The sequence below is a fragment of the Salegentibacter sp. BDJ18 genome (assembly GCF_017579965.1).
Classification (GTDB): domain Bacteria; phylum Bacteroidota; class Bacteroidia; order Flavobacteriales; family Flavobacteriaceae; genus Salegentibacter.
On the sequence record NZ_JAFLQX010000002.1, the window covers coordinates 230156 to 287826 of the forward strand.

Consider the following 57671-nt stretch of genomic DNA (forward strand, 5'->3'; position numbering starts at 1 on the left):
CTCAGGAAATGTTTAATAGATAAATTTGAAATTATAATTAAAAGAAAAGAGATAATGACGACTCAAAATAATCCACTTTTACAGGAATTTGATCACGCTCCATTTTCAAAAATTGAGAATAAGCATTTTAAACCCGCCATAATAAAAGCCATAGAAATGGCTCGGGAAGAAATTAATGCGATTGCAACAAATGCCGATGAAGCTACTTTTCCATATACCATTGAAACTTTAGAATTTTCAGGAGAAAAATTAGATAGAGTAACCAGCATATTTTTCAATCTTAATTCTGCGGAAACCAATGAAGATATTCAGCAAATCGCACAGGAAGTTTCCCCACTTTTATCAGAATTCAGAAATGATATTATTCTAAATAAAGCACTTTTTGAAAAAGTGAAATCGGTTTATAATAAGAAAGACCAGCTTGACCTGAATACGGAGCAAAAAACGCTTTTAGACCGAAAATACAAGGCTTTTTCGCGAAACGGAGCCAATTTGCCAATAGAAAAGCAAAACGAACTTAGAGATATAGACAAGAAACTTTCAAAATCAAGCCTTGATTTTGGCCAAAATGTACTTGCCGAAACCAATAAATTTGAATTACATCTTACCGATGAAAACGATCTAAAAGGCCTACCGGAAAGTTTTAATGAAGAAGCTGCACAAGCAGCAGCTTCTAAAGAAAAAGAAGGCTGGATCTTCACCCTTGAATATCCAAGCTACCTTCCTTTTATGAAATATGCTGAAAACAGGGAACTGCGCAAGAAAATGGCACTTGCTTTTGGCTCAAAAGGATTTCACGGCGATGAGTTAGACAACCAGGAGAATGTGCTGCAAATTGCTAAGTTAAGATACCAGCGCGCACAGCTTTTAGGTTATAAAACCCACGCACATTTTGTATTGGAAGAGCGTATGGCTGAAACCCCGGAAAAAGTGAATAGCTTTTTGGAAGAAATTCTTGAAAAAGCAAAACCTGCTGCTGAGCGCGAATTCAAAGAATTAGAAAATTTCGCAAAAGATCTGGATGGAATTGACCAGTTACAAAAATGGGATGCCGCTTTTTACAGCGAAAAATTAAAGCAGAAATTATTCAATCTCGATGACGAAAAACTAAAACCTTATTTTAAACTTGAGAATGTAATAGACGGAGTTTTCACGGTAGCCCAAAAACTTTATGGCTTGAGTTTTAAAGAAGTTTTTGATGTAGATAAATATCATGAAGATGTAAAAACCTACCAGGTACTTGATGAGAATAATAAAGAAATGGCACTGTTTTACGCCGATTTCCACCCAAGACCGGGAAAAAGAGATGGCGCCTGGATGACGGGTTATAAATCGCAATACAAGAAAGATGGCGAGGAAGAACGTCCGCATATTTCTATTGTTTGCAACTTCACCAAACCTTCTAAAAAACAACCTTCATTATTAACTTTTAACGAGGTCACCACGCTTTTCCACGAATTTGGCCACGCGCTTCACGGGATGCTGGGAGATACTGAATATCCAAGTTTATCGGGTGCAAATGTCTATTGGGATTTTGTAGAACTTCCAAGTCAGTTATTAGAAAACTGGTGTTATGAAGAGGAAGCGCTTCAGTTGTTCGCGAAGCATTACGAAACCGGAGAAGTAATTCCTATGGAGTTGATTCAGAAAATAAAAGAATCTGCAAATTTCCAGGAAGGAATGGCCACGGTAAGACAACTAAGCTTCGGAATGTTAGACCTCAGCTGGCACGGTGTAGATCCTTCAGCAATTACAGATGTTAAGGCGAATGAAGACAATGCTTTTGAGCGCACTAAGTTATTCCCCAATGTTGCTGAAAACTGTATGAGTACTGCATTTTCTCATATTTTCCAGGGCGGATATTCTGCAGGTTATTATTCCTATAAATGGGCAGAAGTATTAGATGCCGATACTTTTGAATATTTTCAGCAAAACGGAATTTTTAGCAGAGAAGTTGCCAATAAATTCAAGACGAATATACTTTCACAGGGTGGCACAGATCACCCTATGACGCTTTATAAGAAATTCCGCGGAAAAGAACCAAAACCCGATGCCTTATTAAAACGCGCCGGATTAATTGAGAAATAAGTTTAGTTAAAAGGTTGTCTGACACACTTTTGTGTTGTCAAGCTGAATTTGATTCAGCTTCTAACATGTTTAGTTTATAAGATCTTAGATCCTGAAATAAATTCAGGATGACGATTAATTCAGACAACCTTTTATATTTTTTAATCAATTTTCCACCTTAAAAACCTTATAAGATCTATAACTTATAATGTCAAATACTTTTGTTAATTTTGATTTGACCTTGAAGTAAGCCTATGCCAACTCATAAACTCGATCCTACAAAATGGGTGGATAAATATTCCGATTACCTATTTAACTACGCTATTGTTAGGGTTAACGATCGCGAGGTGGCCAACGATTTAATTTCTGAAACCTTTCTTGCAGGCCTTAATTCTAAAGATAATTTTGAAGGAAGGGCCACAGAGCGCACCTGGCTTATTTCTATTTTGAAGCGAAAAATCATAGATTATTACCGCAAAATAAACTCTATAAAAGGTCAGGCCGAAGTTCGCATCAATTATTCAGATTCTGAAAATAATGGCGATTGGATGGAGGAACAGGTAGCCGATGCTTTTGATCGTACTGCCGAGGATGAGATGGAAAACACCGAGTTGGGAATGGCTATTTTAGAGTGTCTCGATCAAATAAACGAAAAACACGCTGCCATCTTTAAGATGAAAACCATTGATGAGGCTGATACTGAGGCCGTATGTAAAGAATTCAATATTAGTCCGTCTAACCTTTGGGTAATCATTCACAGGGCGCGCACCGCATTGGCCGCATGCCTTGAAAAAAACTGGTTCTAAGTTATGCCGAAAAGAAAATTTTTCATTTTTGACTGTTCAAAAGCAGAAAATTGCTGCGACAAAAGCCAATATAACGAGGCTGGAACACGCGAAAAACTATCAATGCTTATGCATTTGCTTTTATGCAAACCCTGCCGCAAGTACACTTCCAAAAACACTAAACTCACCCATTTAATAAAAAAATCTAAGCTTAAAACTTGTTCTGAAGAAGAAAAAAAAGCCTGGAAAAACAGCATTGAAAAAGAAATGGCTAAAGGAGAATCTTAGCTAGCAGCCAAACTAAAAGCCAAAACACCGGAATTCCTTCCACCCAAAAAGCCGAATAATAACTTCCCTGATCTATCCGCGCTGCTTTTATAAAATACGCCGAAACCAATAAAGCAAGACTTAAAGCAATTAAGTTGATTACAGAAAAATAAGATTTCAGCAACTCCAAAAACAGCATAATCCCTAATAATATATAACCGATTTTTTTAGTATTCGATATTCCTATTTGCTGCGGAATTGTATTTAAATTCCCAGAATCAAACTTCAAGTCCCTTATCTCAAACGGAAGCGTTATAGCAATTACAAAGAAAAAACGCTGCAAAAAAGTGAGGCCGATTTCCTGTAAAGAAACCTGATTCATCAGTGGCAAAATAACGGTCACCCCCGCCCAAACCACGGCAATAATAAAAATTTTAATCCCACCAATATTTCTAAGATTTTGCCTGTTTTTCCCTAAAGGAATAGCATACAGTAAAGTAAAAACTCCCAAAATAGCAGCAGCTAACAGTATTTTTAATTCCTGCTGAAAAGCAAAATACAGCAACGCCAGGAAGCAAAAAAAGGAGAAAATCTGTATCAATTTTAGGTTTCGGGCAAGGCTGGCGTGATGCAGTTTAGCGATGCCGGCATACTTCACAAAATTATAGCCGGTAATGCTTCCGAAAAAAATAAAAAACAGCAGGTTTTTATCAATTTCAATATTGAATTCCAGGAAGCTTAGTAAGCTTAACGAAACCACGGCCAAAGCCACGTGCAGACTACTATTTATATAGAAATCCAATATATTTTTAAAACGCTGCATCCTGCTAAATTAATCATTCTTCTCACAACCAAAACGGACGTCTTAAATCTTAACAAGTGTATACGCCTAATCACTAAAAAATTACGTTTAAAATATGTACTTTTGCAGCACAAAACACAACTTTATTTTAATGAGAACAGATTCTTTTGCCCTACGCCATATTGGCCCCAGAGAAAGCAATCTCCAGGCAATGTTGGACACCATTGGTGTAGATTCGTTAGAACAGTTAATATACGAAACCATCCCCGACGATATTCGTTTAAAATCACCCTTAAATTTACCTGCTGCACTTAGCGAAAATCAATATGCCGAGCATATTGGGAAGCTAGCTGCAAAAAACAAGGTTTTTAAGACATATATAGGTCTTGGTTACCACCAGGGAATATTACCGGCGGTGATTCAGCGAAATATTCTGGAAAACCCGGGTTGGTATACAGCCTACACGCCTTACCAGGCAGAAATTGCCCAGGGAAGACTGGAAGCTTTATTAAATTTCCAAACTATGGTAAGCGATCTTACCGGAATGGAAATCGCCAATGCTTCACTTTTAGATGAATCTACCGCTGCGGCAGAAGCTATGGGACTTTTATTCGCTGTTCGCGATCGTAAGCAAAAGAAAGATGAAGTAAATAAATTCTTTGTTTCTGAACAGGCGTTACCACAAACCATAGATCTTATTAAAACGCGTGCCGATTTTATGGGCATAGAGTTAGTGGTTGGTAATCATGAAGAATTTGATTTTAGCGATAAATTCTTTGGAGCTTTAGTACAATATCCGGGGAAATTCGGTCAGGTTTTTAACTATGCCGATTTTGTTTCAAAATGTAAAGATGCTGACATAAAAGTAGCTGTTGCTGCAGATATTTTGAGTTTGGTTAAACTACAGGCGCCGGGAGAACTTGGTGTAGATGTAGTTGTTGGGACCACTCAGCGTTTTGGAATTCCATTAGGATATGGTGGACCTCACGCTGCTTATTTTGCTACTAAAGAAGAATATAAAAGAAATCTTCCCGGAAGAATTATTGGGGTAACCAAAGATCTTGATGGGAACCACGCCTTAAGAATGGCGCTCCAAACCCGCGAGCAGCATATAAAACGTGACCGTGCTACTTCTAACATTTGTACCGCACAGGTTCTACTGGCCGTGATGGCGGGAATGTATGCAGTTTACCACGGACCCGATGGTCTAAAATATATTGCTGATACCGTTCATTTTTCTACAGTTACTTTAGCTGAAGAACTTGAGAAAATGGGTATTAAGCAGCTTAATTCAGCTTATTTTGATACTCTGCAGGTGAAAGCTGATGCGCAAAAAATTAAAGCTGAAGCTGAAAAGAACGAGATCAATTTCTATTACCCAGATGCTGAAACGGTTTGTATTTCTTTAAATGAAACTACAACCCAGGACGACATCAATAATATTCTAAAAGTTTTCGCTACAGTTTCAGGTGAAAAATCTACTGAAATTGAAAGCTTAAAAGAGGAATCTGCAATTCCTTCAGCATTACAGAGAAAAACCGATTTTTTAACGCATAAAGTATTCAACCTTTACCATTCAGAAACTGAATTGATGCGTTATATCAAAAAACTGGAACGCAAAGATCTTTCTTTGAACCAGTCTATGATTTCGCTTGGAAGCTGTACCATGAAATTAAACGCAGCTTCAGAAATGCTTCCTTTAAGCAATCCGCAATGGGGGAATATTCACCCGTTTGTGCCGGTAGAACAAGCTGAAGGTTACCAGATTGTATTAAAAAGACTGGAAGATCAATTAACAGAGATCACCGGATTTTCTGCAACTTCACTTCAGCCAAATTCTGGTGCGCAGGGGGAATATGCAGGCTTGATGACGATTAGAGCTTACCATGAATCTAAAGGTGAAGGTCATAGAAATATTTGTTTAATTCCATCTTCGGCTCACGGTACCAACCCAGCTTCTGCAGTAATGGCGGGAATGAAAGTGGTAGTAACCAAAGCTTCAGAAAACGGAAATATAGATGTAGACGATCTTCGCGAGAAAGCGATAAAACATAAAGATAACCTTGCCGCTTTAATGGTAACCTATCCATCTACCCACGGGGTTTTTGAATCGGCTATTAAAGAAATTACCCAAATTATCCACAATAACGGTGGGCAGGTTTATATGGATGGTGCAAATATGAATGCCCAGGTTGGTTTAACTAACCCTGGAGTAATTGGTGCCGATGTTTGTCATTTAAACCTACATAAAACCTTTGCAATTCCACACGGAGGCGGTGGCCCTGGAGTTGGACCAATTTGCGTTGCAGAACAATTAAAACCATTTTTACCCGGAAACCCGGTAATTAAAACCGGTGGAGAAAATGCTATTGGCGCAATTTCTTCAGCACCATGGGGTTCTTCTTTGGTATGCCTTATTTCTTATGGTTACATAACCATGTTGGGAAGTAAAGGACTTCAAAAAGCTACGGAATATGCAATTCTTAATGCCAATTACGTAAAAGAGCGTTTAAACGAACATTACAAAACATTATATTCTGGAGAACGTGGCCGCGCTGCTCACGAGATGATCTTAGATTGCCGACCATTTAAAGAGAATGGAATTGAAGTAGTGGATATCGCCAAGCGATTGATAGATTACGGCTTCCACGCTCCTACTGTTTCTTTCCCTGTGGCAGGAACTATGATGATAGAACCTACCGAAAGTGAAAGCAAAGCTGAACTGGATAGATTCTGTGATGCATTAATTTCTATTAGGCAGGAAATTGAAGAGTTGAATAGTGAAGAAGATAACGTGCTTAAAAACGCACCGCATACTATTACTATGCTAACTTCAGATGAATGGAAATTCTCTTACACAAGAGAAAAAGCAGCTTACCCGCTAAATTATGTATCAGAAAATAAATTCTGGCCAAGCGTAAGACGTGTAGACGAAGCATTTGGAGATAGAAATTTAATGTGTACCTGCCCTCCTATTGAGGAGTATATGGAAGCTTAAGATTTAATTAAAATGCCTGAAAATTTTCTACGGAAATTATTCCAGAATTCTTTTCAGGCATTTTCTATTATGTGACTTTCGTCACATTTCAGTTTATTTTTCCATTTTGTTTAAAGCTCATTATATTTGTAATTAGTACATTGGAAGTTTAATCTTAATTTAAAAGTCAGATGAATATTAAAATTACCGGCACAGGTAGTTATATCCCTAAAGTTATAACCGCAAATGCTGACTTTGACAATCATGAATTTTTCAACCTTGATGGAACAGGATTTCCACAAGACAATAAAACAACAATTGCCAAATTTAAAGCCATAACGGGAATTGAAGAACGGCGTTATCTTGAAGAGAATTTAAACACTTCAGATATGGCAGTTATCGCGGCTCAGCAAGCTTTAGAAACTTCTAATACAGATCCCGAAACCTTAGATTATATTATTGTCGCCCATAATTATGGCGATGTTAAACACGAAAGCATTCAGAGCGATACCGTACCAAGTATGGCTACTCGCGTGAAATATCATTTACGGATTAAAAATCCAAAATGTGTTGGCTACGATGTACTTTTTGGCTGCCCGGGTTGGATTGAAGGAATGATACAGGCACAGGCATTTATTAAAGCCGGAATGGCAAAAAAATGTTTGGTAATTGGTGCCGAAGCTCTATCTCGAGTTGTAGATAAACACGACCGTGACTCTATGATTTTTTCTGATGGTGCTGGAGCCGTGGTTTTAGAAGAAACCGAAGAAGAAGGTGGAATCCTCGCGCACGAATCTGGTACTTATGCTTTTAATGAAGCAAATTATATTTACTTCGGAAAATCTAACCGAACTGAAGCGCCAGACGATCTACGATATATTAAAATGAATGGCCGCAAGATATATGAATTTGCACTGATGCACGTTCCCGGGGCGATGAAAACCTGCCTGGAAAATAGCGGAAAAGACATAAAAGACCTTAAAAAGATCTTTATTCACCAGGCTAACGAGAAGATGGACGAAGCGATTATAAAACGCTTTTATAAACTTCATAAACAAGAAGTTCCAGATAAGGTAATGCCTATGACCATTCAGGAGTTAGGTAACAGCAGTGTGGCTACCGTTCCCACGCTCTACGATCTTGTGGTAAAAAATAAAATTGCCGATCAACAACTTGAAAAAGGAGATGTGGTGATGTTCGCCAGCGTTGGTGCTGGGATGAATGTGAATGCGATAGTTTACCAATACTAGATGTACGAAAACAGCTTCCCCAATAAACGATACAAGGAAACTTTAGAATTTTTAGAAGCTAATGTACCCGCCCCTGAAAAAATTCTTGATTTAGGCGTAAAAAACCCTTTTTCAGAAATTATGGAAAAACATAATTACAAGGTGCAAAATACCGAAGGGGAAGATCTGGACATAAACACTACAGCCGTAGAAACTACCGCTTATAATGTGGTAACTGCATTCGAAATTTTTGAGCACCTGGTTTCTCCTTATAACATCATATCAAATATTAAAGCCGATAAATTAGTTGCCACAGTTCCGCTTAAATTGTGGTTTTCTAGCGCCTATCGAAGCAAAACAGATATGCGCGACCGGCATTACCACGAGTTTGAAGACTGGCAATTTGATTGGCTTTTAGAAAAAGCAGGATGGAAAATTATTAGCAGAAAAAAGTGGACCAATCCTGTCAACAAATTGGGAATTAGACCAATTTTAAGATATTTCACGCCTAGATATTACGCGGTTTATGCCGAAAGGATTTAAGCGAAATTAATCTTTGCAGAACCTTTAAATTTCGCCACTTGAAGACCTATATTATTATTCCGGCATATAATGAAGCTGAATTTATTGGCGAAACTCTTCAGTCTTTAATCGACCAAAGTCAACCGGCTGATAAAATTGTAGTGGTAGATGACGGCTCTACTGACAGAACTCCGGAAATAGCCTCAGAATTCACTGAAAAACATCCCGAAATCTTACTTGTAAAAAATGTTTCAGAAGGCAAGCATTTGCCCGGCAGCAAAGTAGTGAAGGCTTTTAATTTAGGTTTTAAAACACTTGACGACGATTTTGACATTGTATGTAAGTTTGATGCCGATCTAATTTTTCCGAAGGATTATTTAGAGAAAATTAGCCTTCATTTTAAGGAAAATACCAAAATCGGTATGGTTGGTGGTTTTTGTGAAATTCAGAAAAATGGAGAGTGGATCCTGGAAAATCTAACAGGAAAAGATCATATTCGCGGTGCGTTAAAAGCTTATCGTAAAGCCTGTTTTAAAAATATTGACGGCCTTAAACCGGCTATGGGCTGGGATACCGTAGATGAACTACTTGCACAGTACCACGGCTGGGAAATAAAAACCGATGAAAACCTTAGAGTAAAACATCTTAAACCTACCGGGAAGAACTACAATAAAACTTCAAAATATAAGCAGGGAGAAGCTTTTTACAGCTTGAGGTATGGTTTTGTGATCACTTTTATAGCTTCAGCTAAACTCGCCTTTAAAAAGAAAGACTTCAGCTTTTTCCTTAACTGTATCACCGGATTTCTATATGCTAAAAATGAAAAACGACCTTATCTTGTAAATAAAGATGAAGGCCGTTTTATAAAGAATTTACGCTGGAAAAAAATGCAGGAGAAATTATTCTGAAATTTCAGTTTCTTCAGCATCGAGCATCATGTATAATGGTTTTCCGGTAGTTCCATTTGGAAATGAGATTCCTAAAATTGCTGATACCGTTGGTGCGATATCTACAATTTCTGTTCTTTGGGTTGTGCTGCCTTTCTTCACTCCGTTTCCGTAGAAAATTAAAGGAGCGTGGGTATCGTACATCAATCCGCTACCGTGGGTAGAACCGGTTTCGGAATATACAATAGTTGCAGGATCTAAAACATACACCAAATCTCCACTCCTCTTTTGATTAAATCCGTTTTGAATAGCTGCGCCTGCACCGGTTACAAAACTACCGCTGCTAAGCTGATCCCTGGTATACACTTTATCTATTTGATCTAACTGAAGAATATAATGTGCCAATTTAGCCTGTAACTCTGAAGAGCTGATTTCGGCTTCTTCCATCACTTCATAATTAAAGAAAATCTGGCTGTTATAAACACTTTCTATAAGTTCATCTTCATCAAATTCTTTTAAAACAAAATCTTTAAGTTTATCTTCAAATACATCAGATTCAAAATATCCTGCCGGTATATTTACAGATTCAAGATAAGCAGGAACATCTACTCCACCGTGATCTGCGGTTAAAAAAATTGTATAATTACCTTCGCCAACTTTCGCATTTAATTCTTCTAAAAGTTGTGCTATATTTTTATCAAGCCTAAGATAAGTATCCTGAATCTCTTTAGAATTCACTCCAAAGTTATGACCTATCTTATCGGGACTTGAAAAACTTAGGGTAAGGAAATCGGTATCAACATCCTGTCCCAATTCTTCAGCTTCAATTGCCGCTAAAGCAAATTCCAGGGTAATATCATTTCCATAAGATGAATTTTCAATGATATCAAACCCACCATTTTCTTCACTCAACTCCTCAAGGTCGTATGGAAAAGTAGCATCTTCTTTTCCTCTAAAACCACCTTCAAAATTATTCTTATCACTTCCGCTTTCGTTATAGCTTTCAATATCATGTAAAGTAGTCCACGGTTTCAGGTAAGCCTCTACTTTATCTGAATCATTAAAGTCTTTTACCCATTGCGGTAGTTCTTCCATATAAAATGAACTGGTAATCCACTTCCCTTCATCAGAGCCATGAAACCAATAAGCTGCGTTTGCAGTATGGCCTGCCGGAAGAATAGACCCTCTATCTTTAATAGAAACCCCAATTGTTTTTCCGCGCATTTGAGTATGCAAGCGGTTTTCATCGGCTACCGTAGTGGTTTTCATTCTATGCGGAGACATTTTCCCGGCATCATCTTCAGTTCCAACCGGCTCTACAGAATCGTCTCCTGCGCAATAAACCGATTCGTGTATAAATTTATCGTACCAGCCGTTACCAATAATGCCGTGATTCATTGGGCTGGTTCCAGTATAAACCGAAGCGTGTCCCGGCCCGGTATAAGTAGGCACATAATTAAAATGATTATTCTTAAAATTATAACCATCATTTATCAATTTTTTGAAACCGTCTTCACCAAACCTGTCCCAAAATCTCGTAAGATAATCGTAGCGCATTTGGTCTACCACAATTCCTACAACCAGTTTAGGTTTTTCTTCTTCATTCTCCTGGGAAAAACCCTGAAATGCCAAAAATGTAACCAATAATAAAAATGTAAATCGCTTCATTATATTTTGTTTTATAGAAGTAGCCCAAAAATACTAAACTTATTAGGCTAAAGATTAATTCTACGTTAAATACTTTGGAGTAATTTTTTAGTATTTTAGCTTTACAAAAATTGCTTAATGAACTATCTACACTCCATTGGGGAATATTTTTTAATGCTGAAAGGGACTTTTCACCGAATGACCAAAGGTTCGGTTTTAAGAGGTTTAATCCTTAAAGAATTAGATGACCTGATTATTGGCTCCATGGGAATTGTAGCTTTTTTATCCTTTTTTATTGGAGCTGTAGTTGCTTTGCAAACAGCCTTAAATCTAAATAATCCTTTAATTCCCAAAACGCTTATTGCCTACGCGGCCAGGCAATCTATAATCCTGGAATTCGCACCTACCTTTATTTCTATAATTATGGCGGGGAAAGTGGGTTCTTATATTACATCCAGTATAGGTTCTATGAACGTTACCGAACAAATTGATGCGTTGGAAGTAATGGGTATTAATTCTTTAAACTATCTTATTTTCCCTAAGATAATAGCAATGCTTTTTTACCCTTTTGTAATCGCTATTTCAATGTTTTTAGGAGTTTTTGGAGCTTATGCGGCAGCGGTTTTTGGTGGTTTTGTACCACCAGATCAGTTTGTACAGGGACTTCAGGAAGACTTTATTCCGTTTCACCTGGTGTATGCATTTATTAAAACATTCTTATTTGCCTTTATTTTGGCAACAGTTCCCGCTTATCATGGCTATTATATGAAAGGTGGCGCGCTGGAAGTTGGCGAAGCCAGTACCACATCTTTTGTGTGGACCAGTGTAGTTATAATTATCACAAATTACGCAGTAACCCAATTATTACTAAGTTAATGATAGAAGTTGAAAATTTACATAAAGCATTTGATGGCGAGGAAGTTTTAAAAGGGATAGACTTTACTTTCGATAAAAGTAAAACAAACCTTATAATTGGTGAATCTGGATCAGGAAAAAGTGTACTTCTAAAATGTATGCTAGGCTTATTTACACCTGAAAAAGGAGTGATTAAATACGACGGGAAACCTTATACTGAATTTACTGAAGACGAAAAGAAAGACCTTAGTAAGCAAATAGGAATGGTTTTTCAAGGCGGGGCACTATTTGATTCTATGACGGTTGAAGAAAATGTAATGTTTCCGCTGAGAATGTTTACTAAAAAGAAAAAGAAAGAAAACCTGGAGCGTGTAAGAGAGGTTTTAAAACGTGTAAATTTAGATGGGTCTGAGAAAAAAATGCCTTCAGAAATTAGTGGAGGAATGCAAAAAAGGGTTTCTATTGCCCGGGCCATTGTAAACCGACCAAAATATTTATTCTGTGATGAACCAAACTCTGGGCTGGATCCCAAAACTGCTACGGTAATAGATAATCTTATTCAGGAAATTACGCACGAATATAATATCACCACTATAATTATTACTCACGATATGAATTCGGTTTTAGAAATAGGCGAAAAAATTGCCTTTCTAAAAGATGGGGTTTTAGCCTGGAAAGGTGATAAATCTCAAATATTTAAAACCGATGATGAAACCGTCACCGATTTTGTTTATTCTTCTAACCTTTTTCAGAAGGTAAGAGAAGCACAACAACAAGGCCTTTAATTAACAGATTTTACCTGCAGCGTATCCAGTTTTAAACGCACTTTTAACCACTTTTCAAAACGTTGCTTTTGCTCGGTGATTTGTCGGTTATTTAAATTATCTTTCCAGCCTACTGTAAAAGTGGGAATTGTATCGGTTTTTGCAAAATTAGTAGTAATCAAATTAGAATAGCCTAACTCGTCTATTCCGTCATAATTTATTTTTGCTTCCTGACTTAAATCACTAAATGAAAATCCGTCGCCCCGATACCTGGAAATTTCTTTTTCTAAAAGTGCTATTTTTTCATCTTTATCTTCAATTAACTCCTGGTTTTTAATATAAAGATCTTCCAGGATTCCGCTCCTAACCTGAGTAGAAAGCTGATCTATATTACCAGTGGGATCTGCTCCCTGGTGTACTATTAATTCAGTTTCTTTTAAAGCCTCAATATCGTCTATTTGCTGCTGCCAGGTAGAAATTGTAGCCTGCGGCACCCGGTTTCCAATAAGATAAACTTCAATACTTTTTTCATTATAATCGTACGAAGATTTAATAGTTTCAGTACCATCATATCTCATAACAGTAGCGATAAACTCTTTAGCTTTGGTTTCAAATAATTGTTCCTGAAGTAAGAAAACAAACAAAATCACACTGGGAATCATAACAATTACAGCAATAGTAGAAGCTATTTGCGCCGTTCTTCGGCGTTTTTTACTATTTACATATTTTACTAAAGGAAAACCAAGCACTTTAGTTACTACAAAGGTGGAAAGCGCAATAAATACCGCGTTAATTGAGAATAGGTACAAAGCACCACCGGCATAAGACCAGTTACCAATAGCCAACCCATAACCTACGGTGCAAAGTGGCGGCATAAGTGCTGTGGCTATAGCAACCCCTAGAATTACACTTGCAATAGTTCCTTTTTTGGTTTTAGCTACAATTAACGCCAAACCACCAAAGATTGCCACCAGGACGTCCAGAATTGTAGGGTAAGTTCTCGCAATAAGTTCAGGAGTCTCGGTTTTAACGGGAGAAACAAGAAAATAAATATAGGCGGTAAGTACACTTAAGCCAACCATTAAACCAAGGTTGATAAAAGATTTTCTAAGGGTAAGTACATCGTTTATGGCTACAGACATTCCCACGCCCACAATAGGACCCATTAGAGGAGAGATAAGCATCGCTCCAATAACAACCGCCGTACTACTTACATTAAGGCCTACAGAAGCCACAAATATTGAAAATATAAGAATCCAGGCATTGTGACCTTTAAAAGAAATATCTTTTTTTACCGCTTCAACAGTAGATTCCCTATCGGTATCGTGCCGAATTTCAAGAAGTTCTTTTACAAGCGCTTTTATATTTTGCCAAATCCCCTTGGCACTTTTACCCAAATCTTCAGAGTTTTCCTGTGAAGCAAGGTTTTGATTATTTTCAGGTTTCTGATTATTCTCCATATATACTTAACCTAAATCTTCTCCAAATTTCTCTATAGCCTTTTCTCTAATTTCCTTAATATCCTGTATTTTTTCCTTGGGGAAGATTAATAAAACGGCATCATTCTCTACCACCACAAAGTCATTAAGCCCTTCCAAAACTACTGCTTTATTATTCTGAGTTTTAATAATATTCCCGGTGGATTCAAATGGTAAAAGTCGGCCGTTCACAATGGTATTATTATGCTCATCTTGCGGTAATTCATCTTCCAGGGATTTCCAGGTGCCTAAATCGTTCCATTTAAATTTGGCAGGAATCACAAATACGCTATCAGATTTCTCCATAATAGCGTAATCTATAGAAACATTTTGTGCTTTGTGATAATTTTCATCCAAAAACTGCTGCTCTTCATTAGTGTTATAAACATCGTTTCCGGCCTCAAAAAGCCTAAAAGTTTCTGGTTGATGTTCTTTAAAACTTTTTACAATAAATTCGGCACTCCATATAAAAATACCGGCATTCCAGGCATAATTCCCTTCTTTGAGAAATGTTTCAGCCTTTTTAAAAGTAGGCTTTTCGGTAAACTTTAAAACCGGTTTAGCGCCATTTCCTTCTTCCTCGTTATACTTAATATAACCGTAACCGGTATTAGGAAAAGTAGGCTCAATTCCCAGTGTTATTAATTTATCATCTTCAGCAACAATTTGAAAAGCTTCTTCTATATTTTCCTGAAACTCTAAATCGCCCTGAATCCAGTGATCACTGGGCGCAACCAAAATTAGCGCATCTTTATTCTTCTTTTTAATTTTTAAAGCGCCAAGTAAAATACTTGGAGCTGTATTTCTCATCTCTGGCTCCAGAACAATTTGTTCATCTTTAACCCGTGGCAACTGTTCTTTTACAACACCTTTATATTCCTTATGCGTGAGAATAATTATATTCTCTACAGGCATAAGCTTCGCTAAGCGATGAAAAGTAGTTTGAATAAGCGTTGAACCAGCACCTAAAATATCCTGAAATTGTTTAGGGTATTTGGAAGTACTTACCGGCCAGAAACGGGAACCAATCCCGCCGGCCATTAATATTGCGTAGTGATTTGTGTTTTTCATAAAAAAGGAATTAATTTTTTAGCAACTCCACTTCTGCATTGGGCTGAAACAAATAAACTTTACCCGTATCTACTTCCAGACATTCGTAGCGTTTTATTCTTCTTTCCCCTTTTTTAAAAGTTTTCCCGTTATAAATTCGAAAAATTCCTCCAAACGGAATTTCAAAAATATAGTTTTTATCGTTCTCAGGATCAAAACTTTTAAGCGCTACCGATAATTTTGCATCGGTATCGCTACTGGCTTTAGGATTTCTAAAATGCTGCGCAATTACCGGAAGCAATCCTGACGGAAAAATTTCTGGTCTTATAAATGGCAACATTAATTCCCTGAAAGTAAATTTCCATTCCTGCCCGTGTGGTTTTATTTGCCTGCCGAACTTTTCAAAAGCCAGTAAATGGGCAATTTCGTGAACCAAAGTAATTAAAAACCGGTATTTATTTAAATTGGCATTTACCGTAATTTGCTGAGCACCATTGGGCATTCTGCGGTAATCGCCGTGTCTTGTTTTACGTTCATTTACAATTTTTAAATGAACATTATTGGCTTTAATCATTTCAAAAACCGGGGGAACCGCTCGTTCAGGAATATATCTTTCAAGAATTTCTCTCATTGGCTACGGAGTACTGTTAGATACCTGGAGCAATTTACCATTATAATATTTATGCCCTGTGAGGCCAAAATTGGCAATATATTCTGCCATATCTCTGGCTGAAAGTGGAACTTCCAACCCGGGAAATGCCTCTTCCAGCATTTCGGTTTGCACAGCTCCTAATGCTAAAACATTAAAAGAAGGCCCATTTTCTTTATATTCTTCAGCTAAAAGCTCGGTTAAAGTAATTATTGCGGCTTTACTGGAACTATAAGCCGAAAGCCCCGGAAATTTAACACTGCCCTGTACACCTCCCATAGTACTAATATTTACCACGTGTGAGTCTTTCTTCATAAAGGGCAATAAATTTTGAATTAAACCGATAACCCCAAAAACATTTGTACTATATATTTTCTGAAATTCTTCTGCTGAAATTTTTTCAAAAGGTTTATTGATAAGTGCCCCTGCGTTGTTAATAAGAACATCAACATTTTCCCATTTTGCATCGATAAATGCTGAAACTTTTTCAAGATCTTCTGGCTTTGAAATATCGCAGGAAAAAGTGGTTACGTTGTCCAGGTTTAATTCAGAAACCGGCTTGTCGTTTCGGGAAAGCGCCAGTACTTTATGCCCTTTTTCGGCAAAAAACTTTACCATTTCGTAGCCCATTCCACGGCTGGTTCCTGTTATGACAATATGTTTCATTTTTTAATCAGTTTTATTTCTTTCTCGGGTGTATTTGCCATTTTCAAAATTCCGGGAATTACGCTTTCAATCACATTGGTCATATGCGCAACATCAAGCTTTTCTGCTTCATCAGCAACGTGATGATAGTAATCGTAATTAGTAAAATCGAATGTTGAAATTGTTTGTGCCGGCACGTTGAATTCTTCAAAAAATGGGTAATTATCGCTTCGTTTAAATAAATTATATTCTTTAGCCTGTGGCAAAAATCCAAGCACTTTTTCACCTGAATATTCATTGAATTTTTCGGCAAAATTAGAGTTTTCGTAACCGGTGAGATAACCTATATAATCTTTATTGTGCATAGGTATACCAATCATTTCAAAATTGAATAAAGTATAAAGATCAAGCTTATCTTCCTTAAGTTGTTGCGCTATTTTTCTTGCTCCTACAAGTCCCATTTCTTCCGCAGAAAATAATACGAACATAATGCTTCGCTTATTATCATCTATTTCGGCAAATTTCTTAGCTAATTCTACCACGGCAACAGTTCCCGCAGCATTATCGTTCGCGCCATTAGCTATAGAATCTCCTTCTACCGGCTCCTGGATTCCTATATGGTCGTAATGTGCACCAAGAATAATAAATTCATCTTTAAGCTTAGGATCGTTTCCTTCCAACATTCCAACCACATTAAATCCTTCAACACCCTTTATTTCAAAATTGTGCCGATATGTGTCGAAATATTTTTGAATCCCATTTTCTTCAAAAATGCCTTCAATTTTTTGCGCGGCGAGTTCAATTCCTTCTGTACCGGTTTCCCTTCCTTTTAATTCATTTGAAGATAAATAATTCAGTAATTCTTCAACTTCAGCTTGTTGAACATTAGTATTTAAACTGGTTTTTACTTCTTTTGAAGTGGTAGCAGATTGTGAATTTCCGCAGGAAGAAATTAGCAGAATTGCGGCTAACAAAGTGAAACTAAGTGTAATTTTTCTCATACCGTTAAAGATAAAAAAATCCCGCAAAGCTGCGGGATTTTAATAATTAGTTATTTTTAAAAACCGGGATTATGCTAACATAGTTACCGGGTTTTCCATATAAGTTTTAAGCGTTTTTAAGAAAGCAGCACCGGTTGCACCGTCTACTGTTCTATGATCGCAGGCAAGGGTTAGTTTCATAGTATTTCCTACTACAATTTCACCATTTTTAACCACCGGTTTTTCAACAATAGTTCCTACCGAAAGAATTGCCGAGTTTGGCTGGTTAATAATACTGGTGAATTCAACTATCCCAAACATTCCCAGGTTAGACACGGTAAAGGTACTACCTTCCATATCTTTTGGCTGTAATTTCTTGTTTCTCGCTTTACCGGCAACGTCTTTTACATTATTCCCAATTTGGGTCATAGACATTTGATCGGCAAATTTAAGAACAGGAACAACAAGACCTTCTTCTACGGCCACTGCAACACCCATATGAATGTGCTTAGCGATTTTCATAGATTCACCTGTCCACTGGCTATTTACCTGTGGGTGCTTACGAAGCGCCATTGCACTTGCCTTAATTACCATATCGTTAAAAGATACTTTAACATCTGGCATTTCATTAATCTGCTTACGTGAAGCCATTGCATTACTCATATCTACCTCTATGGTTAGGTAGTAATGCGGTGCGTTAAACTTAGATTCTCCAAGTCTCTTCGCTATGGTTTTACGCATTTGAGAGTTTTTAATCTCTTCAAAGCTTTCTTCTCCTGCTGGCACATAAGGTTGTGGGGCAGCAGCTGCGTCTCCTTTACTTTCTTCTTTTGCAGCAGCAGGTTTTTCTGAAGGTTTATAATCTTCAATGTCTTTTTTCACGATACGGCCATTGCCGCCGCTTCCTTTAACATCTGAAAGATCTATACCTTTATCTTCTGCCATTTTTTTGGCAAGCGGGGAAGCGAAAATTCTTCCACCATCTTTTGTAGAATCTGAAGTTTTCTTTTCTGAAGATTTGCTTTCTTCTTTTTCTTCAGATTTATCTTCTTTCTTCTCTGATTTTTCTGAAGATTTCTTTTTAGACTTTCCGTCTACTGAAACATTAGAAACATCTGTTCCTTCTGGTCCTATAATAGCAAGAAGACTGTCTACTTTTGCTGTTTCGCCTTCTTCAAGACCTATTTTAAGCAAAGTCCCTTCGTAAAAAGATTCGAATTCCATGGTAGCCTTATCGGTTTCGATTTCGGCAAGAATATCTCCTTCTTCTACTTTATCGCCTTCTTTTTTCAACCAGGAAGCAACAGTACCTTCTTCCATGGTATCGCTCAAACGAGGCATAGTAATAATTTCTACGCCTTCAGGGATTCCCCCATCGTCGCTATCGCCATCACTTTCAGCTTCGTCTTCGCCCTCGTCTTCCTCTTCATCAGAATCTGACTTATCTTCTTCTTTATCTTTTTTCTCGTCCTTTTTAGAATCTCCGTCACCTTTCAGTAAATCAGAAATATCTTCGCCTTCCTCACCAATAATAGCAAGCAAAGTATCTACAGGAGCAGTTTCGCCTTCTTCGATACCAATATGAAGCAGGGTCCCTTCGTAAAAAGATTCAAACTCCATGGTAGCTTTATCGGTTTCTATCTCTGCAAGGATATCTCCTTCTTCAACTTTATCACCTTTTTGCTTTAGCCACTTCGCAACAACACCTTCTTCCATGGTATCGCTCAAACGCGGCATATTAATTACTTCTGCCATAATTTACTGAGGTTTATGTGCTAAAAACGGATAATCTTTCTGTTCGTAAACAACATCATACATCACGTTCTTTTCTGGGAAATCTGACTCTTCAGCAAATTTCTCACATTCAGATACTTTATCTTTAACGCGTTTGTTGATTTTCTTTATTTCATCTTCAGAAGCATACTTTTTATCCTTAATTATATTCAACACCGTAGTGATTGGATCTAATTCCTGATATTCTGCAACTTCCTCTTTTGTTCTATATTTTTGAGCATCACTCATAGAGTGACCACGGTAACGGTAGGTTTTCATTTCTAAAAATGTTGGTCCGTCCCCTTTTCTGGCTCTTTTTATGGCTTCGTCTAAAGCTTCAGCAACCTTAACAGGATCCATAGCATCTACAGGCCCACAAGGCATTTCGTAACCATTACCAAGTTTCCAGATATCTGTTCCTTTAGAAGTTCTGGCTACAGAAGTTCCCATTGCATACCCGTTATTCTCTACACAAAATACAACCGGTAAATTCCATTTTACGGCCATATTTAAAGTTTCATGAAGAGACCCCTGTCTTGCAGCACCATCTCCTAAAAAGGTAAGAGTTACTGCATCACGCTTAAAGTATTTATCTGCAAATGCAAGACCGGCACCAAGTGGAATTTGACCTCCAACAATACCGTGACCTCCATAAAAGTTATGTTCTTTAGAGAAAATATGCATAGAACCACCAAGACCTTGAGAAGTTCCTGTAGCTTTTCCGTAAAGTTCTGCCATTACTCGTTTAGGATCTACTCCCAAACCAATTGGCTGCACGTGGTTACGATAAGCGGTAATCATTTTATCCTTTTCCAGGTCCATCACATGAAGGGCACCAGCCAGGATAGCTTCCTGCCCATTATACAAATGCAAAAAACCTCTTACTTTCTGCTGAATGTAAACTTGCGCAAGTTTATCTTCAAATTTACGCCAAAACAGCATATCCTCGTACCACTTTAAATACGTGGCTTTTGTTACTTTCTTCATTTAACTTATTAATTTTAGGCCAGACAGATGGGTTTGTCAAGCGGATAACAAAAATACTATTTTCAATAAGAATGGAAAACAGTTTTTAAGCAAAAATAACGAAAACGTTATAAGACCGAATTCTCAAAGATTAAAGGTAGTAAATCTTTTATAGAATTTGCTTTCATCACCTTACCGGTCTCACCCATAAAATAGACCGCAATATCGGTTTCCTGTTTAACTTCATATTCTACCAGCGCCTGCCTGCAAGCCCCGCAAGGCGGAACGGGAGCTTCTACCAAGTGCTTCATAGATTTAGCTGAAATGGCAATGTTTTGAATTTGAGCTTCGGGAAAAGCGGCACCTGCGTAGTAAATTGCGGTACGTTCGGCACATAAACCTGAAGGATAAGAAGCATTTTCCTGATTGCTTCCGGTAACAACTTCATTATTATTTAATGCTATAGCAGCGCCTACCTTAAATTGCGAATAAGGCGCATAGGCTTTATCCCGGGCATCTACGGCTGTTTTCATCAAACTCTGAATAACCTGCGGAAGTTCTTCAACAGAATTATAGACCTCAAAGTTTGAGGTAACTTTTAATGGCTTCATATAAAAATTATTGGAAGGGAAAGATAATAGAAACCTGCTAAGCTGCAAATATTAAATTAACTGAAATATAATTTAATAGACAGGGAATTGGTCTCCAAAATTAAAAGTTAACCCAAAACGAAGGGTTCCCTCCAACGGACTTGGTACCGGCGAGGTAGAGAATAAATAAGAAATATCTATGTTTACCTGCTCATATTTAAAACCTGCGCCAAAAGAAGCAAATCTCCTGGAACCTTTGGTAAGACTTTCACTAAAATACCCCGCTCTAAATGCAAAAGCCTCGCGATACATATATTCGGCGCCAAGCGCCCAGGTTACTTCACGAAGCTCCTCTCCAAAACCACCCGGCGCATCGCCCCAGGAAGTAAAAATTCCTTCTATAGCACCTATATCATTATAATCGGCATCATCTTCAGCATCAATTTCTCCATCATCATTAAAATCTCTTGGCGTGGGCACTAAAAGTTTATTGAATTCAATATAAGCACCTAAACGATTTTCTATATCAAAAATAAAGTCGAAACCGGTTCCTACTTTAAAATTTGTTGGGATAAAATTTTCCTGCCCTGCATCTTCATATTTCATCTTAGGGCCAATATTAGAAATATTTGCCCCAGCTTTCCAAACTCCGTTAAAACTTGAAAAAACCATTTGATTACTCTGGTAATATGCTGCCACATCTACCCCAAAGCTATTAGCCGCACCTAAATCTTCTTCGTCCTGCAAGCCAAGATCTGAATGCAAGTAACGCCCGGCTACTGCCATAGAAATATTATCACTTAGGCGCAAAGAATAAGAAACATCAAAGGTAAGTTCATTTGGATTAACTACTAAAGGAGCCTGTTCAAAACTTGCCCTACGTTCTATACTACCCAGGCTAAAATATCTTAAACTTGAAGCAACGGCACTCCTTTCATTAATTCTATGGTAATAACTAATATTCCCAAGAAAGATATCACTAACAATATCACTTAAGTATGGTGTATAAGAAACCCCTATCCCGTGTTCACTGGTAGCGAAAGCATATTTCGCCGGGTTCCATTGCTGGGAAAAAACATCAGCCGATGTTGCTACTCCCTGGTCTCCCATTCCAGCCGCCCGTGCATCAGCAGCTACTAGTAAAAAAGGGACTGCGGTTGTTATAACTCTATCCCTTTCTTCCTGGGCTGTCATTTTAAATTGAGAGCTTAAAATTAACCCGAGCAATAAGATTGTAATTTTTTTCATCATATTAATTAATGATTAACAAATATATACTAATAATCTTGTTAAGAAAAGACCTTAAGTTTAAATAATTCTAAAGGCAGATTAAAACAAGGCCAGAAGTTTATCTGGAATAATAAAACTTATAAAAGTAAATAGAGTAGGTCTATCACAACTTTAAAATAGGTAAAATATTGTACGTTTTGAATTTTAGCTACTTTTTTAAGTACAGTAACCTTCAGTTAAATAAAAAACAATTAATTTTGCTGCTTCCTGCTTTACCGGGAGCAAAAATTAACGGTACACAGGAAATCAAAAAGAGCTTTGTCTAGCCTAAGTGCTAAGGACATCAGGGTTTTAAAGAAAACCAAAGCCTTTGAGAGAACATAAAATAAACTTGTACTTTTAGCGTTAATTACTATATTGCAAAGCCTAATATTTCTACCAAAAGAGATGATGAATATGAGAATCAATATTGCTTTTAGAGCCTTTTTAACCCTCGTTCTTGGCGTTGGTTTACTAAGCTGTAATAATTCCCGGGACTATGAAGACAACTCCAGAGCTACTGGATGGGACATTAATTCAGATGAAGGCGGATTTCAATATAACACAGATTATAAGGAACAGGAAGCCGGCCCGGGGCTGGTTTTTGTTGAAGGAGGAACCTTTACTATGGGGCAGGTGCAGGACGATGTTATGCACGATTGGAACAATACTCCTACCCAGCAACACGTGCAGTCCTTTTATATGGACGAGACAGAGGTTACCAATATGATGTATATGGAATACCTGGACTGGCTGAAAAAAGTTTTCCCTCCTACCCAGGAAAATTTCAGAAATATTTATAATGGTGCAGTACCAGATACCCTTGTTTGGAGAAATAGATTAGGATTTAACGAAACAATGGTAAACAACTATTTACGTCATCCTGCTTATGGAAATTATCCTGTAGTTGGAGTAAGTTGGGTACAAGCTGTTGAATTTAGTAAATGGAGAACCGATAGGGTAAACGAATTATTACTGGAAGAAGCCGGTTACACTAAAGAAGGAGCCCGTTATACCGATGTTCAAGCCGGAACCACTTTTAATACCGAAACCTACTTAAACGCACCAAGCCAGGCATACGGCGGAAATACCGAAATAAGCCAGGGAGGAGATGCATCTCAGGACATGATAGATAATCAAAATACTGATACAGAAGGAAATGCTCTTGGTGGGCAAACTTATGTACAGCGTAAAGACGGAATTTTACTTCCCGAGTATCGTTTGCCAACTGAAGTTGAGTGGGAATATGCCGCCTCTGCTTTAGTAGGAATTAGAGATTATAATGTTTACAGAGGAAGAAAAAAATATCCGTGGGATGGTCAATATACCCGTTCTGGTGATGTAAAAAGACAGGGAGACCAATTAGCTAACTTTAAGCAAGGTGCCGGAGATTATGGAGGAATTGCAGGTTGGAGCGATGATGGCGCCGATATTACTGCTGAAGTAAAATCTTACGAACCTAACGATTTTGGTCTTTATGATATGGCCGGTAACGTAGCCGAATGGGTTGCCGATGTATACCGACCAATAGTTGATGATGAATTTAACGATTTCAACTACTATAGAGGGAATGTTTATACAAAACACGCTATTAACGAAGACGGTTCTGTAAAAGTAGTTGGTGTAGAAGAAATTGAATTTGATACTCTCGCTACCGGTAGACTGGTTGCCAGATCTTACCCGGGAGACATTGCTCAAATACCAGTTACCGAAGAAGATACTTATATGCGCACCAACTATACCGATAGTGATCAGCGTAATTTTAGAGATGGTGATAAAAGCTCTAGCCGTTATTATCAGTCATTTCAGCAAGCAGACGAAGAATCTGAACGTATGTATAACTCCCCAACTTATAATGTAGCAAATACTACAGATACTACGGGAACAAGACGTGGATATGACACTGCAGACAGGACTACTCTTATTAGTGACGAAGTTAGAGTTTACAAAGGGGGTTCATGGAGAGATCGTGCTTACTGGCTAGACCCAGCACAACGTAGATATTTCCCACAAGATATGGCGACCGACTATATTGGATTTAGAAATGCAATGTCCAGAGTTGGTTCAAAATCTTTGGATGACAATAAAAAAGCAAGAAATTAGAAATTCTAATCTTCTAAAAATTATGATAAAAGCCCTATTTGTTTAGGGCTTTTTTTATAGCTTTAATTTTGAAGCCCTGAAATAACTTAATTTCAGACTTAGAAAACGCTAAATATGAAAACAGCATTAATTCATCAAAGATTCCTGGTAAGCACAGGAATTTCTACCGATACCCGAAATATTGAACCCGGAAGCATTTTCTTCGCTTTAAAAGGAGCAAATTTTAACGGCAACGAATTTGCAGCACAGGCAATTGCTAAAGGAGCTATTTGCGCCATTGTAGATAATAAGGAAGCCGCGCTAAATGATAAAGAGTACATAGTTGTAAAAAACACCCTGGAGGCGCTTCAAAACCTCGCTAAATTTCACCGAAAATTTTTAAGTATTCCAATTATAGGTATTACAGGAAGTAACGGAAAAACTACCACCAAGGAACTTCTATACAATGTACTTTCAAAAAAATATGCTGTTACCGCAACCCAGGGGAATTTAAATAATCATATTGGAGTGCCACTTAGCCTACTGGCAATGGATGAAGAAACGGAGATTGGATTAATAGAAATGGGAGCTAACCATCCCGGCGAAATAGAATTTCTCTCTAATATTGCGATGCCAGATTATGGACTTATCACCAACTTTGGAAAAGCACATCTTGAAGGTTTTGGAAGCTTAGCTGGTGTGATACAGGCAAAAACCGAATTATACAGACACCTAAAAGATAACAAGAAATTGATATTTTTAAACCTTGACGATGAAGTGCAAAGGTTAGAAATAAATTATAAACATACTTTTAGCTTCGGAAATAATAGAAAAGCCCAGGTAAAGGTAGATTATCCCGATTCCTCTGATTCTGCTGAGTTAATCTTTAACGATACTAAGTTTAAAAGTCAATTAAGCGGAAGTTACAATGCAAAGAATATGGCGGCTGCGCTCTGTGTTGGTCTATATTTTAAAGTTCCCTTTAACGAGATAAAAGAGGCAATAGAAAGTTATGTTCCTTCCAACAACCGTTCGCAATTAATAGAACGAAATTCAAATAAGATCTATTTAGATGCTTACAATGCTAATCCTACCAGTATGATGGCAGCATTACAGCACTTTAATCATTCAAAAACCAATACTACTAAAATTGTGGTTTTGGGTGATATGGGAGAACTTGGTGCGGCTTCAGAAACCGAACACCAGGTTGTGGTAAATTATCTTGAAAATGCTGATATTTCTGAAATTTACCTTGTAGGTAAACAGTTCAAAAAAACGACTACCAATAGGCCAAACATTATAAAATTTGAGAATACCGAAAATATTAAAAAGCACCTACAACTGGCCGAATTAAAGAATTGCAGCATCTTAATAAAAGGATCCAGATCTATGGCGCTAGAAGAAATTCTTGAAGTTTTTGAACCTAAAGCTTAATCTCTTTTACGTTTACAAAACCATAGGCACTAATTTCCAAAAGGATTAACAACAAGCTATCTCCGGGAATTATTTCGGCAACTTTTAACGTGTTTACATTTCCTGACAGGAATACTCCCGGGGCAGCTTCCATTTCGTCTCCCAGCTTTCTATTTGCTTTTCCAAGATGTTCATTAATATGTGGTTTGAGATCCAGTTTCATTTTATTTTTAATCTTTTTATAAATTAAAGTATTGGCCAGGGTTTCAAGAGAATTATCCATAAGCCAACTTTTACTTTGGCCTTCCAGTTCGTACTCTTCTACATCTACCACCTGCTCTACTTCATCAAATCCCAGTCTTAAATGGACTAACAAAGTAACCACCTTATTTTTAAAAAGTGTGGTGAGTGTTTTCAGTCTTAAAGTGAGGGTAAGATCAAAATTGGGCTCCTGACTTTTACCTAGATTGGCGCCCAATACCTCGGCATAATTTTTTACCGTGCCTTTAGAATCTTCCATTCCTATTTGCTCTCCCACTAATTTTTCCTGAAGTACATCTTCTAAAACCCGGTAGCTAATTTTTACCGGCAAATTGAGTTTAATATTATCTTCATCAAAAAGCTTATCCATGAGTAAATTTTCAGTTTAGTTAGTATGGTATTACCATAGATACAACTTAAGTTTTTTCTGCTGAAATATTCTGAAAACGCAGTTAAATTTAAAGACAGGAAAGATCTTTCAATTAAAAATAGCGCACCGCGGAGTATTTAAAACTTGCTTAAGAAGTAAGAGAAACCGAAGAAATAAAAAACCATATTCCGTATAAAATTCCTTCAAATTTCATTTTAATTTTCATTCAGCTTAAGGGAATTAAATGAAATCGAAATATTTACTTCAGAAAAAATAAATTTTTATACTTCTCACTCTCAGAAGGTTAACTTGTAATTACGGAAATCCGTAAAATACTAAGTAACAAAAGCTCTAAATTCGGGACACATAAGTACAAATAGATCTGTATTTGAACTTATTTTAATTTGGCAATTAAAACATGTCGGCTGCAAAAGCATAAAACTGAGTAGGGTCTGTTTGAGCTTTATGTGGCCGGCATTTTTATTTAAATTTTCTCAATGTTCTCTTTTCCAAAGTAATGTTTAAGAATCCATCCTCCCAGGAAAGTTATAATTAGCGAAAAACTACCATATAAAATAGCCACCAGGCTAATATCCTGATCCTTTAATAACTGATTGGCTATAAATAGCGCCAACACACTATTTTGCAAGCCCATTTCTACCGCAATTGTGTAAGCAGCGCTATGTTTTAATTTCATACGCCTGGCTGCGAAATAACCGGCTATAATTGTAGCGAAATTCAAAATAATTAGGGGAATTAGAAGGTTTAAATGTTTTAGATATTCCACCCCTTTTTGATTTTCGTCAAAGAAAATAACTACAATAAAAGCGAGTAGCATTATCCCCGGTAAAATATAGCGTAAAGCCTTATGAAAACTTTCTCCGAACTTATGCCCGTATAATTCGTTTATTAGAATCCCGCTCATTACAGGTAAAACTACAGTTAAGAGAACGTCTCCCATGGTTTGCCCAAAACTCAGTTGGACTTTAGCTCCATTATTTCCAAACACCGCATAACTCAACTCAATTACCAGCGGAATACTAAACAATATAATCAAACTATTAAAAGCCGTAAGTGAAACCGAAAGTGCCACTCTTCCTTTCAGCATTTTTGTCACGAGATTTGAAGCGGTACCCCCGGGACAGCCGGCAAGCAACATAATTCCAATTTTATATATAGGATCTATGGGCCAGAAAAAAATTAATAGAAAAGCAATAAGCGGCAATAAAAATATTTGGGAAACAAGACCGGTAATAATAGCTCTGGGATGAGCAAAAACCCTTCTAAAATCTTTTAAACATAATTCCAGGCCTATCCCAAACATAATTAGAGCGATAGAGAGGGGCATAAAAATATCGGCAAATTGCTGCATATTCTTTTAAAAAGAAACTCAAGATAGTATTTTTTTTAAAAGGCAGGAACCGTTAAGAATTTCGAAATTAATTTTTGGGTCATATCTTTGATTAAAAATCAAATACGACTGTTTTTAAGGAAACATAAATTTTTTAATAATATCCCCGGAAATTTCGGGATTCGCACCTTCCTTCCCAGCTACCAGAGCACCTACTGCACAGGCAAAATCCAGGGTGTTTTGCGATTCTTCTTCTTTTAATAATCCGGCGATTAAACTGGCAAGAAATGAATCTCCCGCGCCTACCGTGTCTTTTACCTTAACCTTAAAACCACTATTATAATAGCGCACCCCATCCTTTAGCAAAACTGCACCGTGTCTACCTTTAGTTACACAAATAGTTTTGGTATTGGTTTTTTCAGAAATAAAATGCAGGTTTTGTTCTAACGAATTGTGCTTAGACCCAATCATTTCAGCAATTTCAAATAATTCGTCGTCATTAAACTTTATAAAATCTGCCTGCTCCATTAGTTTTTCCAAAACCTCTTTTTCATAATACGGCGGACGCAGATTAATATCAAATATTCTGTACTTTGCTTCCGGCAGAAGTTCAAAAAGCGTTTTACGACTAACCTCATCGCGGCAAATTAAACTTCCGAAGATAAAAGCATCAGCATTTTTCACTGAATTTTTTATCGCTTTTGAAATTTCAATTTTATCCCAGGCCACAGGATGTGCAATCTCGTAAGTAGCCGAACCGCTTTCTGAAAGTTTTACGTTTACAACACCGGTAGGGAAATTAGGGTCTTTGGAGATATTTTCAGTTTTAATATTCTTTGATTCCAGGTAAGAGATTAGCTTTTCGCCTTTTTCATCGTCTCCCACTTTACTAATCATTTCTGTTGAAATTCCTAATCCCGATAACCTTGAAGCCACATTAAGCGGTGCACCGCCAATTCTCTCCCGGTCTGGGAAAACATCGTATAATATTTCGCCGAAGCAAACCGCTTTTCTATTTACCATCTTATTAAACTTATTATTTTCTGAAAAGGACTATAAGGTCCAGACTTAATTCTTTGTCACCGGTAACCCACCCATATTATTGGCATACAAACTACATAGAAAAGATTATCCCTCCTAACAACTGCAGTATGCCCCACCAGTTTTACTCGCCGGTTTTCTACTGAATAAATTATAATCGCTGATGCAGCTTTTATTTTATTAAAGTGCATCATAATTATAATGTTTTAGTAGCCTGTGTTTTGCACATATACGTCCTGACTAAAGTTTATTTGGGCCTGTGGGATGGGTAAATATTCTTCCCGACCTTCATCAAAAGAAGCGCCCTCGTAGTACGTAGCCTCTTCTGCTTCTTCACTATAATATTTATTTAAAGTTTCACCTGCAATTCCCCATCTTACAAGATCAAAGAAACGGTTTCCTTCCATGGCAAGTTCTAACCTGCGTTCCCAACGTAATGCTTCCCGGGCTACATCCTGACTCCAGTTGATGTTTTCTCCGTCTAAATAAGGACTTATTCCAGTATTAGTAGCATATGAAGATATTAAGCTAGTACTTTGATTAGCTCTTTCCCGAACTTCATTAATCAGAGGAAGAGCTTCATTTTGTCTTCCAAGTTCAATTAAAGCTTCCGCCCTCATCAACAATACATCAGCATATCGAATCTCAATTCTATTTTTAGAATTTCCATAAAAAGGATCAATATTCACAAGGTATTCCGAATCTTCAGTTACATTCTCTTTTAATGAGGCTGTATAGCCATACGTACTAGGAGACCTAACCCAGTTTTCCTGATAAATATTTTCCTGATCGTATTTCCAGGGTAGACCAGGTATTGCTACAGTATGAAATAATCGAGGGTCAACCCTGTAATTCTCCAGACTGTTGAAGTCAAGGTTAGATTCGTTATAATTTGAAAATAGAGGTAATCCCTGCCCATTCACCTTATAAGCATTTACAAGGTTCTGGCTTGGTTTATGGAAATCGCAACATCCAATTCCCTGTGGAGTAGCAAGCACATCAGAATAATTTAGTCTTCCATGTAGGGTACCATCGTTGTTGGAGAATTGAATAGAGAAAACTGCTTCCTGCCCATTTTCAAAACTACCAGGAAGAAAATTATAGGCAAAATCTTCTTCAAGTTGGTGCATTCCTATTACCTGCTCTGTTGCATCTAAAATCTGCTGCAATCTTTCCTGGTTAATATTTACTACATTATGGTTTTCATCCTGCTCATAAGCCTGATAAAGTCGTGTTTTTGCCAAGTATGCATATGCGGCTGTTTTATCTGCACGCCCAACTTGTGGCTGAGAAGAAGGAAGAACCTGTGCTGCGGCCTCAAAATCAGCTGCAATGGCACTCCATAAGTCGTCATTACTAAGAGCCCGGTTTGAGATTGTTCCATATTCTTCCACTGGGATATCTTCTGTCACGTATGGAACATATTTATACATTATTTTCAGCATAAAATAGAAATGTCCTCTTAAAAACTTCATTTCTGCGATTCTTGTGGACTTCTCAGGAAATTCTACCTCGTCGATTTGATTTAATGCAGCCAAAGCTTTATTTACCCTGGAAATAGCAATAAAACTATTATACCAGAAAGCATCCAGTTCACCAAAATCTGTTCTTATGTTCTCTGATACTTCAAAGAAATGAAAAACCTGGATATCATTTGTACCACTTCCTCCCTTGTAAGCATCATCAGAGCGCACATTTCCATAAGGCCAAAGACTAAAGGGAATATCATAATGATCATTACCCAATGCAGCATAAGCAGACGTAACAAAACCATCTACATTTTCTGGAGTTGTTAATTGTTCTTCAGATAATACTCCATAAGGTTCTTCCTCTAGAAAATCTGAACAGGCAGTAGAAATAGTTAGAAGAACTATGCCTAGTAAATATTTTATATTCTTCATAATAAAGAGTTTGATGTTATTAAAGTGATAGGTTTAAGCCAAGAGTTAGTGTAAGTGGTTGAGGATAACCCCATCCTGCATTTTCAGGATCAACTCCGGTAAAATCTGAAGAAGTTATCATTAGTAAATTCTGGCCACTCACGTATAATCTTGCATTGGTGAAATTCATTCTTTCCAGAAGTTCTTCCGAAAGACTATATCCAACTTGTAGATTTCTCAATTTCAGATATCTTCCATTCTCAACATAATAAGTTGAAAATCTTGATTCGGCGTTATCATCGATAGTTGTTAGAGCTGGCACAGAAGAGTTCACGTTTTCTGGAGACCATGCGTTAAGAAGCCGGGTTCCTTTATTCGATCCTACGTCATCCACACTCCAAAAATCTGTTTGAAATTTGCGGTCATTGATCACATCTACATTTCCAACCCCTTGCCAGAAAGATGTAAAGTCGAAATTTTTGTATCCAAGTGTAATATTAAATCCATAACTAAAGTCTGGATGTGGTATTCCTATCCAGGTACGGTCATCATCGGTAATAACACCATCGCCATCCAAATCTCTGTAACGGATACGGCCAAGACCTTTCCCTGTCTGTTCCGCAGAGTTCATTACTTCTTCCTCAGAAGTGAACAAACCGTCAGTAACATAACCATACATTGAGTTAATAGGTCTGCCCAGAATATTATCTTCACCACCATCTCCGCCATAATTGTTCTGTACTTCCTCTGGCAGGTAAGTTATTTCATTTCTATTGGTAGCAATGTTAGCAGAAATCTCATAGCTGAAATCTCCCTCGGTTTTATCACGATAAGTTAGTGCAAATTCCCAGCCTTCATTCTCCATAGAAGCCCCGTTCACCCATCTATTTCCTCCTTCACCTATTGTTCCAAGATATGGAGGTAATACCAGGATATCTTCGGTTTCTTTGAAGTAGTAATCAATGTTTCCAAATAATTTATACCCGAAGAATCCGAAATCAAGCCCAACATTGGTTTGGGTAGTAGTTTCCCATTTCAAATTGTCATTCCCTAACTGAATTCCTCTGAAACCTGAAGGCAATAAACCAGAACCGGCGCCAGAGAGATCGTAAGCAGTTCCATAAGAAGTTCCCCAGGTTGGATCACCTCCGGCATAATCTGAAACATATAAGGAATAAATAGCGTTGTTATCTATTTCCTGATTCCCTGTTTGACCCCATCCAAGACGAAGTTTTAAATCTGATAAGAATGAGTAGTTATCCTGAATAAAATCTTCCTCGCTAATACGCCAACCGGCAGAAAAAGCGGGGAAAGTTCCAAAACGATTATTTTCCCCAAATCTTGATGAGCCATCGCGACGTATGGTACCCGAAAGCAGATATTTTTTATCGAAAGTATAATCTATCTTTCCGAAGAAAGAAAGTAAACTGTATGAAGTGGCAGAACCGCCATTATAGGCTTCTCCGCTTCCCGCATCTGGATACATATATTCAGAAGTTTCAAGAATAAAACCTTCCCTTCTTAAATTAATATTTTTATAATCGTCTCTAAACATCTCCGTTCCGGCGAGCAAATTCAAGTTGTGCTTCTCCATATCTAACTCGTAAGTAGCCGTGTTAGTCCAGGTCCATTTTAAGCTTTTCCAATCTTCGATATTCACTGCGGTTTCATTGTTTTGCAGGTATCCCGATTTATAACTTCTTTGAAGTGAACGACGATAAAAGTTGCTGTAATCAATTCCCAGGTTTGTTCTTAAATGCAAGTTTTCAATAATTTCAAGATCGGCGTAGGCATTCCCGAAAATTCGGTGATATTCATAACCGTTATCCTTATTGTATTCCAATAAACGTACAGGATTCTGCCTATCGTTCATTCCGCCAACCGGTCCTCCCCATCCTTCTCCATCTGCGGTTCTAACCGGAATAATAGGAGATGCTTTTAAGGCCAGGTCCAAAACTCCTGGATTTTCGATCTCATTGGTTTTATTAAAGGTGAAGTTTTCTCCTATTTCCAGTCGATCATTAAATAATTTATAGCTACTATTCATTCTCGCGGAAATCCTGTTAAATTCAGTAGTTTTTACAATTCCCTGGTTATCATAATATCCAAGGGAAAAAAGATAGTTCCCTTTTTCTGTTCCATTCGAGACAGATAAATCATAAGATTGTGCGAAGCCTGTTTGAGAAATTTCGTCAAACCAATCCGTATCCGCTGATAGTAATGTTTGTTCCTCATCCAGATATTCCGGTATAATAATACTGTTTAGAACAGCCCGTCCATTTTCATCATTATTCCAATCAAATTGGTATCTCAGGTTATTAGAATTAGGATCAATACCGTCATTAACCTGTGCCTGCCATAGAACACGACCATATTGCTCTGCATTAAGTACATCCTGCCTGTTAGCATAATTCGACGCTGAAACATAGGTATTAAGGTTAACCTGCATTCTTCCCTCTTTACCTTTTTTGGTAGTTACAATAATCACCCCGTTGGAAGCCCTGGAACCGTAAATACTTGCAGAAGAAGCATCTTTTAATACCTGTATAGATTCAATGTCGTTCGGATTCAATTCATGCATGCCGGCTTTTGTAGGAACTCCATCAATCACATATAAAGGATCTGTATTGTTAAGAGTACCAACTCCACGTATAACTACCTGAGTATTTGCACCACTGGGAGAACCATCTGAAGTTATTTGAACTCCAGGAAGCCTCCCCTGTAATCCTCTAATAGGATTTGGTTCGGGCTGCTTATTTAATTCATCCATGTCTACTACAGATACTGCTCCTGTAATGTCTGTTCTCCTTTGAGAGGTGTATCCCGTTACCACCACATCATCTAGTTGCTGATCATCAACAATTAGCGACACATCAATATTTGTTTGATTATTTACCGCTACTCTTTTAGTTTGAAAACCTAAATAACTATAGACTAAAGTAGCCTGGGGATCAATGTTTTCAATTATATAGTTTCCATCAAAATCTGTAATCACACCTTCATTTGTCCCTTCCACTTGAATAGAAACTCCAGGTAATGGCATTTGATCATCTTCAGAAATCACATTTCCAGATACGTCTATTCCCTGTGCCCACATAGAAAGGGGTAAAAGAAACAGTATTAATAATTTGGAATTCATAGGTTATGGGTTAGTTGAGGTTTACTTGATTAATTTTTAGATTCTTTAAATTGAATTCATTTCCTTCAGCACTAAAATTTCTAATAGGCTGCTTTGGAAAGAAAATTTCAGTCATCACGGTTTCACCATCGTCGAAAAAGAGTTCTATAGACATATTATCTACTATCGCTTTTACTTTTAAATTTGAATCTTTTGATAGTCGTGGTGCTGTTGAAACTTTATCACCAAAATTCTCATTGAAATCGGTCAGACCAGAATTGCTTCTATCTAAATAAAATTCTTCTGTATTATGATTGTACCCAAATTTCAAAACATCATCTCCCTCACTGGAAAGACTAAAATGATATTCCTGATCTTTTAAATCCTGTATTTCAAAGGAGATCACTGAATTTGAAATATCTATTTCTTCTGAAGTTGCTATTTGTGCTTCCCCTTCAACTGAAACAGTACTTTTAGTGAATTTTTCACCCGTATAATTTTGAAATTCCGCTGCAGGAGTGGAAACTATACGATAAGTATCTCCTGTTTTGGTAAGTTTAAGTTCCCTGGCAATAGTCATGGCGCTTCTCCAGGTTTCGGTGGGAACTTCGTTTGCATATTGCCAGTTAGACATCCAGCCAATAAACAAATGCCGGCCATCTTCTTCAGGAATATTAGCCCAGGTTACCCCGGCATAATTATCTTTTCCAAAATCCAGCCAGTAATGATGATCTTCACCCAAATCCTGCATAGATTCATCTAAAGTGAAGGTCTTTCCATCAAAATCACCCACAAAATATTGCGTCCCGGAGCCTCCATTGAAACCACCCGGATTTAAACTTTGGATCAAAACCCACTTTTTCTCGTCAGATCCCTCCACTTTCATCTGTATAAAATCGGGGCATTCCCAAACTCCTCCATGGGCACCTATACCCTTGCCGAATTCAGAAGCTAATTCCCAATCCTTCAAATTTTGAGAAGTATAAAACATCGTTATATCATCCGCAGAAAGCACCATAACCCATTGATCGTGTACTTCATCGCGAGTTATTTTTGGATCGCGAAAATCACGAATCCCAGGATTTTCAATTACTGGATTTCCTTCATATTTAGTAAAAGTTTTTCCTTCATCCAGGCTATAAGCAATGGCCTGGGTTTGGTAATCTTCCCGGCCTTCTTCTTCTCCTTTAGGATCGTGATAAGTAAACATGGCAATTACCGGTGGCGTTTCACCATCGCCAAAACCTGAAGTGTTTTCAGTATCTACAACCGCACTTCCTGAGAAAATATAGCCTTGTTCATCGGGCTTCAGCGCTATGGGTTGTTCTTCCCATTTAATCATATCTTTACTGGTGGCGTGACCCCAGTGCATAGGGCCCCAGGTATTTCCTTCAGGATAATACTGAAAGAATAAATGATAAGTTCCATTAAGGAAGAACATCCCGTTAGGATCGTTCATCCAGTTTTCATTGGGAGTAAAATGAAAAGCCGGTCTAAAGTCGGTATCGTTTTGTGCGGTAACTTCCGGCGTTTCCTCATTAGTCTCCTTATTGTTATCCTTACACGAAAACATCAGCATCGCGCTTAAAAGACAGGAAGAAAGAAATATAAATTTATTTTTCATAATAGATTATTTTATTGTTGAAAAGCTTGATTGTTAGTACTCGGGGATAATTCTTCACCTAATTCCTCGAGAGTTTTTCCTTTGGTTTCGGGCATCATAAAAATCACGAAAACTAGTTGTAATACCATCATAAAGGCGAAAAAGGCAAAAACGTAACCGGGACCAATCGTAGCAAAAAGCACAGGCACTAATGAAGGTACAATTGCCGCTAGAACCCAATGTGTAGAAGAACCAAATGCCTGTCCCGAGGCTCTTAAGTGGTTCGGGAATATTTCAGAAATAAATACCCAAATTACCGCTCCCTGGCCTATGGCGTGAGCCGCAATAAACAGGAAAAGAAAAATAGGAACCCAAAGTCCGCCCCAATTAAGAAAGAATGCAGCTGCCACCAGGGATAAAGAGATGATGTAACCTATAGAGCCCACAAACATCAGTTTTTTCCTTCCTACTCTATCAATTAGGAAAACTCCAAGCAGGGTAAAAAGTAGATTTACCACGCCTATTCCAATACTACTTAACAAAGCTGTGTTGGCTTCTAAGCCGGCCGATTCAAAAATCCGCGGAGCGTAATAGAGAAAAGCATTGATTCCAGAAAGCTGATTAAAAAAGGCAACCAGGAACGCAAGGATTAATGGAAAGCGATATTTTTTCATAAAAATATTCTCGCCGGTAATCTGACTTTCAGATTGTTTTTTAATTTCTATCATTCGTGTTTCCAGGTCGGCCTCCGGATTTATATCCTGAAGTATTTTAGCTGCTTCTTCGTTTCTGGATTTAGAGATAAGCCAACGCGGACTTCTGGGGATAAATACCACAAAAAGGATATAAATAAATGCTGGGATCGCTTCTACACCAACCATCCATCGCCAGGGTTGCGCCCCGGTATCGCGTAGTAAATAATTAGAGAGGTAAGCAATTAAAATCCCTAAAACGATATTGAACTGATAAAGAGATACCAGCCTACCTCGATCTTTAGGTGGTGCGATCTCGGAAACATAAGTAGGTGCGGCAATTGTTGAAGCACCAACACCTAATCCTCCCAGAAACCGGAAAATAGCAAAGGTAATAGGATCATTAGCGAAGGCTGAACCCAGGGCCGAAAGGAGATAAAGTATTCCTATTATTATAAGGGTATTTTTTCTTCCGAACTTATTTGTAGGGATTCCTCCAAAAATAGCACCTACTACAGTTCCCCAAAGTGCCATCGCCATAACTACAGAGCCGTGAAAGGCATCTGAGGTTCCCCATAATTCCTGAAGCTGTTTATCGGCTCCAGAAATAACTACAGTGTCAAATCCGAAAAGAAAACCTGCTAAAGCAGCACTAATTGACCAGGCAAAAATCTTACTCATATCGTAATTTCTAAATGTGAAACTAAGCTATGTTTAAAACTCCTGTTGGTATTTTAGGAATCCTTAAAATGATTATAAAAATGTTAATTAAATCGAAATAAATTGAAAAGCACTTGCTATACAGGACCTTACAGGAATTTATGAGAATTAACGAAACCGTTATAGTTTAAAATATGATACAAAAAGTTTAATTTTGATACCAAAACGAAAATGCTAATCGAAATCGATATAGCTTGTTTAGGTTAGTTTCTAAACTTTTTTGGAGTAGTTCCATATTTATTCTTAAAGGAGGTAGAAAAATAGCCGGGAGAAGCATAACCAACTTCATAGGCAATTTCAGAGATATTTAAATTAGTTTCCTGTAGAAGACTCTTAGCTTTACTTAATCTTTGTGAATTTATATAATCGCTTATGCTAATTCCCATTATCGCTTTTACCTTTCGATAAAGTTGCACCCGGGAAATTCCCATTTGCTGGGCCAAATCTTCTACATTAAAATTAGCGTGCTTTAAATTCTTTTCAACAATTTGATTCAGATCTTTAAGAAAAGTTTGTTCAGAATCTTCAAATTTATTGTCTTTTACCTGATCTATCTTGTTGGTATAATAATACCGCAATTTTTCTCTGTTAAATAACGCTGCCCGTAATGATTCCTTTAAAATTTCAAAATTAAAGGGTTTGGTGATATAAGAGTCGGCTCCCGCTTTTAAGGCTTTTATACGAGATTCTTCGTCGCTTAATGCTGTAAGAATCAAAGTTGGAATGTGGGAAGTTCGCAAATCTCTCTTAAGTTCCTGACAGATCTCAAAACCGCTTTTTTCCGGAAGGTTGATATCACAAATAATCACATCGGGAATAATTTCAAATGCTTTTTCAATAGCGTCTGTTCCATCAGAAAGTTCTACGCGGTAATCTCCCAGCAATCTTTTCTTCAAGAGATAAGATAGATCTTCATTATCTTCAATAATTAAAATAGTTTCAGCATTTCCATTCAAAGACTGCGAAAGCTCTTCCGGAATAAAAGTACTCTTTAATGCCTTTTCTGACTCTTCTTTTCGAATTTCTGAAGTATCTTCTGAAAATTCATATTCAGAAAGGTGGCGTTTTCCCTTTAATAATTCAATTTTAAATTCCGCACCCTGATGCGATGAAACAGAAATATTCCCTTTATGTAATTCAACAAACTGGCGGGTAATATAAAGGCCGAGACCAGAACTGGGTTTGGTATTATTACCGGCCTGTCTAAATGGATCAAATATTTTTTGAAAATCTTCCTTTGGAATTCCTATCCCAGAATCTTTAAAGCGTACCTCAACTTTATCTTCGGCTGTTTCTTCTATCTTAATACTAATCTGTCCATTTTTAGGAGTGAATTTAAAAGCGTTGGAAAGCATATTAAAAAACACCTTGTCCATCATATCTCTATCCATATAAATCATGATATCCTTATTGTCGGTCTCCAGATGAAGATCAATAGACTTTCTTACCGCTTCTGTTTCAAAATCTTCATATATATTACTTATAAACTCGTATAAATTTGTTTTTAGTGGCTTAAGCCTAAAGCTCCCGCTTTCTAGTTTTCTAAAATCAAGAAGTTCATTGATAAGCCTCAGCAACCTACCCGAATTTTTGCTTATAAGGTTAGTTTCATAAGCAAAATCTTTAAGCTGTTTATAAGGATTTTGTGATATACTTTCTATCGCGCTGGTAATTAATGTTAGCGGAGTTTTAAATTCGTGGGAAAGGGCCGTAAAGAAATTGATCTTTACTTCATTTGAGACCTTTAACTGCTCCGCAAATTTTTCAATTTGATTGCGTTGGGTAATTATTTTCTCATTGTTTAGTTCCAACCTGCGTTTTCGCTTCCTTAATTTAAATACCAGATAAACTGCCCAAAACCCAAGCAATAAGAGTAAAACAATTAGGCCAACCATAATTTTTAAAAGGTTAGACTGTGAGTTATAAGTAGCTACCTGTTCTTTGATTATGCTTTGTTGCTGTTCGATATCATTTTGCTGCTGGTTCATTTTATTGAACTGATTCTGCATGATTTCCACATTCACCTTATCTATAATTACAGTACCCAGAATATTATTTTTGTCAATCTGGTCTCCCTCAAGTAGTTTAACAGCAAGCTTAATGGCTTCAGCACCACCAGTGGGGTAAAGCACGGTAGCTGCGAGCACATCTTCTTTTACGAGTTGTATTCCTCCGCTAGGGCCAAAAAGCCCGTCTACTCCAATTATTTGGATGCTATCTTCAAGATTTTTGCTACGTGCCACTTCCCAGGCACCCATTGCCATACGGTCGTTATGCGCAAAAATATAATCTATACTTCCCACTGAATCTAAAATAGATTTCAAATTATCACCTACTGAAGTTTTTTCCCAATCCCCTGCAATGGACGCCACAATATCCACGTTTTCCTGATGGGCTATGACCTCATTAAATCCCTGGCTACGTTCAAAAGCCGGGGAAGAAGTTTGAAGTCCGGTTATTTCAATCAGCTCTAACTTTTGATTAGGCTTTGAATTGGAAACAATATAATTTGCTGCATTTTTACCTATTTCAACATTATTTGCTCCCACATATGCGGTATAGTTGCTTCCTTCAATTTTACGGTCTATCACTATGGTTGGAATCCCGGCATTCATGGCTTTTTCTATAACCGGGGTAATTGGAACCGATTGAATGGGGGAGACGATTAAAACATCTACTTCATTAGAAATAAACTCTTCTATTTGCTTAATTTGTCTTGAGACATCGTTTTGAGCGTCTTTAATTTGAAGTTTATAACCGGGGTGCATGGAAGCTTCTACCTCCATCGCTCTGTTCATTTCTTTCCGCCAATTATCGGTAGTCATTGCCTGTACAAAACCAATCTGGAATTCATCCTGCTCTGGTTCGTTAGTACAGGAACCAAAAAACAAGAAGCCGGCAATAACCAACACCAAACCTAAAAACCTCATAAACAGAATATTGAATGTAAAAATTCCTCTAAAAAACCCGGGAAATTAATTAATGAAAGATAGAAAATGAATTTGGATAAATAAAAACCGCTTTTAAGACTTGTAGATTTCATTCAATTTTAAATGAACGTAAATTTTACATTTATTATCTTTGAATTCTAAAAAGCAATTGCAATTGAAACCAGTAGAGAATAAACACCCTATTCCAGAAGATTTTAGGAATTTTAAAACCGAAGTAAAAGTCGCCTCCCCTGGGAGAATTAATTTAATTGGCGAACATACCGATTATAACCAGGGCTTTGTTATGCCCTCGGCCATAGACAAGAAAATCTATTTTAAATTCAGGAAAAATAATAATGATAATTTATGCCGAATTTATAGTGAAACCTTTGAAACCTATGTAGAATTTAACCTTGATAAAATTTTAAAAAGTAAAAATTCCTGGGAGAATTATTTGCTTGGTGTGATTGATGAAATTCAGAAACTGGGAAAAACACTTAAAGGTTTTGACTGTATTTTAAAGAGCGAATTACCCATTGGTGCAGGGATTAGCTCTTCTGCAGCGTTAGAATGTGGTTTTGCAGGCGGTTTAAATTCATTATTCAGTTTAAACCTGCCGCAAATGGAAATTGTAAAACTTTCTCAACGGGCAGAAAATAATTTTGTGGGCAGTAACTGCGGAATTATGGACCAATTTGCTTCAGTAATGAGCAAAAAGAATCATTTTATAAAACTGGATTGCGAATCTTTGGAAGCAGAATTTATTCCGGCAGAAATTCAGAATTGTAAATTGCTACTTTTAAATACCAATGTTTCCCATAACCTGGCCGATAGCGAATACAATTCCCGCCGGCAGCAATGTGAAAATGCAGTGCAAATTATTCAGCAAAAATATCAGGAAGTACAAGCTTTAAGGCACGTAAGTTTTGAAATGCTGGAAGAATTTAAAGAAAAAATTGATCCTGTAAGTTTAAAACGCTGCCGTTACGTACTGGAAGAAAATGCACGTGTTAAGCAAACCGAGAAAGCTTTAAGTAGCGGTAACTTAAAAGAGTTGGGGAAATTAATGTATGCGTCCCACCGCGGTTTGCAACATCAATATGAAGTAAGCTGCCCCGAGCTGGATTTCCTGGTTGATTTTTCTGAAGATAAAAGTTTTATTTACGGCTCACGAATGATGGGCGGTGGTTTTGGCGGGTGTACCATAAATTTAATTGAAAGTGATAAAATTGATGAATATATCACCGAAGTAACAAAAGCTTACCAGGAGAAATTTAATATTACTCCAACGCCAATAACGGTGGTACCTGATGAAGGGACCCAAATTACGAAAGTTTAAAATAGCAAATAATGAACACAGAACTAAACAAGCACCCGCATAGAAGATATAATATTTTAACCGGGGAATGGATTTTGGTTTCACCCCACCGAACCAAGCGCCCCTGGCAGGGAAAAACCGAAAAAAATAACCAGGAAAAACGGGAAAGTTACGATGCATCCTGCTATTTATGTCCTGGAAATTCAAGAATGGGTGGGGAAACCAATCCCGATTATAAAGGTGTTCATTCTTTTGAAAATGACTTTCCCGCCCTTCTCCCCAGCGGCCCCACTGATGATTTTGAAAACGGACTTTTAAAAGCAGAAAGTGAAACCGGAATTTGCAAAGTGGTATGTTTTTCTCCAGATCACTCCCTCACTCTCCCTTTAATGGAGGTAGAAGATATCACAAAAGTGGTGGGCCTATGGAAGAAAGAATTTGAAGAACTGGGTAGCAAAGAGAATATAAATTATGTTCAAATCTTTGAAAATAAAGGCGCCATGATGGGTTGCAGCAATCCGCATCCTCACGGCCAAATTTGGTCTCAAAGATATATTCCCACAGAAATTTTAAAGAAATCGAAACATTTTAAAGATTACTGGAATAAAAATAAGAGCAGTTTATTGGGCGATTATTTAAAGCAAGAACTGGAATTAAATGAGCGTATTTTAGCCAAAAACGAACATTTTGTAGCGCTTATTCCATACTGGGCTGTTTGGCCGTACGAAGCGATGATTATTCCAACAAAACAACATCAACATATTGGGCAGTTAAATGCTGAAGAAGAAAAAGCTTTTGCTGAAATTATTAAAAAACTCACTATAAAATACGATAACCTTTTTGAGACTTCTTTCCCCTATTCTTCAGGAATTCATCAGGCTCCAACTGATGGTAAAGAGTATCCGGAATGGCATTTTCATATGAGTTTTTATCCTCCACTATTAAGATCGGCTACGGTTAAGAAATTTATGGTAGGTTACGAAATGTTTGCCGGTCCACAAAGAGATATTACCGCAGAACAGGCAGCTCATAATCTACAGGAACTCCCTGATGTTCATTATTTAGAGCGGTAGACAATTATGGGTTTGATTTTCATTTATTGACAAACAATTTATTCTTGTTTTCCTGAATTACCGGTGAATTTAAGCTATAAAAAAAGCTCCTCAATTGAGGAGCTTTTTAACGTTGCGTCTCGCTATTTTCGAAAACTATCAGCATTTTATAAGACTTTCCAGAAAACCGATTTTCGCTTTTTCTGAAATCGGCAGCTTAATAGTTTAATTATTCATTATAACTGCTCTCCTTTTGTTAGTCCAGGCATAATAAAATATATAAGCATAACAGATCATCACTAAAATTAAGGCAATTTTAAAGCTATAGGAGTCGGTTAAAAATCCATAAGCCGGTGGTATGATCGCGCCCCCAACTATCATTGTACAAAGTACTCCAGATCCCTGGGCTTTATCATCTCCCAGGCCGTCTAAAGCAAGACTAAAAATTGTTGGGAACATAATAGAATTGAATAAGCCTACGGCAATAATTGTCCACATAGCTACAAGTCCTACCGAAAAGGTAGATATAAGTATCATACTTATTGCTCCTACTGCAAATACACTTAAAACCCGCGCCGGGTTAAAAATAGTGGTTAAATAAGAACCAATAAACCTTCCTATCATAGCTCCTGTCCAGTAGAATGTCACAAAAACACCAACTACTGCCATATCACTTGACGCTGAAATACCAGTGCTTAAAATCCAGCTTGCTATGGTGCGCATAAAAGATGTTTCTCTTACAGTTTCAGCCAAATCAAGACTTAAAAAATAATTTACCATATAACTTCCCAATGCAACTTCTGCTCCTACATAACAGAAAAGGCCAATAGCTCCCAGGATTAAGTTTCGATTCTTTAAAACTCCCCGGTAATCATTAGAAGCTTCCTTATCTCCAACTTTGGGTAGATTTACGAAAAAGAAAACAATTGCAATTATTATTATAAAAGCGGCAATTCCAAGGAAAGGTGTTTGCACGGCAGAGGCTTCAGAAATGTAATAGCTGGTTTGCGCAGCTGGATCCAGGGCTTCAATCTCAGCAGTAGTTTTCACTTTATCCTGAAGAATGAATAAAGCTCCCAAAGCCGGTGCAATTGCTGTACCCAGGGAATTAAAAGCCTGTGATAGGTTAAGTCGGCTCGAAGCTGTTTTTTCAGGACCTAAAATAGTAACATAAGGATTTGCCGCTACCTGCAATATGGTAATCCCGGCTGCGAGGGTAAAATACCCAAACATAAAAATTCCGAAGATACGATAGGAAGCTGCAGGGTAAAAAAGTAAGCAGCCAACAGCCATAGTAACCAAACCTAAAATAATTCCCTTTTTATATCCTATTTTTGATAAAATATATCCTGCAGGTATAGAAAGTAAAAAATATGCCCCAAAGAATGCAAATTGTACCATCCCTGCCTGGAAATAAGAAAGTGTAAAAACTTCTCTTAATCTTGGTATAAGTGAATCTACCAGCACGGTAATAAAACCCCATAGAAAAAAGAGGATAGTAACAAATATAAAAGCTGTACGATAAGATTTCTTTTGATTCATGTTCTACTTATTTTCTCTGTAAATTTCTTTATTTGGCTCGCTACTCATATAAAATTTTAATTCGCCTCCGTCCATAATATCTGTATGGTCTATAAAAGGCTCTTTTAGGACTTCTCCATTAAGTTCTACCTTTGAAACAAATACATTTTCTGCAGACTGGTTATTGGCAATAACGGTAAAAGTATTCCCATTATCCAGATTTATTGTTGCTTTATTAATAGCCGGACTCCCTAACGCATATTCTGTAGAACCGGGCGCCACTGGATAAAAACCAAAACTACTGAAAATATACCAGGCGCTCATTTGGCCAAAATCATCATTTCCACCTAAACCATCTGCACCGGTTTGGTATTGGTCTTTGAGAACCATTCTTATTTTATCCTGAGATTTCCAGGGAGTATCGGTCCAATTGTATAAATAAGCAACATGGTGCGATGGCTCGTTTCCATGTACATAATTTCCTATAATTCCTTCACGCGAAATATCTTCTGTGTTTTCAAAATATTTATCGGGTAATTCCATTGAAAACAAAGAATCTAAATGTTGGGAGAATTGCTGCTTTCCGCCCATCATCTCAATCATTTCGGCGGGCTGATGTGGCACATAGAGACTATAATTCCATGCATTTCCTTCAATAAATCCCTGCCCGTGAGTATCTAAAGCATCAAATTCCTTTTTAAATTCACCATTATCCAATTTTGGACGCATAAAGCCAGATGCTGAATCATAAACATTTTTATAATTTTCAGATCTTTTGCTGAATTCTTCAAAAACTTCCTGGTTGCCTAATTTTTTAGCGGCTTGAGCAATGGCCCAATCATCATAAGCATATTCCAGGGTTTTAGATACTGAAGCACCATTTTTATCTTCAGGAACATATCCTTTTTCCATATAGTACTCCAGGCCATCGTAATACCCAGTTTTTGCAGTTTGTACCATTGCCTCTAAAGCGCGTTCTTCATCAAAACCAGTATTGCCTTTAACTATCGCATCAGAGATTACCGAAGCGCTGTGATAACCAATCATACACCAGTTCTCATTGGCATAGTGTGACCAAACCGGCAGCATTTTATGAACACTTTGGTCATAATGTGCCAGCATTGCTTCTACCATATCGCTATTACGCTCGGGTTGTAAAATATTAAACAACGGATGTAAAGCCCGATACGTATCCCAAAGTGAAAAACTGGTATAATTGACAAAATCTTCTGCCTGGTGAATATTCATATCTATCCCTCGGTATTTTCCATCCACATCCATATATTCGGTTGGGCCTAAAAATGAGTGGTACATAGCGGTGTAAAAGTTGGTCATTTCAGCATCATTTTCAGCATCTACCACTACTTTATTTAATTCTTTATTCCACTGCTCGCGAGCATCATTTTTAACTTTATCAAAATCCCAATGTGGAATTTCGGCTTTCATATTATTAAGCGCTCCTTCTGAACTTACCGGGGAAATTGCCAGTTTAATTTGAAGTTTTTCTTCGGCTTCCATATCAAAATCAAAATACATTCTGATTTTTTCTCCTGCTATTTCCGGGAAATTCTCATCCTGGTCAAACTTCCTCCAGAAACCATTGTAAGGTTGTTTATCGTAGCGTGCCCGCCCGTAATTTTTTATTGGCTTATCAAAGCTCATTGCAAAGAACACTTTACGTGTTCTAGCCCAGCCATTGGTTTGTCTAAATCCTGTTATTAAAGTATCGTTTTCTACCCTTACAAAGGTCCATACATTTTTATCGTCGTAATTATAAATACCAGACATTAAATCCAGGATAACGTGGGCTTCTTCTTTATCTGCAAAAGTATACCGGTGCATTCCTACACGAGTTGAAGCAGTCATTTCAGCTTCAATATTATAATCTTCTAATAAAACTTTATAATATCCAGCTTCGGCTGTTTCTTTTTCGTGGGAAAAACGAGAACGATAACCGCTATCGGGATTGGTTTCTGTTCCAGGATTCAATTTTAATTCTCCCGTGGTGGGCATTATTAAGAAATCACCCAAATCGGAATGGCCGGTACCGCTAAAATGGGTATGACTGAAACCAACAATCGTAGAATCGTCATACTGGTAACCCGCGCAATATTTATAAACATCGGGGTTGTATTTACCATCTACCGCGTAAGGAATGGTATCGGTATCTGGACTTAATTGCACGCTTCCAAAAGGTACCGTAGCGCCGGGATAAGTATGCCCCATTTTGGCGGTACCAATCATTGGATCTACAAATTGAGCGAGATCTTTTAGATCTTCTTTAGAAGATGAATTATTCGCTTTAGTGGTTTTCTCTTCTTTCCCGCAGGAAAAAAACAACAGGAACATTAAAAATGCTCCTGTTGAAGTAATAAAATTATTGTTGAATTTCATTCTTTTTTAATTTATGTAGATTGAAAGCCTCCCCTCACATATTATAGTTCATTAGTCAAAGAATACGGGAAATCTGATTTTTTAGTCCCTCGATTCTTATTAGGGGAATCACCCATTTCTATATCGATTACCGCGCCTTTCATAAGTTCCTTATGACTTAAATAATTCTTTGTGTAATTTTTGCCGTTTAATTCCATTTTCTGAATATACTTGTTGGAATCACTATTTTGAGGAGCATTAATAATAAGCTCTTTTCCATTTTCAAGTTCTACAGTTACTTTTTTGAAAAGCGGAGCACCCATCACGTATTCATCTGTAGCCGGGGCGACAGGATAGAAGCCCATTGCAGAAAAAACATACCAGGCAGAAGTTTGTCCATTATCTTCATCGCCACAATAACCATCTGGTGTAGGTTGGTACATTCTATCCATTGTTTCTCTTACCCAATATTGAGCTTTCCACGGTTCCCCTGCGTAATTATACAAGTAAATCATATGCTGAATTGGCTGATTACCGTGTGCATATTGCCCCATATCGGCAACTTGCATTTCCCGGATCTCGTGGATAACCCCACCGTAATAACTTTCATCAAAAACCGGTGGCATTTCAAATACTTTATCTAATTGATCTACAAATTCTTTTTTACCTCCCATTAAATCAATCAATCCCTGCGGATCGTGAAATACCGACCAGGAGTAATGCCAGCTGTTTCCTTCGGTAAATGCATCTCCCCATTTAAAAGGATTAAAATCTTCTACAAACTCACCGTTCTCTTTCTTACCACGCATTAGCTTGGTTTCCGGATCATACAGTTTTTTGTAATTAAGACTTCGTTCTTTATAAAGCTCAATTTCTTCTTTAGGGCGATTCAGTTTTTTTGCCAGTTGATATATAGCAAAATCGTCATACGCATATTCTAAAGTTCTGGCGGCATTTTCATTAATACCAACATCATAAGGAACATAACCCAGATCTTTATAATATTCAGCGCCGGCACGGCCTACGGCAGTCATTGGCCCTTCATTATTGGCTCCGTTTAGAAGTGCTTCATATAACAAATCAATATCATAATCAAACTTCCCATCGGTTTTTAAATAAGCATCTGCAACCACTGAGGCCGAGTTATTTCCTACCATAATATTCCTAAGACCAGGGCTCGCCCATTCTGGCAACCAACCGCTTTCTTTGTAAGCATTAGCAAGACCTTTTTGGATATTAGCATTTAGTTCAGGGTACATTAAGTTTAAGAATGGAAATAAGGAGCGAAAGGTATCCCAAAAACCGGTATCGGTAAACATATAACCGGGTAAAACTTCCCCGTTATACGGGCTATAATGCACTACTTCGCCTTCAGCATTATATTCATAAAATTTTCGTGGAAAAAGCAAGGAACGGTACAAAGCAGAATAGAATGTTGCTACTTCATCTGGAGTTCCACCTTCCACTTTAATTCTGGAAAGTTCCTTATTCCATTCTTTGCGACCTTTTTCTTTTACGGTTTCAAAATCGTCATTTCCTATTTCCTTCAGGTTTAATTCAGCCTGATCATAACTTATAAACGATGAAGCTACCTTTGCATTAATAACTTCCCCTTTTTCAGTTTTAAAACTGATTACACTTCCAACGTGTTCAGCCTCAACTTCCAGATCTTCTGAAATTTCTTCACCACTAAAAGTATGCGAAGCGGTAAATTCTTTATCGAATTCTATAATGAAATAGTTCCTGAAATTATCTGGTACTCCACCGCTATTTTTAGTAGTATACCCAATTATTTTATTTTCTTCAGGAATAACCTTTACATAAGAACCCATATCCAATGCATCTATAACTACATGCGAACTATCAGATTCCGGAAAAGTGAAGCGGAAACGGGCAGCTCTTGATGTTGGGGTGATTTCGGTAGTTACATCATGATCGGCAAGATATACGCTATAATAGTGCGGATTTACTTTTTCAGATTTATGTGAAAACCAACTGGCCCGGGCATCTTCATTAAAACGAATTTTTCCGGTTATGGGCATAATTGCAAACTGCCCATAATCATTCATCCATGGTGAGGGTTGATGCGTTTGTTTAAATCCACGCATTTTATCGGCAGTATACTGGTAGGCCCAACCATGACCCATTTTACCGGTTTGTGGAGTCCAAAAATTCATTCCCCAGGGACGCGCAATGGCGGGGTACACATTACCATTTGACATGCTTGGCTTAGAATCTGTTCCCATTAACGGTTTTACCCAATCTACTGTAGCTGCCCAACAATTAATTTCAAAGGAAGCAATAAGAAAAGTTTTGAAATTATTATTTTAAAAAAATACCAACAATAAAGCTAGAATTTTTAAAAATAAAGAAACAACTATAGAGAGCATATTTAAATTAGAATTTAAACCTCCAGGTTTATGATAATAGTAATTATCTTTTTGTGATTCTCACATTTGATGGCACAATAATAATATGATCGTTAAAACTAAAAAAGGGTGTTTTCCCCCTTCTTTAATCGGCAGAAATAATTTCTATTTTTAATTCCAATAGGTTTAATATCACCTTTCCATTTCATATTAAATCGCCTAAACTTTTATTTAATCATACTCATATAAAGTAAATCTTTGTATAGAAACATCATCAATAAAAGAACGAATATGCCTTCCCTGATGAGTTTGATCGCCATTCAAATGCTGAAAAACTTTCCATTTTTCTTCTTCAAAATAGCCGCGATCTGTTTTTAAAATTCCTACCCTGGAATTTGGCTTTTTCAGGTTTTTCATTTTTAAAGAAACCCCATATCCTGCATAGAAAAATTCATTATCGGCTGTTTGAACAATAATCGCCCCAGCTGGTTCCCAAACATCCTCATTAGAGTTGGGCTCCCAACCAAGGTTAAAGGTATGTTCTGCAGTGAATTCATAGTCTCCCAGGGTAAATATCATTTCATTTACATCCTTATTCAGCAAAACTCCTTCTATTCGATTTTGTCCTCTATTGGCTTCTAAAATCGGTTTTATTTGGTGAATTATTTCATACACCTGCGCTAATTTCTGCTCTTTTGGCGTGAAGGGTTCGCTGGGTATTTGCTCTACGGAAAATGGAGCAAATCCCAGGGCCTCGTAGTGCCCAATGGCGAACAAAGCTTTTGCCGCTACGGTGTTATCAAAAGTATGTTCGGGTATGAATAACGGATTCCCCTGTCTTATATACAAATCGTTCCAATGTTTAAACCTCGGGTTATAAAAATCGGGAGCGTAAAAATCGATATTAGGAGAGCCTGCTTTCCAGATATCAAGTAGATGGGGAAGCGGCCCTCCACTGGGATAATCTCCCGGTTTTACATTTGGCCGGTTTAGTGCTGCATTAACATATGCGGGTAACGGGTATTCCTCTTTTCCTGCTTTTGTAACCTCATTGGCATAATGCGAAAAATAATAAGCCATAAAAATTTCATCTGTATGAAGGCCTTTTCCAAAAACTTCTTCCCAGCTACCTTGTTCCCTGGCTCCATTATTCTTCCAAATTTCAGAAAATTCAGGTTTTAAAATATCTTCATTATTGATTATATAATCCAATAGCTCCCTGGGAACTTCTTCTTTAAATTTTTGATTTGCCAGGGGATTATAGTCTCTGGCAGAGGGCAACATTCCAATTTCATTTTCAGGCTGCATAAGTATAACTGTATGATGCGAGCCGTCTATTTTTTTAATATACTTAAGAAGATGCTGGTATGCATTCAAATCTGCTTTTATATTGTTTTCTGAAAAAGCTGTGAGAATCTCCTGGCTTTTCCCTTCTTTACTCACTGCCCTGGGGAATCGCTTTTGATTTAACTTCACCCAGGAAGGTACGTGACTGGACATACTATTCTTCCAGGAACCAAACCAGAGTACAACAAGTTTAAGGTCATATTTACGAGCTTCCAGAATTAAATCTTCTATAAGTTTATAATCAAATTTTCCTTCTTCTGGTTCAAATAGTTCCCAGTAAATAGGAAGTAGCACCGTGTTAAGGTTTAATTTTTTAAGCCGGGGCCAAACTGGTTTCATGGATTCCATAGTACTCGCTGTAGAATTTCCAAGCTCACCTGCAAGCATAAGATAAGGCTTACCATCAACCACCAACTGATATTTATTTCCTACTTGTTGTAAATGAGGAATTTCTTCCTGAGCAAACAAATCTGAAGAAAGAAAAAATAAAGAAAACAGGGTAAGGCATAAAATTCTTTTCATAGGATAGGTAATTGAATAGTTTTGTGAAAACCTTTTATAGTCAATTGTACTAAACTAAGATTTATTTTACATTCCCGAATTGTGACCTTCAGTATCTTTAAAAATTAATGTAAGAGACCTCGGTGTTATTGCACAAAGAAAAAGCCCCGGAATCCCAGAGCTTTTGCTTTTGCCTTATTTTCAACATGGTTTAATTATTCACGATAAGGACTTAATCAATCAAACTGTAAATTTGACTCGGGCTCAATTTCTGAAATCGACTTCCCTCCTCCTATTCGATAGGAGATCCCGAGATTTATAAGATAATCGGCAAATGCGGCATCGCCATTCCTGGGCTCACCGGTTGCGATTTGAGTTTCAAGATCGGTAACACTTTGTGGGCGGTTTCTACGTATTGCCACAGGCACATTTAAGTTTATTGAAAAGTTATTTTTCATATAAGAAATTCCGGGATCTATAGAAAGCACGTTTCCTGGCCTTCTAAACCCGCCGTTTCCGCCAAGCACATCTTCTACAGGAACACCTTCTAATCGGGCACCAAGAGATGCAGAAAAATTTTGTGATAAGCTATAACCTAAACCTGTTCGCAACGCAAACTGATCTGGCACCGACATTATGGATTCATTTTCCAAAATAGGACTTAAGGTTTCCCTAAAAGTTCTAATTCCATTAGTTTCTTTGGGATTAAAGAGATAAAACCCGCCTCCATAAACAAACAAATTTGTGTTTATTGCCTGGTAAAATTGAAAATCAGCGGTAAATCCAAAACCGCCATCTCCCGGCTGAATGGATTGATCTACAGGTCTCACTTGCGGCGAACCTTCAGGACCCACGTTATAAAAAACATCAGTCGCATTATAATTTCCGGTAGGCAATTTTAAGCCTAGACCTAGGGCTAAATTTCCATTTACATGGTCCACGGGGTCAAAAAGCCAATATCCAACACCTAATCTAATATCGGCAAGTCCCCGCGAAAATGTTTTATGTCTTTCTTCACGCCCGTGCTCATACAAAGAAGAACGTTCGTTAAGCACAGTGGGAATAGTAATTCCGGCATATAATCTATCTGTTAAACCATAATTAAGACTAAAATCCCAGGAATGAGAATAGTTTATTACTTCGGTGTTATTTGAAACTCGATCCGGTTCCTCTTCTGTACCCTTAAAATGTCTAAAAGATTTAAAGTACCGGTAATTCATCCCCACCTGAAAATCCCCTTTCCCCAGCAAGTTACTTTCCAGTTCATTCCCCATACTACAGGAAAAGTGTCTAATAGCAACACAGCCTTGTGCGTTTATTGTTTGTTGGAAAAATAAACCGAATAATAATGCACTAAAAAGGCTACAATTTAACTTCATACAGATAGTTTATATTATTGATAAGAACCAAAGTAGATTTAATTAGTACAGGTTTTGGATAATGAAAAATCAAATAGATTAATGAAAGGTTAATTGAATTAATAAAAGACTAATTGCGAACTTGAAAGCTAAATTTTAGTAATATAGTTCTCGATTTGAAACGGAGAAAAATTTATATCGCAGTATTTATCATTTCGGTGGTAGGATTATTCGTGGTACAATATCAATACTTAAGAATTGGACTCAACCTCGCTGAAGTTCAATTTGAGCAGAAAATTGAACACGCCGGAAACAATCTAAAAAAGGATCTTGCAGCGGAAAATCAGCTTAGCTTCTTAATTGCACAGTCGCTTACCGGTCAAAACTACTTTAGTCTAAGTCGCGACAGTTTACAGGATGCTTCCCGCCATTTTTTAAATGATTTTGTAAAAGATAGGTTAGCCGCTAATAAAATTGACACCGATTTCTCTTACCATCTTTACACTGAAGATGATAGTATAACGCTAATATCGCCAACAACTTTCAGCAGCAAAGATTCTATTATAAAATACCCGATTAAATTAGAAGGTTATCTTCCTCTAATGCTGGAAAAGGAAGTTACCCTTGAACTTCAGTTTAAAAACCTCAACTCCTATTTTTTATCGCAATTACAAGGCTTGCTAATCCCTGGCTTACTTTTCCTTGCTATTATTATTTTTGTGGTGATTTGGATGTTGCGATTGTTTTATTGGCAAAGAAACCTCATTACCATTACCAACGATTTTATTAACAACCTCACTCACGAACTTAAAACCCCGGTCTTTTCAATTGGGGTCGCCACAAAAATCCTGGAAGAGGATATTGAAGAAAGTAAAAAGCCCATAGTTTTACAAATTAGAAAACAGGTAGCTCGCTTAAATAAACATATTGAACAGGTATTGGACCTAGCCAGCCTAGAGAACAGGAAAAAGTATATTCAAATCGAAGAAAAAGACTTGCGACCGGAACTTCTGCAGTGGTGTGAAGATTTTAAATTGCTTTCGCAACTGGAAAATTTTAAATTCAACTTCCATTTGGAACCAGGACCATACAATATGAAAGTTGCTCTGTCCCATTTTGAAAATGCCATAAATAATTTGCTGGATAATGCTAAAAAGTACGCTGAAGATCCTGTTATTAGTTTAAAAGCTTTTTCAAAGAAAAATGATTTATATATAGTGATAAGTGATAATGGGAGCGGTATTTCAGATAAAGAAAAACGCCGTATTTTTAAAAAATTCTACCGGGTTCCCGAAGGTGATTTACATAGCGTAAAAGGCTACGGCCTGGGATTAAATTATGTTCAGGAAGTTATAAAAAGACATAAAGGGCAAATTAAATTAGAAAGCAAACTACAAGTTGGAACACAAATCACAGTAATCATACCCTTAATTAATGCTGAAGAAAAAGAATAAAATATTACTGGTAGAGGACGATGAGTCTTTAGGATATCTACTTTCTGAATATTTAAAAATTAAGGAATTTGATGTTCGTTGGGCGCCAACAGGAAAGAAAGCTTTAGATCTTGTTGAAGCTCACTCTTACGAATTGGTTATTCTGGATGTTATGCTCCCTGACATTGATGGATTTACACTTGCTCAAAAAATAACGACAAATTATCCAAACCTGCCTTTTATTTTTCTTACCGCCAGATCATTAAAAATAGATGTTTTAAAGGGTTTTTCTATTGGTGCCGTAGATTATTTAAAAAAACCAATAGATGAAGAAGAACTGGTAGCCAGAATCCAGGTGCTTTTATCACGACTTCAACCAACTCAAACAAAACCTGAAACCCAGGGAGATTTACATGCTATTGGAAAATATACTTTTAATTTTAAAAGTCAGCAATTAATTTTTGAAGATGAAGTGATTCATTTAACAGGAAGAGAAAATGAATTATTAGGTTACCTGGTGCAAAATAAAAATGAACTCTGCAGCCATAAAGACATTTTAGTACTTTTATGGGGTAAAAACGATTATTTTAACCGAAAAAGTTTAAACGTTTTTATTTCTCATCTTCGAAAGTATTTAAGTCGGGATCCAAATATTAAAATTGAAAACCTGCATAAAAAAGGATTTGTTTTAAAAATAAATTGAGATAATCCTTTTCCAACGTACGAGACCGGTTAAAATAAAAAGATTTCAGATATAATTATTAGTCACTATAGTGAACTATAGCAATCCACTGAATTTACCCCACAAAAAAAGCCTCTCATTTCTGAAAGGCTTTTGTTTCCGATGCTTCGGAATGCGGTCTGGACGAGACTCGAACTATTTCCTAAAACCCTTATTTTACAAGGCTTTCGAAAGCGCCTATTTTAGGACTCACCGAATTCGGCACCTTTAACAAAGTTTAACGTTTGGAAAATGGTTTTAGAATTAATATAACCCAATATACATTTTCGTAATTGAATTCTCTATTAATAATCTGGGAGGATTCAAACCTAACTTGCGCATCTTAGAACTAAAAAGGTTTGAATCATATCTTCAAGATAACCTTTTAGGTATCCTTAATTTTGAACTTTTTTATGATATTTTGACTTCAATTCTACAAAATACAAGGTTTTTTATAAATTTATAACATATCAGAAAATTACTTTAAAAAATAATTTACATTGGCAAAGGTTACTTTTTAAATTGTCAATATATTTTTTTTACCTCCAGCCCATTCAACACCGCTCGTCCTTCTGTAGATTCAAAATTGATGAGGATTCCTTGCCCGTCACGGACATCTATTCGGATCTTTCTGTTTATGGCGCGTAGCGGTTCAAAATCCGACGCTAAGTTCAGATCTAAAAAAATGGGTTCTGAATTCACTGTTACAGAGAAGATCCGCTGATGCGGTTCCTTGATGCCGTCTTTTTTTAGTTCCTGCTCTGTTGCCAGATTATAAGCCACGACTTCCGACTTCTCTGTGGTTTCAAATTCAGCAAAATGCAGAATCACATCATAAAGCCCGTTTGGAACATCTATTTTATACTGCTTGATCCCCACCAGCTGGGTCTGATATACTGGATCGAGATCAGTACCCAGAATATTTTGGTCGGTCCCATAGGAGGTACGGGAGTTGTTTTCCATCTCATAAGTTTCTCCGCCCAGATGACCCCAGCTGCCTTCTCTGTACGGTTGATCATACATCCATACTTGCTGGGTGAGCTCATCCACAAAGATGCGCTGCCGGGTTCCCAGATTGATAGAGAGATCCTTGAAGCTATTCTTTTCTGAAAGGTCGTAGGGCAGCAGGTAGAAATCCACCTCTATATGATCCTTATATTTCTTACCATTCACTTCAGAAACAACTTCCATGGAGTTGATTCCATCCCGGAAAGGCACCTGCCAGATGATCACATTGTTCTCTGCTTTTTGGGTCTCCAGTTTTTCTCCATTGACCAGGAGGTAGGCCTCTTCAAGATTGGTGAACACCTCCAGCGGCTGTATAGCTTCCGAAGCATTCTTTTCTGAAATGCCGCTCCTTTTGGTCCAGTTACGGGAAGCAATTCTAATAAATGGCTCCGCCAGTAATTGCGACTGATAATAGAAATAGGTGTCTTTGGGTTTTCTGTCGAGTTCCATGATTCCCTTGTTGTTTACATGAGGCACCACGTCATGTCGTGTTTCTGAACTGAAATCAGCCAAGTTCCAAACAGTGGCACCCACCACAAAATTGCGTTTCATGATCTCCTCCAGGTATACCTGGTGATAATGATTGGCATATTCCACTGTCATATCGAAACGCACCGGAGCAAAAGAACGCAGCCTTGGGTCTGCATCCGCACCATATTCGGTGACGATCATGGGTTTATTGGGAAATTTTTTCTTGTGGCGATCCAGGTTACTTGCAAATTTCTCAATTCCGGAACTGTACCAGCCCTGGTAAAGGTTCCAGCCCACGATCATCGGGATCTCCGTCAGCCCTACTCTCTCATAACGATCCATATGCCCGTGGTTTGGGATCATGGTGTAGCGGTAAGGGTCTTCGGAGCGGGTAATATCTTCGAGCTCCTGTGCAAGTTCGGCGATCTTTCGGTAGTATACATCCTGCCGTTCCTTATCATCGGCGAACCTCGGGCGCAGTAGAACCTCATTCATATAGGCCCAGATGATCACACTGGGGTGATTATATCCCTGGCGGATCATTTCCACCTGCATGTTTTTGGAATTCTCTGCAAAAGCTTCAGACTCGGTAATACGGTTAACAATAGGAATTTCTACGGCAGCGAGGATACCCAGTCGGTCGCAGGTCTCCAGAACCGTAGGGTCGTGTGGATAATGTGCTACCCGGAGGAAATTCCCACCCATTTCTTTCAATAACTGCACGTCCCGTTTCGCCAGCTCGTCGGGCACAGCGTTACCCAGACCTTCAAAATCCTGATGGCGGTTCGTGCCGATCAGCTTCATGAATTTTCCATTGAGGAAAAAACCCTTTTCAGCATCAAATTCGAACCATCGCAGGCCCAACGGAGTGCTGACCTCATCCAGAAGCTCTTCTTTCTCATAGATCGAAGTGGTGACCCGGTACAGATAGGGATCTTCAGGCGACCAGAGATACGGGGTAGGAACTTTTAGCGACTGGACCAGATTTTGTTTTTCTCCAGCCTTTAACTTAATCTTTTTCTGTTCCTGGCTGATTAAATTGAAGTCTGCATCTCTGATGGTATTGACCAGTCTCAGGGTCCTGCGGTCTTCGCCATCATTCACCACCTGGCTCTTCACTTCTACTTCCGCAAGCTTTTCAGAAACATTCGGAGTGCTGATGAAGACGCCTTTGGAACCGTGATCCAGAAGATCAAAATGAACCTGTGAAGTCGCGATTAGGTATACATCCCTGTAGATCCCGCCAAAGAAGGTAAAATCGGCGGTCAGGGTGGGAATATCTTCATTATAGCTGTTATCTACTTTTATCAGGATCTCATTAACCTCTGTATCTTCAGAAAAATTAAGATGTTCCGTAATGGGGAAGGTAAAGGCGGTATAACCTCCAAGGTGCTCTCCCACACGGTTCCCATTCACGAAGACTTCAACTTCCTGATTGGCACCTTCAAAGTGAAGGAATACCTGCTTTTCCTTATAAGACGCTGGCACTACCAGCTTTCTTTTATACCACGAGATCCCCCGATAATAACCCATCTCATCATCCATCACATCTCGGGTATTCCAGGTGTGTGGAATAGTCACTTCTTCCCAATCGATCTCCTGAACATTTTCAGGTCCTTTCAGGTCCCCTTTATGGAAATTCCAGTCACTGTTAATGGTATAGGCGATCCTTGAGCTGTTCTGCGCTGTCAAACAAAAATCAGAAAAGATCAAGATCCCAAGCAGTATAAACAGTTTATTCTTCTTGTAATTCATAAAATTGTGTGTGAAACTTATAAAAATGAGCTATAAAAAATACCATATTTTGCTACCTATATATTAGCTTCGGAGACCAAATACCTATACCAGGATAAGGGGCTTTTGTTAGCTGTTTACTAAAACCATTAAAAGATTTCATAAAAAAAGGGAATTATTTTCTATCTAACTTATAAATGCAACCAATAAAATTTTGCTTAAAAAGTAAATTGTTTAAGGAGAAGTTTTGAATTTTGAACAAATATTTTCTTGACAATCAAATTATTCCTGCAAATTTATCCAGAATTTCCATTGTCACCAATCCTTCCTCCCCCGTACAGGGATTAGCACTTTTTCCAGTAAAATAATCAACTGTGGCTTTTATCATCGGTTGTTGAATGTGTGATAATGAATCAAATAAAAAATTCTCGCTTTTATTCCCCAAATTTAAAGTTACAACTTCTCCAAAAAAGGAAAATTTAATATAACCTTTGCTTCCATAGATAATACACTGGTCCTTTTGATTATCTGCTGCAACATTGAAGCACCACACTGCCCTTAGTTGGATGCCATTTTCAAATGAGGCGATACCATTTACAATATCGTCAGCCCCGTACTGTCTCCCCTGGTTAAGTGAAATTCCCTCAGCACTATTAAAATTTCCGAAGAAAAAATACATCAGGTCGATTTGATGGGGAGCCAAGTCGTGAAAATAACCACCTCCTGAAATAGAAGGATTCAATCTCCAGTCCTTTTCTGTTTTGGCTACTATTTCTGATCTTGACGGTTGCAGGATCTGAAT

The 57671-nt window shown here is 37.6% G+C and carries 40 protein-coding genes and 1 pseudogene (1 of these 41 cut by a window edge); 14 read left to right on the plus strand and 27 right to left on the minus strand.

Annotated elements, in window-relative coordinates; translation table 11 throughout:
* The first annotated feature begins 54 nt into the window (after window positions 1–54).
* The gene (locus J0871_RS01765; RefSeq protein WP_208222950.1) at window positions 55–2088 is read left to right on the plus strand and encodes a M3 family metallopeptidase; all 2034 of its coding nucleotides are present in this window, start codon (window positions 55–57) and stop codon (window positions 2086–2088) included.
* A 233-nt stretch (window positions 2089–2321) separates the two neighbouring features.
* Window positions 2322–2873, plus strand: coding sequence for a sigma-70 family RNA polymerase sigma factor (locus tag J0871_RS01770; RefSeq protein WP_037319151.1), 552 nt, complete (start codon window positions 2322–2324; stop codon window positions 2871–2873).
* 250 nt (window positions 2874–3123) lie between these two features.
* Here the strand turns inward: J0871_RS01770 and J0871_RS01775 are convergent, their stop codons facing one another.
* Entirely contained in the window at window positions 3124–3942 is an 819-nt protein-coding gene (locus J0871_RS01775; RefSeq protein WP_208222951.1) for a hypothetical protein, read from the minus strand.
* 130 nt (window positions 3943–4072) lie between these two features.
* Here J0871_RS01775 and gcvP point away from each other — a divergent pair, with 130 nt between their 5' ends.
* The 4 genes from gcvP (at window position 4073) to J0871_RS01795 (ending at window position 9557) form a co-directional block, all read left to right on the plus strand.
* Window positions 4073–6919: an aminomethyl-transferring glycine dehydrogenase gene (gcvP, locus tag J0871_RS01780; RefSeq protein WP_208222953.1), complete on the plus strand. Its 2847-nt coding sequence runs from the start codon at window positions 4073–4075 to the stop codon at window positions 6917–6919.
* 170 nt (window positions 6920–7089) lie between these two features.
* Window positions 7090–8148, plus strand: a complete 1059-nt coding sequence (locus tag J0871_RS01785) for a ketoacyl-ACP synthase III (protein ID WP_208222955.1) — start codon at window positions 7090–7092, stop codon at window positions 8146–8148.
* Complete coding sequence (locus J0871_RS01790; RefSeq protein WP_208222957.1) at window positions 8149–8670, plus strand: methyltransferase; 522 nt, start codon at window positions 8149–8151, stop codon at window positions 8668–8670.
* Between the two features lie 38 nt (window positions 8671–8708).
* A complete protein-coding gene (locus tag J0871_RS01795; protein ID WP_208222959.1) occupies window positions 8709–9557 on the plus strand; it encodes a glycosyltransferase family 2 protein in 849 nt (282 codons plus the stop codon).
* Here the strand turns inward: J0871_RS01795 and pafA are convergent.
* A complete protein-coding gene (pafA, locus tag J0871_RS01800; RefSeq protein WP_208222961.1) occupies window positions 9549–11204 on the minus strand; it encodes an alkaline phosphatase PafA in 1656 nt (551 codons plus the stop codon). The two genes, J0871_RS01795 and pafA, sit on opposite strands and share 9 nt — an antisense overlap.
* A gap of 117 nt (window positions 11205–11321) precedes the next feature.
* On the opposite strand from pafA, the gene J0871_RS01805 reads away from it, so the two are divergent.
* A complete protein-coding gene (locus J0871_RS01805) occupies window positions 11322–12059 on the plus strand; it encodes an ABC transporter permease (RefSeq protein ID WP_075324985.1) in 738 nt (245 codons plus the stop codon).
* On the plus strand, window positions 12059–12823 hold the full coding sequence (locus J0871_RS01810; RefSeq protein ID WP_075324986.1) for an ATP-binding cassette domain-containing protein: 765 nt from the start codon (window positions 12059–12061) through the stop codon (window positions 12821–12823). The genes J0871_RS01805 and J0871_RS01810 overlap by 1 nt, the downstream gene beginning before the upstream one ends.
* Here the strand turns inward: J0871_RS01810 and J0871_RS01815 are convergent.
* The 9 genes from J0871_RS01815 to porV all read right to left on the minus strand — a co-directional run bounded on the left by J0871_RS01815 (window position 12820) and on the right by porV (window position 22181).
* On the minus strand, window positions 12820–14262 hold the full coding sequence (locus J0871_RS01815) for a DUF389 domain-containing protein (RefSeq protein WP_075324987.1): 1443 nt from the start codon (window positions 14260–14262) through the stop codon (window positions 12820–12822). The two genes, J0871_RS01810 and J0871_RS01815, sit on opposite strands and share 4 nt — an antisense overlap.
* 6 nt (window positions 14263–14268) lie before the next feature.
* Window positions 14269–15351, minus strand: a complete 1083-nt coding sequence (locus tag J0871_RS01820) for a mannose-1-phosphate guanylyltransferase (RefSeq protein ID WP_208222963.1) — start codon at window positions 15349–15351, stop codon at window positions 14269–14271.
* 10 nt (window positions 15352–15361) lie between these two features.
* A complete protein-coding gene (locus tag J0871_RS01825; protein WP_079712918.1) occupies window positions 15362–15961 on the minus strand; it encodes a SprT-like domain-containing protein in 600 nt (199 codons plus the stop codon).
* Window positions 15962–15964: 3 nt separating this feature from the next.
* The gene (locus J0871_RS01830; protein ID WP_208222965.1) at window positions 15965–16645 is read right to left on the minus strand and encodes an SDR family oxidoreductase; all 681 of its coding nucleotides are present in this window, start codon (window positions 16643–16645) and stop codon (window positions 15965–15967) included.
* Complete coding sequence (locus J0871_RS01835; RefSeq protein WP_208222967.1) at window positions 16642–17625, minus strand: M20/M25/M40 family metallo-hydrolase; 984 nt, start codon at window positions 17623–17625, stop codon at window positions 16642–16644. The genes J0871_RS01830 and J0871_RS01835 overlap by 4 nt, the downstream gene beginning before the upstream one ends.
* A 69-nt stretch (window positions 17626–17694) precedes the next feature.
* Window positions 17695–19359, minus strand: a complete 1665-nt coding sequence (locus J0871_RS01840; protein ID WP_208222969.1) for a pyruvate dehydrogenase complex dihydrolipoamide acetyltransferase — start codon at window positions 19357–19359, stop codon at window positions 17695–17697.
* Between the two features lie 3 nt (window positions 19360–19362).
* Window positions 19363–20364, minus strand: a complete 1002-nt coding sequence (pdhA, locus tag J0871_RS01845; RefSeq protein WP_075324993.1) for a pyruvate dehydrogenase (acetyl-transferring) E1 component subunit alpha — start codon at window positions 20362–20364, stop codon at window positions 19363–19365.
* 107 nt (window positions 20365–20471) lie between these two features.
* Window positions 20472–20954, minus strand: coding sequence for a cytidine deaminase (gene cdd / locus J0871_RS01850; protein WP_208222970.1), 483 nt, complete (start codon window positions 20952–20954; stop codon window positions 20472–20474).
* A 72-nt stretch (window positions 20955–21026) separates the two neighbouring features.
* Window positions 21027–22181, minus strand: a complete 1155-nt coding sequence (gene porV, locus J0871_RS01855) for a type IX secretion system outer membrane channel protein PorV (protein WP_208223167.1) — start codon at window positions 22179–22181, stop codon at window positions 21027–21029.
* 438 nt (window positions 22182–22619) lie between these two features.
* Here porV and gldJ point away from each other — a divergent pair, with 438 nt between their 5' ends.
* A complete protein-coding gene (gene gldJ, locus J0871_RS01860; RefSeq protein WP_208222971.1) occupies window positions 22620–24305 on the plus strand; it encodes a gliding motility lipoprotein GldJ in 1686 nt (561 codons plus the stop codon).
* 114 nt (window positions 24306–24419) lie between these two features.
* Window positions 24420–25718, plus strand: a complete 1299-nt coding sequence (gene murF, locus J0871_RS01865) for a UDP-N-acetylmuramoyl-tripeptide--D-alanyl-D-alanine ligase (RefSeq protein WP_208222972.1) — start codon at window positions 24420–24422, stop codon at window positions 25716–25718.
* Here the strand turns inward: murF and J0871_RS01870 are convergent.
* The 9 genes from J0871_RS01870 to J0871_RS01910 form a co-directional block, all read right to left on the minus strand.
* A complete protein-coding gene (locus J0871_RS01870; protein WP_208222974.1) occupies window positions 25708–26328 on the minus strand; it encodes a DUF4403 family protein in 621 nt (206 codons plus the stop codon). The two genes, murF and J0871_RS01870, sit on opposite strands and share 11 nt — an antisense overlap.
* Before the next feature lie 484 nt (window positions 26329–26812).
* Window positions 26813–27700 (minus strand): bile acid:sodium symporter, encoded by an 888-nt coding sequence (locus tag J0871_RS01875; RefSeq protein ID WP_075324998.1) that lies wholly within the window; start codon window positions 27698–27700, stop codon window positions 26813–26815.
* A gap of 114 nt (window positions 27701–27814) precedes the next feature.
* Window positions 27815–28702, minus strand: coding sequence for a carbohydrate kinase (locus J0871_RS01880; RefSeq protein WP_208222976.1), 888 nt, complete (start codon window positions 28700–28702; stop codon window positions 27815–27817).
* A gap of 56 nt (window positions 28703–28758) precedes the next feature.
* The gene (locus J0871_RS01885) at window positions 28759–28914 is read right to left on the minus strand and encodes a hypothetical protein (RefSeq protein WP_208222978.1); all 156 of its coding nucleotides are present in this window, start codon (window positions 28912–28914) and stop codon (window positions 28759–28761) included.
* Window positions 28915–28926: 12 nt separating this feature from the next.
* Window positions 28927–30621, minus strand: a complete 1695-nt coding sequence (locus J0871_RS01890; protein ID WP_208222980.1) for a RagB/SusD family nutrient uptake outer membrane protein — start codon at window positions 30619–30621, stop codon at window positions 28927–28929.
* Between the two features lie 19 nt (window positions 30622–30640).
* Window positions 30641–33739 (minus strand): TonB-dependent receptor, encoded by a 3099-nt coding sequence (locus J0871_RS01895; protein ID WP_208222982.1) that lies wholly within the window; start codon window positions 33737–33739, stop codon window positions 30641–30643.
* A gap of 10 nt (window positions 33740–33749) precedes the next feature.
* Complete coding sequence (locus J0871_RS01900) at window positions 33750–35342, minus strand: glycoside hydrolase family 32 protein (protein WP_208222984.1); 1593 nt, start codon at window positions 35340–35342, stop codon at window positions 33750–33752.
* An 11-nt stretch (window positions 35343–35353) separates the two neighbouring features.
* Window positions 35354–36694, minus strand: coding sequence for a sugar porter family MFS transporter (locus J0871_RS01905; protein WP_208222986.1), 1341 nt, complete (start codon window positions 36692–36694; stop codon window positions 35354–35356).
* Between the two features lie 242 nt (window positions 36695–36936).
* Window positions 36937–39663: a substrate-binding domain-containing protein gene (locus tag J0871_RS01910; RefSeq protein ID WP_208222988.1), complete on the minus strand. Its 2727-nt coding sequence runs from the start codon at window positions 39661–39663 to the stop codon at window positions 36937–36939.
* 175 nt (window positions 39664–39838) lie between these two features.
* On the opposite strand from J0871_RS01910, the gene J0871_RS01915 reads away from it, so the two are divergent.
* Both J0871_RS01915 and J0871_RS01920 read left to right on the plus strand, forming a co-directional pair.
* Complete coding sequence (locus J0871_RS01915; RefSeq protein ID WP_243870364.1) at window positions 39839–41002, plus strand: galactokinase; 1164 nt, start codon at window positions 39839–39841, stop codon at window positions 41000–41002.
* An 11-nt stretch (window positions 41003–41013) separates the two neighbouring features.
* Window positions 41014–42054 (plus strand): UDP-glucose--hexose-1-phosphate uridylyltransferase, encoded by a 1041-nt coding sequence (locus tag J0871_RS01920; protein ID WP_208222990.1) that lies wholly within the window; start codon window positions 41014–41016, stop codon window positions 42052–42054.
* 204 nt (window positions 42055–42258) lie between these two features.
* Here the strand turns inward: J0871_RS01920 and J0871_RS01925 are convergent, their stop codons facing one another.
* From J0871_RS01925 to J0871_RS01945, 5 genes and pseudogenes are all read right to left on the minus strand, one after another.
* Window positions 42259–43575: a sugar MFS transporter gene (locus J0871_RS01925; protein ID WP_208222992.1), complete on the minus strand. Its 1317-nt coding sequence runs from the start codon at window positions 43573–43575 to the stop codon at window positions 42259–42261.
* A gap of 3 nt (window positions 43576–43578) precedes the next feature.
* Window positions 43579–45948: a GH92 family glycosyl hydrolase gene (locus J0871_RS01930; RefSeq protein ID WP_262897376.1), complete on the minus strand. Its 2370-nt coding sequence runs from the start codon at window positions 45946–45948 to the stop codon at window positions 43579–43581.
* Window positions 45949–45989: 41 nt separating this feature from the next.
* Window positions 45990–48194 (minus strand): annotated as a pseudogene (locus J0871_RS01935) (GH92 family glycosyl hydrolase); the annotation flags it as partial.
* A gap of 333 nt (window positions 48195–48527) precedes the next feature.
* On the minus strand, window positions 48528–50165 hold the full coding sequence (locus J0871_RS01940) for a DUF5597 domain-containing protein (protein ID WP_208222996.1): 1638 nt from the start codon (window positions 50163–50165) through the stop codon (window positions 48528–48530).
* Between the two features lie 215 nt (window positions 50166–50380).
* Window positions 50381–51523, minus strand: coding sequence for a hypothetical protein (locus J0871_RS01945; protein ID WP_208222998.1), 1143 nt, complete (start codon window positions 51521–51523; stop codon window positions 50381–50383).
* Window positions 51524–51678: 155 nt separating this feature from the next.
* Between J0871_RS01945 and J0871_RS01950 the strand changes: the two genes are divergently transcribed.
* Together J0871_RS01950 and J0871_RS01955 are read left to right on the plus strand one after the other, a co-directional pair.
* Window positions 51679–52956 carry a HAMP domain-containing sensor histidine kinase gene (locus tag J0871_RS01950; protein ID WP_208223000.1) on the plus strand — a complete coding sequence of 426 codons (1278 nt, stop codon included), beginning with the start codon at window positions 51679–51681 and terminating at the stop codon, window positions 52954–52956.
* Window positions 52937–53638: a response regulator transcription factor gene (locus tag J0871_RS01955; RefSeq protein WP_208223002.1), complete on the plus strand. Its 702-nt coding sequence runs from the start codon at window positions 52937–52939 to the stop codon at window positions 53636–53638. The genes J0871_RS01950 and J0871_RS01955 overlap by 20 nt, the downstream gene beginning before the upstream one ends.
* Before the next feature lie 543 nt (window positions 53639–54181).
* Here J0871_RS01955 and J0871_RS01960 read toward each other — a convergent pair.
* Both J0871_RS01960 and J0871_RS01965 read right to left on the minus strand, forming a co-directional pair.
* Window positions 54182–56890, minus strand: coding sequence for a glycoside hydrolase family 2 TIM barrel-domain containing protein (locus J0871_RS01960; RefSeq protein ID WP_208223004.1), 2709 nt, complete (start codon window positions 56888–56890; stop codon window positions 54182–54184).
* 256 nt (window positions 56891–57146) lie between these two features.
* On the minus strand, window positions 57147–57671 hold the 3' portion of the coding sequence (locus J0871_RS01965) for a Gfo/Idh/MocA family oxidoreductase (protein ID WP_208223005.1). Its footprint extends 453 nt past the window's final position; only the last 525 of its 978 coding nucleotides appear in the window; its start codon lies off the right edge, out of view; the stop codon is at window positions 57147–57149.

Bases quoted from the DNA above. Each gene is read 5' to 3' on its own strand.
- J0871_RS01920 (WP_208222990.1), top strand. From the start codon at position 41,014: ATGAACACAGAACTAAACAAGCACCCGCATAGAAGATATAATATTTTA.
- gldJ (WP_208222971.1), top strand. From the start codon at position 22,620: ATGAGAATCAATATTGCTTTTAGAGCCTTTTTAACCCTCGTTCTTGGC.
- J0871_RS01785 (WP_208222955.1), top strand. From the start codon at position 7,090: ATGAATATTAAAATTACCGGCACAGGTAGTTATATCCCTAAAGTTATA.
- J0871_RS01830 (WP_208222965.1), bottom strand. From the start codon at position 16,645: ATGAAACATATTGTCATAACAGGAACCAGCCGTGGAATGGGCTACGAA.
- J0871_RS01870 (WP_208222974.1), bottom strand. From the start codon at position 26,328: ATGGATAAGCTTTTTGATGAAGATAATATTAAACTCAATTTGCCGGTA.
- J0871_RS01885 (WP_208222978.1), bottom strand. From the start codon at position 28,914: ATGATGCACTTTAATAAAATAAAAGCTGCATCAGCGATTATAATTTAT.
- J0871_RS01815 (WP_075324987.1), bottom strand. From the start codon at position 14,262: ATGGAGAATAATCAGAAACCTGAAAATAATCAAAACCTTGCTTCACAG.
- porV (WP_208223167.1), bottom strand. From the start codon at position 22,181: ATGAAAAAAATTACAATCTTATTGCTCGGGTTAATTTTAAGCTCTCAA.
- J0871_RS01765 (WP_208222950.1), top strand. From the start codon at position 55: ATGACGACTCAAAATAATCCACTTTTACAGGAATTTGATCACGCTCCA.
- J0871_RS01820 (WP_208222963.1), bottom strand. From the start codon at position 15,351: ATGAAAAACACAAATCACTACGCAATATTAATGGCCGGCGGGATTGGT.
- gcvP (WP_208222953.1), top strand. From the start codon at position 4,073: ATGAGAACAGATTCTTTTGCCCTACGCCATATTGGCCCCAGAGAAAGC.
- J0871_RS01825 (WP_079712918.1), bottom strand. From the start codon at position 15,961: ATGAGAGAAATTCTTGAAAGATATATTCCTGAACGAGCGGTTCCCCCG.
- J0871_RS01895 (WP_208222982.1), bottom strand. From the start codon at position 33,739: ATGAATTCCAAATTATTAATACTGTTTCTTTTACCCCTTTCTATGTGG.
- J0871_RS01960 (WP_208223004.1), bottom strand. From the start codon at position 56,890: ATGAATTACAAGAAGAATAAACTGTTTATACTGCTTGGGATCTTGATC.
- J0871_RS01775 (WP_208222951.1), bottom strand. From the start codon at position 3,942: ATGCAGCGTTTTAAAAATATATTGGATTTCTATATAAATAGTAGTCTG.
- J0871_RS01880 (WP_208222976.1), bottom strand. From the start codon at position 28,702: ATGGTAAATAGAAAAGCGGTTTGCTTCGGCGAAATATTATACGATGTT.
- pafA (WP_208222961.1), bottom strand. From the start codon at position 11,204: ATGAAGCGATTTACATTTTTATTATTGGTTACATTTTTGGCATTTCAG.
- J0871_RS01900 (WP_208222984.1), bottom strand. From the start codon at position 35,342: ATGAAAAATAAATTTATATTTCTTTCTTCCTGTCTTTTAAGCGCGATG.
- J0871_RS01770 (WP_037319151.1), top strand. From the start codon at position 2,322: ATGCCAACTCATAAACTCGATCCTACAAAATGGGTGGATAAATATTCC.
- J0871_RS01910 (WP_208222988.1), bottom strand. From the start codon at position 39,663: ATGAGGTTTTTAGGTTTGGTGTTGGTTATTGCCGGCTTCTTGTTTTTT.
- J0871_RS01890 (WP_208222980.1), bottom strand. From the start codon at position 30,621: ATGAAGAATATAAAATATTTACTAGGCATAGTTCTTCTAACTATTTCT.
- cdd (WP_208222970.1), bottom strand. From the start codon at position 20,954: ATGAAGCCATTAAAAGTTACCTCAAACTTTGAGGTCTATAATTCTGTT.
- J0871_RS01930 (WP_262897376.1), bottom strand. From the start codon at position 45,948: ATGAAATTCAACAATAATTTTATTACTTCAACAGGAGCATTTTTAATG.
- J0871_RS01905 (WP_208222986.1), bottom strand. From the start codon at position 36,694: ATGAGTAAGATTTTTGCCTGGTCAATTAGTGCTGCTTTAGCAGGTTTT.
- J0871_RS01955 (WP_208223002.1), top strand. From the start codon at position 52,937: ATGCTGAAGAAAAAGAATAAAATATTACTGGTAGAGGACGATGAGTCT.
- J0871_RS01945 (WP_208222998.1), bottom strand. From the start codon at position 51,523: ATGAAGTTAAATTGTAGCCTTTTTAGTGCATTATTATTCGGTTTATTT.
- pdhA (WP_075324993.1), bottom strand. From the start codon at position 20,364: ATGAAGAAAGTAACAAAAGCCACGTATTTAAAGTGGTACGAGGATATG.
- J0871_RS01810 (WP_075324986.1), top strand. From the start codon at position 12,059: ATGATAGAAGTTGAAAATTTACATAAAGCATTTGATGGCGAGGAAGTT.
- J0871_RS01790 (WP_208222957.1), top strand. From the start codon at position 8,149: ATGTACGAAAACAGCTTCCCCAATAAACGATACAAGGAAACTTTAGAA.
- J0871_RS01840 (WP_208222969.1), bottom strand. From the start codon at position 19,359: ATGGCAGAAGTAATTAATATGCCGCGTTTGAGCGATACCATGGAAGAA.
- J0871_RS01940 (WP_208222996.1), bottom strand. From the start codon at position 50,165: ATGAAAAGAATTTTATGCCTTACCCTGTTTTCTTTATTTTTTCTTTCT.
- murF (WP_208222972.1), top strand. From the start codon at position 24,420: ATGAAAACAGCATTAATTCATCAAAGATTCCTGGTAAGCACAGGAATT.
- J0871_RS01925 (WP_208222992.1), bottom strand. From the start codon at position 43,575: ATGAATCAAAAGAAATCTTATCGTACAGCTTTTATATTTGTTACTATC.
- J0871_RS01875 (WP_075324998.1), bottom strand. From the start codon at position 27,700: ATGCAGCAATTTGCCGATATTTTTATGCCCCTCTCTATCGCTCTAATT.
- J0871_RS01835 (WP_208222967.1), bottom strand. From the start codon at position 17,625: ATGAGAAAAATTACACTTAGTTTCACTTTGTTAGCCGCAATTCTGCTA.
- J0871_RS01805 (WP_075324985.1), top strand. From the start codon at position 11,322: ATGAACTATCTACACTCCATTGGGGAATATTTTTTAATGCTGAAAGGG.